55 protein-coding genes and 2 pseudogenes are annotated in these 56,236 nt (G+C 68.9%); 44 read left to right on the top strand and 13 right to left on the bottom strand.

The genetic code is table 11. From position 1 onward, the window contains the following. The first annotated feature begins 172 nt into the window (after positions 1-172). The 14 genes from ACZ6Y1_RS35080 to ACZ6Y1_RS35015 all read left to right on the top strand — a co-directional run bounded on the left by ACZ6Y1_RS35080 (position 173) and on the right by ACZ6Y1_RS35015 (position 13,831). Positions 173-1,699, top strand: a complete 1,527-nt coding sequence (locus ACZ6Y1_RS35080; RefSeq protein ID WP_469639721.1) for an AAA family ATPase — start codon at positions 173-175, stop codon at positions 1,697-1,699. Further along, positions 1,699-2,553, top strand: a complete 855-nt coding sequence (locus ACZ6Y1_RS35075; RefSeq protein ID WP_469639719.1) for an HNH endonuclease — start codon at positions 1,699-1,701, stop codon at positions 2,551-2,553. The genes ACZ6Y1_RS35080 and ACZ6Y1_RS35075 overlap by 1 nt, the downstream gene beginning before the upstream one ends. 304 nt (positions 2,554-2,857) lie before the next feature. Next, positions 2,858-3,127 (top strand): hypothetical protein, encoded by a 270-nt coding sequence (locus tag ACZ6Y1_RS35070; RefSeq protein ID WP_469639717.1) that lies wholly within the window; start codon positions 2,858-2,860, stop codon positions 3,125-3,127. Positions 3,128-3,713: 586 nt separating this feature from the next. After that, complete coding sequence (locus tag ACZ6Y1_RS35065; RefSeq protein WP_469639715.1) at positions 3,714-4,376, top strand: hypothetical protein; 663 nt, start codon at positions 3,714-3,716, stop codon at positions 4,374-4,376. 200 nt (positions 4,377-4,576) lie between these two features. Further along, positions 4,577-4,846: a hypothetical protein gene (locus tag ACZ6Y1_RS35060; RefSeq protein WP_469639748.1), complete on the top strand. Its 270-nt coding sequence runs from the start codon at positions 4,577-4,579 to the stop codon at positions 4,844-4,846. 91 nt (positions 4,847-4,937) lie between these two features. Next, positions 4,938-5,198: an acyl carrier protein gene (locus tag ACZ6Y1_RS35055; protein WP_469639713.1), complete on the top strand. Its 261-nt coding sequence runs from the start codon at positions 4,938-4,940 to the stop codon at positions 5,196-5,198. Positions 5,199-5,282: 84 nt separating this feature from the next. Beyond that, positions 5,283-6,503 (top strand): beta-ketoacyl-[acyl-carrier-protein] synthase family protein, encoded by a 1,221-nt coding sequence (locus tag ACZ6Y1_RS35050; protein WP_469639711.1) that lies wholly within the window; start codon positions 5,283-5,285, stop codon positions 6,501-6,503. Positions 6,504-6,697: 194 nt separating this feature from the next. Beyond that, the gene (locus ACZ6Y1_RS35045) at positions 6,698-7,891 is read left to right on the top strand and encodes a cytochrome P450 (protein WP_469639709.1); all 1,194 of its coding nucleotides are present in this window, start codon (positions 6,698-6,700) and stop codon (positions 7,889-7,891) included. Positions 7,892-7,999: 108 nt separating this feature from the next. Further along, positions 8,000-8,563 (top strand): hypothetical protein, encoded by a 564-nt coding sequence (locus ACZ6Y1_RS35040; RefSeq protein ID WP_469639706.1) that lies wholly within the window; start codon positions 8,000-8,002, stop codon positions 8,561-8,563. Between the two features lie 91 nt (positions 8,564-8,654). Further along, the gene (locus tag ACZ6Y1_RS35035; protein WP_469639704.1) at positions 8,655-9,857 is read left to right on the top strand and encodes a cytochrome P450; all 1,203 of its coding nucleotides are present in this window, start codon (positions 8,655-8,657) and stop codon (positions 9,855-9,857) included. Between the two features lie 105 nt (positions 9,858-9,962). Beyond that, positions 9,963-11,168, top strand: coding sequence for a cytochrome P450 (locus tag ACZ6Y1_RS35030; protein ID WP_469639702.1), 1,206 nt, complete (start codon positions 9,963-9,965; stop codon positions 11,166-11,168). Continuing rightward, positions 11,165-12,547 carry a condensation domain-containing protein gene (locus tag ACZ6Y1_RS35025; RefSeq protein ID WP_469639700.1) on the top strand — a complete coding sequence of 461 codons (1,383 nt, stop codon included), beginning with the start codon at positions 11,165-11,167 and terminating at the stop codon, positions 12,545-12,547. Before ACZ6Y1_RS35030 ends, ACZ6Y1_RS35025 begins: the two co-directional genes overlap by 4 nt. Positions 12,548-12,869: 322 nt before the next feature. Then, on the top strand, positions 12,870-13,097 hold the full coding sequence (locus ACZ6Y1_RS35020) for a hypothetical protein (protein WP_469639698.1): 228 nt from the start codon (positions 12,870-12,872) through the stop codon (positions 13,095-13,097). A 161-nt stretch (positions 13,098-13,258) separates the two neighbouring features. After that, positions 13,259-13,831 (top strand): hypothetical protein, encoded by a 573-nt coding sequence (locus ACZ6Y1_RS35015; protein WP_469639696.1) that lies wholly within the window; start codon positions 13,259-13,261, stop codon positions 13,829-13,831. A gap of 45 nt (positions 13,832-13,876) precedes the next feature. On the opposite strand, the gene ACZ6Y1_RS35010 is transcribed toward ACZ6Y1_RS35015, so the two are convergent. Continuing rightward, positions 13,877-15,055: an ISL3 family transposase gene (locus tag ACZ6Y1_RS35010; protein ID WP_469639746.1), complete on the bottom strand. Its 1,179-nt coding sequence runs from the start codon at positions 15,053-15,055 to the stop codon at positions 13,877-13,879. Between the two features lie 13 nt (positions 15,056-15,068). On the opposite strand from ACZ6Y1_RS35010, the pseudogene ACZ6Y1_RS35005 reads away from it, so the two are divergent. From ACZ6Y1_RS35005 to ACZ6Y1_RS34990, 4 genes and pseudogenes are all read left to right on the top strand, one after another. Continuing rightward, positions 15,069-15,898 (top strand): annotated as a pseudogene (locus tag ACZ6Y1_RS35005) (IS5 family transposase); the annotation flags it as partial. Between the two features lie 167 nt (positions 15,899-16,065). Next, entirely contained in the window at positions 16,066-16,287 is a 222-nt protein-coding gene (locus ACZ6Y1_RS35000) for a hypothetical protein (RefSeq protein ID WP_469639754.1), read from the top strand. A gap of 223 nt (positions 16,288-16,510) precedes the next feature. Beyond that, entirely contained in the window at positions 16,511-16,900 is a 390-nt protein-coding gene (locus tag ACZ6Y1_RS34995; protein ID WP_469639694.1) for a peptidoglycan-binding domain-containing protein, read from the top strand. Positions 16,901-16,998: 98 nt separating this feature from the next. Then, positions 16,999-17,169, top strand: coding sequence for a hypothetical protein (locus tag ACZ6Y1_RS34990; RefSeq protein WP_469639752.1), 171 nt, complete (start codon positions 16,999-17,001; stop codon positions 17,167-17,169). A 42-nt stretch (positions 17,170-17,211) separates the two neighbouring features. On the opposite strand, the pseudogene ACZ6Y1_RS34985 reads toward ACZ6Y1_RS34990, so the two are convergent. The 3 genes and pseudogenes from ACZ6Y1_RS34985 to ACZ6Y1_RS34975 form a co-directional block, all read right to left on the bottom strand. Next, positions 17,212-17,481 (bottom strand): annotated as a pseudogene (locus tag ACZ6Y1_RS34985) (transposase); the annotation flags it as partial. 73 nt (positions 17,482-17,554) lie between these two features. Next, entirely contained in the window at positions 17,555-18,283 is a 729-nt protein-coding gene (locus tag ACZ6Y1_RS34980; RefSeq protein ID WP_469639692.1) for a GNAT family N-acetyltransferase, read from the bottom strand. Between the two features lie 956 nt (positions 18,284-19,239). Continuing rightward, positions 19,240-19,905, bottom strand: coding sequence for a TetR/AcrR family transcriptional regulator (locus tag ACZ6Y1_RS34975; RefSeq protein ID WP_469639690.1), 666 nt, complete (start codon positions 19,903-19,905; stop codon positions 19,240-19,242). Between the two features lie 97 nt (positions 19,906-20,002). Here ACZ6Y1_RS34975 and ACZ6Y1_RS34970 point away from each other — a divergent pair, with 97 nt between their 5' ends. The 5 genes from ACZ6Y1_RS34970 (at position 20,003) to ACZ6Y1_RS34950 (ending at position 24,948) form a co-directional block, all read left to right on the top strand. Then, positions 20,003-20,800 carry an alpha/beta fold hydrolase gene (locus tag ACZ6Y1_RS34970; protein WP_469639688.1) on the top strand — a complete coding sequence of 266 codons (798 nt, stop codon included), beginning with the start codon at positions 20,003-20,005 and terminating at the stop codon, positions 20,798-20,800. Positions 20,801-20,840: 40 nt separating this feature from the next. Beyond that, positions 20,841-21,431 carry a dihydrofolate reductase family protein gene (locus ACZ6Y1_RS34965; RefSeq protein ID WP_469639686.1) on the top strand — a complete coding sequence of 197 codons (591 nt, stop codon included), beginning with the start codon at positions 20,841-20,843 and terminating at the stop codon, positions 21,429-21,431. A 702-nt stretch (positions 21,432-22,133) separates the two neighbouring features. After that, complete coding sequence (ctaD, locus tag ACZ6Y1_RS34960; RefSeq protein ID WP_469639684.1) at positions 22,134-23,873, top strand: aa3-type cytochrome oxidase subunit I; 1,740 nt, start codon at positions 22,134-22,136, stop codon at positions 23,871-23,873. A 9-nt stretch (positions 23,874-23,882) separates the two neighbouring features. Next, on the top strand, positions 23,883-24,221 hold the full coding sequence (locus tag ACZ6Y1_RS34955; RefSeq protein WP_469639682.1) for a hypothetical protein: 339 nt from the start codon (positions 23,883-23,885) through the stop codon (positions 24,219-24,221). Between the two features lie 532 nt (positions 24,222-24,753). Beyond that, positions 24,754-24,948 (top strand): hypothetical protein, encoded by a 195-nt coding sequence (locus ACZ6Y1_RS34950; protein WP_469639680.1) that lies wholly within the window; start codon positions 24,754-24,756, stop codon positions 24,946-24,948. A gap of 1,173 nt (positions 24,949-26,121) precedes the next feature. On the opposite strand, the gene ACZ6Y1_RS34945 is transcribed toward ACZ6Y1_RS34950, so the two are convergent. Next, complete coding sequence (locus tag ACZ6Y1_RS34945; RefSeq protein ID WP_469639678.1) at positions 26,122-28,767, bottom strand: hypothetical protein; 2,646 nt, start codon at positions 28,765-28,767, stop codon at positions 26,122-26,124. A 1,169-nt stretch (positions 28,768-29,936) separates the two neighbouring features. Between ACZ6Y1_RS34945 and ACZ6Y1_RS34940 the strand changes: the two genes are divergently transcribed. The 3 genes from ACZ6Y1_RS34940 (at position 29,937) to ACZ6Y1_RS34930 (ending at position 32,923) form a co-directional block, all read left to right on the top strand. Beyond that, a complete protein-coding gene (locus ACZ6Y1_RS34940) occupies positions 29,937-30,197 on the top strand; it encodes a hypothetical protein (RefSeq protein ID WP_469639676.1) in 261 nt (86 codons plus the stop codon). 580 nt (positions 30,198-30,777) lie between these two features. After that, entirely contained in the window at positions 30,778-31,362 is a 585-nt protein-coding gene (locus ACZ6Y1_RS34935; protein ID WP_469639674.1) for a hypothetical protein, read from the top strand. Positions 31,363-32,446: 1,084 nt separating this feature from the next. Beyond that, entirely contained in the window at positions 32,447-32,923 is a 477-nt protein-coding gene (locus tag ACZ6Y1_RS34930) for a lamin tail domain-containing protein (protein ID WP_469639672.1), read from the top strand. A 1,563-nt stretch (positions 32,924-34,486) separates the two neighbouring features. Here the strand turns inward: ACZ6Y1_RS34930 and ACZ6Y1_RS34925 are convergent. Beyond that, the gene (locus ACZ6Y1_RS34925) at positions 34,487-34,897 is read right to left on the bottom strand and encodes a hypothetical protein (protein WP_469639670.1); all 411 of its coding nucleotides are present in this window, start codon (positions 34,895-34,897) and stop codon (positions 34,487-34,489) included. 522 nt (positions 34,898-35,419) lie between these two features. Here ACZ6Y1_RS34925 and ACZ6Y1_RS34920 point away from each other — a divergent pair. Next, positions 35,420-35,683 (top strand): hypothetical protein, encoded by a 264-nt coding sequence (locus ACZ6Y1_RS34920; protein ID WP_469639667.1) that lies wholly within the window; start codon positions 35,420-35,422, stop codon positions 35,681-35,683. Positions 35,684-36,229: 546 nt separating this feature from the next. Here ACZ6Y1_RS34920 and ACZ6Y1_RS34915 read toward each other — a convergent pair. Further along, entirely contained in the window at positions 36,230-36,568 is a 339-nt protein-coding gene (locus tag ACZ6Y1_RS34915; RefSeq protein WP_469639665.1) for a hypothetical protein, read from the bottom strand. Positions 36,569-36,895: 327 nt separating this feature from the next. Between ACZ6Y1_RS34915 and ACZ6Y1_RS34910 the strand changes: the two genes are divergently transcribed. Both ACZ6Y1_RS34910 and ACZ6Y1_RS34905 read left to right on the top strand, forming a co-directional pair. Then, the gene (locus ACZ6Y1_RS34910; protein ID WP_469639663.1) at positions 36,896-37,117 is read left to right on the top strand and encodes a hypothetical protein; all 222 of its coding nucleotides are present in this window, start codon (positions 36,896-36,898) and stop codon (positions 37,115-37,117) included. Between the two features lie 168 nt (positions 37,118-37,285). Then, positions 37,286-37,819 carry a hypothetical protein gene (locus tag ACZ6Y1_RS34905; protein WP_469639661.1) on the top strand — a complete coding sequence of 178 codons (534 nt, stop codon included), beginning with the start codon at positions 37,286-37,288 and terminating at the stop codon, positions 37,817-37,819. Between the two features lie 66 nt (positions 37,820-37,885). Here the strand turns inward: ACZ6Y1_RS34905 and ACZ6Y1_RS34900 are convergent, their stop codons facing one another. Together ACZ6Y1_RS34900 and ACZ6Y1_RS34895 are read right to left on the bottom strand one after the other, a co-directional pair. Continuing rightward, on the bottom strand, positions 37,886-38,341 hold the full coding sequence (locus tag ACZ6Y1_RS34900) for a phage tail protein (protein WP_469639659.1): 456 nt from the start codon (positions 38,339-38,341) through the stop codon (positions 37,886-37,888). A 137-nt stretch (positions 38,342-38,478) separates the two neighbouring features. After that, positions 38,479-38,706, bottom strand: a complete 228-nt coding sequence (locus ACZ6Y1_RS34895; RefSeq protein WP_469639657.1) for a hypothetical protein — start codon at positions 38,704-38,706, stop codon at positions 38,479-38,481. 199 nt (positions 38,707-38,905) lie between these two features. Between ACZ6Y1_RS34895 and ACZ6Y1_RS34890 the strand changes: the two genes are divergently transcribed. The 3 genes from ACZ6Y1_RS34890 (at position 38,906) to ACZ6Y1_RS34880 (ending at position 40,507) form a co-directional block, all read left to right on the top strand. Next, complete coding sequence (locus ACZ6Y1_RS34890; RefSeq protein ID WP_469639655.1) at positions 38,906-39,238, top strand: carbohydrate-binding module family 14 protein; 333 nt, start codon at positions 38,906-38,908, stop codon at positions 39,236-39,238. Between the two features lie 194 nt (positions 39,239-39,432). After that, positions 39,433-39,750, top strand: coding sequence for a septal ring lytic transglycosylase RlpA family protein (locus ACZ6Y1_RS34885; protein ID WP_469639653.1), 318 nt, complete (start codon positions 39,433-39,435; stop codon positions 39,748-39,750). Between the two features lie 589 nt (positions 39,751-40,339). Next, positions 40,340-40,507, top strand: a complete 168-nt coding sequence (locus ACZ6Y1_RS34880; protein WP_469639651.1) for a hypothetical protein — start codon at positions 40,340-40,342, stop codon at positions 40,505-40,507. A 44-nt stretch (positions 40,508-40,551) separates the two neighbouring features. Here the strand turns inward: ACZ6Y1_RS34880 and ACZ6Y1_RS34875 are convergent, their stop codons facing one another. Then, positions 40,552-40,893, bottom strand: coding sequence for a hypothetical protein (locus ACZ6Y1_RS34875; RefSeq protein WP_469639649.1), 342 nt, complete (start codon positions 40,891-40,893; stop codon positions 40,552-40,554). Positions 40,894-41,290: 397 nt separating this feature from the next. On the opposite strand from ACZ6Y1_RS34875, the gene lptA reads away from it, so the two are divergent. Beyond that, the gene (gene lptA, locus ACZ6Y1_RS34870; RefSeq protein ID WP_469639646.1) at positions 41,291-41,722 is read left to right on the top strand and encodes a lipopolysaccharide transport periplasmic protein LptA; all 432 of its coding nucleotides are present in this window, start codon (positions 41,291-41,293) and stop codon (positions 41,720-41,722) included. Positions 41,723-42,230: 508 nt separating this feature from the next. After that, the gene (locus ACZ6Y1_RS34865) at positions 42,231-42,896 is read left to right on the top strand and encodes a HalD/BesD family halogenase (protein WP_469639644.1); all 666 of its coding nucleotides are present in this window, start codon (positions 42,231-42,233) and stop codon (positions 42,894-42,896) included. 210 nt (positions 42,897-43,106) lie between these two features. Here ACZ6Y1_RS34865 and ACZ6Y1_RS34860 read toward each other — a convergent pair whose 3' ends face one another. After that, positions 43,107-43,901, bottom strand: coding sequence for a tyrosinase family protein (locus ACZ6Y1_RS34860; RefSeq protein ID WP_469639642.1), 795 nt, complete (start codon positions 43,899-43,901; stop codon positions 43,107-43,109). A gap of 391 nt (positions 43,902-44,292) precedes the next feature. Between ACZ6Y1_RS34860 and ACZ6Y1_RS34855 the strand changes: the two genes are divergently transcribed. From ACZ6Y1_RS34855 to ACZ6Y1_RS34840, 4 genes are all read left to right on the top strand, one after another. Next, positions 44,293-45,228 carry a translation factor GTPase family protein gene (locus tag ACZ6Y1_RS34855; protein WP_469639640.1) on the top strand — a complete coding sequence of 312 codons (936 nt, stop codon included), beginning with the start codon at positions 44,293-44,295 and terminating at the stop codon, positions 45,226-45,228. 475 nt (positions 45,229-45,703) lie between these two features. After that, entirely contained in the window at positions 45,704-46,345 is a 642-nt protein-coding gene (locus ACZ6Y1_RS34850; RefSeq protein WP_469639638.1) for a hypothetical protein, read from the top strand. A gap of 18 nt (positions 46,346-46,363) precedes the next feature. Next, complete coding sequence (locus ACZ6Y1_RS34845; RefSeq protein ID WP_469639636.1) at positions 46,364-47,848, top strand: hypothetical protein; 1,485 nt, start codon at positions 46,364-46,366, stop codon at positions 47,846-47,848. A gap of 87 nt (positions 47,849-47,935) precedes the next feature. Beyond that, entirely contained in the window at positions 47,936-48,157 is a 222-nt protein-coding gene (locus ACZ6Y1_RS34840) for a hypothetical protein (RefSeq protein ID WP_469639634.1), read from the top strand. A gap of 347 nt (positions 48,158-48,504) precedes the next feature. Here ACZ6Y1_RS34840 and ACZ6Y1_RS34835 read toward each other — a convergent pair whose 3' ends face one another. Together ACZ6Y1_RS34835 and ACZ6Y1_RS34830 are read right to left on the bottom strand one after the other, a co-directional pair. Next, positions 48,505-49,494, bottom strand: coding sequence for a hypothetical protein (locus tag ACZ6Y1_RS34835; RefSeq protein WP_469639632.1), 990 nt, complete (start codon positions 49,492-49,494; stop codon positions 48,505-48,507). Between the two features lie 39 nt (positions 49,495-49,533). Next, positions 49,534-49,749 carry a hypothetical protein gene (locus tag ACZ6Y1_RS34830; protein ID WP_469639630.1) on the bottom strand — a complete coding sequence of 72 codons (216 nt, stop codon included), beginning with the start codon at positions 49,747-49,749 and terminating at the stop codon, positions 49,534-49,536. A 724-nt stretch (positions 49,750-50,473) separates the two neighbouring features. Here ACZ6Y1_RS34830 and ACZ6Y1_RS34825 point away from each other — a divergent pair. The 6 genes from ACZ6Y1_RS34825 (at position 50,474) to ACZ6Y1_RS34800 (ending at position 55,833) form a co-directional block, all read left to right on the top strand. Beyond that, on the top strand, positions 50,474-51,535 hold the full coding sequence (locus ACZ6Y1_RS34825; RefSeq protein WP_469639628.1) for a polyprenyl synthetase family protein: 1,062 nt from the start codon (positions 50,474-50,476) through the stop codon (positions 51,533-51,535). Positions 51,536-51,742: 207 nt separating this feature from the next. Further along, positions 51,743-52,780: a terpene synthase family protein gene (locus tag ACZ6Y1_RS34820; protein ID WP_469639626.1), complete on the top strand. Its 1,038-nt coding sequence runs from the start codon at positions 51,743-51,745 to the stop codon at positions 52,778-52,780. A gap of 26 nt (positions 52,781-52,806) precedes the next feature. Then, positions 52,807-53,568: a glucose 1-dehydrogenase gene (locus ACZ6Y1_RS34815; protein WP_469639624.1), complete on the top strand. Its 762-nt coding sequence runs from the start codon at positions 52,807-52,809 to the stop codon at positions 53,566-53,568. A gap of 27 nt (positions 53,569-53,595) precedes the next feature. Further along, on the top strand, positions 53,596-54,972 hold the full coding sequence (locus tag ACZ6Y1_RS34810) for a cytochrome P450 (RefSeq protein WP_469639622.1): 1,377 nt from the start codon (positions 53,596-53,598) through the stop codon (positions 54,970-54,972). A gap of 34 nt (positions 54,973-55,006) precedes the next feature. After that, entirely contained in the window at positions 55,007-55,387 is a 381-nt protein-coding gene (locus ACZ6Y1_RS34805; protein WP_469639620.1) for a hypothetical protein, read from the top strand. A 197-nt stretch (positions 55,388-55,584) separates the two neighbouring features. After that, entirely contained in the window at positions 55,585-55,833 is a 249-nt protein-coding gene (locus tag ACZ6Y1_RS34800) for a hypothetical protein (protein ID WP_469639618.1), read from the top strand. Positions 55,834-56,236: the final 403 nt, after the last annotated feature.

The following is a 56,236-nucleotide window of genomic DNA, read 5'->3' as shown; positions in this document are numbered from 1 at the left end:
CGCGGAGTTTTGTCAGTGACGTCAGTGTGTGATGCCACGCTGGAGGTAGCCGCGGGGCCCAGCACAGGGGCGCGGCGCGGCCGAGGTGCCACTCGATGCAGAACTGAGAGACGACGTCGGCACAGATGCATAGGCTTCGGGGTTCGAGTGCTGCCACCAGCTGGAGAAACCCGTGCGGTTTATCGTCCAACCCACCAGAGCCTTCCCCTCCGACGCCGGCCCCCGCGCCGCCCTCCTCGTCCCGGACAGGTGGGACGACCACCACTACAAGACCAGCTTCGACCTCTGGATCCGGCGGGGCGCCGACACCTTGCCGGTCGAGATAGGCCGCGTGAAAATCGCCCTCCTCAACCAGGAGCCCGGTCCCAGCCCACTGCCCACCGGCATCTACGAAGGCGGACTGCCGCGCAGGTTCGGCGACTGGGTCTCCCTCGGCCAGGACGACCTGTACTACGAGAGGATCAAGGACCTCGGACCGGCTATGTGCCGCGAAATCCTGAACGGCCTGAACGACCTCGCCTTAAATCTGGGCGTGTTCGCAACCGCGCGGTGGACCAGCGCCGTCCGCTTATCGCTTCTGCGCAGCGTCGCCGAGCACACCGTCGTCGGCCAGTTCAACCGCATCGCAGCCGGCGGACAACGGCTGGCCGACTATCGGTTCGACTACCACCCCCCGCAGACAGACCCTTCCCTCCCAACGCGCGGACCGCTGGAATTCGAGGTCACGCCCGAATCGGCACCCCCCACCAACATCCACGTGCTCATCGGGCGCAACGGCGAAGGGAAGACCACCCTCCTGCACTCCCTAGCCCAAGCCGCCGTGCACCACGGAGACCTCCTCGAAGCGACCGCAGGAAGAATCGTGCACCTCCCCACCGAGTTCGGAGAGCCGCAGACCTTCGCCAACGTCCTACTGGTCAGCTCCAGCGCCTTCGACACGTACACCGGCTTCCGGGAATCCTCTCGCACGACCCGCTACAGGCACGTCGGCATCACGCCGGGCTCGCTGGCAGACGAGTTCATCGACAGCCTCGAGTCGATCATGACCTCGGGACGCTACGACCGTTGGCTGGAGGCCTTGGAGAGGCTGGACAGCGATCGGCATTTCCAGACCGCCGTCCTCGATGACTGCGAAGTCGTTTTCGGGGAGCGCCCCGGACACAGCGCCCTGTACACGGGATCGGGCCGCCTGTGGCGCGACGTCTTCATGGACCTCAGCTCGGGACACGCCATCGTCCTGCTCACCCTCACCGAACTCGTGGATCTGGTCGCCGAACGCACCCTCGTCCTCTTGGACGAGCCAGAGGCTCACCTGCACCCCCCACTCCTGTCCTCCTTCATCCGGGCGCTGTCCGACCTTCTGACGGACCGCAACGGTGTCGCCGTGACCGCGACGCACTCCCCTGTCGTACTCCAGGAGGTTCCTAGAACCTGCGTCTACAAGATCACCCGAAACGGGCAGTACATCCGCGCTCGGCGCCCGCGATACGAGACGTACGGCGAGAACGTCGGCGTCCTTACCCACGAGATCTTCGGCCTCGATGTGATGAGGTCCGGCTTCTACGCCGAGGTCGAAAGGGCCGTCCACGAGTTCGGCGCCTACGAAGAGGTGATCAACCACTTCGGCGGGCAGCTCGGGGACGAGGCCAGAGGCCTCGTCCGTATCCTGCTGGCCGACTGCGAGGGAGGGGAGCTCTGATGTGGCCGCTGAACCCGCCCACGGTCAGCGCCAGGAGCAGCTGGGAGACCTGCTCCAGCAAGTCTCGCGACACAGTGGCCAATGGGAACCTCGGAGCCAGCCTCCGCGACGCAGTCGACGCTGCAGAGGAGGCCGCGACGACCTTCCGGATCGCCGCCCAAGCACACACCCTGCACAACCTGAAGGCGGAGAACTTCAAGATCGAGGGCATACCCGACAAGCGGGTCGCGGACATCATGTACGGCAGCGGCATGACGAAGGGGCCCGGCCGCGGCATCTACGACGCACTCATGGACGCCCCTGAGGACGAGCTGTGCCCGCTGTGCCGGCACAGCGATGTGACCCAGCTCGACCATGTCATGCCTAAGGCGACCTACCCAGCCCTGTGCGTCGCCCCCGAGAACCTCGTCCCGGTCTGCGGAATCTGCAACCACATCAAGAACGACCGGGCGGCCGCGGACGCCGAGGACGTGCTGCTGCACCCGTACTTCGAGCACACCAACACCGTGAACTGGCTGGACGCGACGCTCGCCACATCTGCCCTCGACGCGGGCCGCCTGACGTACTTCGTCAACCCTCCGCCTGGCTGGGGCGGCACGCTCACCGCCCGCGTCCGCCGCCAGTTCGATCTCCTGGAGCTGGGACGGCGGTACAGCGTCAAAGCCAACCAAGCCCTCCGGGGAATCCACCACCACCTCGTCGAGCAGCTCAAGGCCGGGAAGTCTGCCGCCGTCCGGACCCACCTGACGGACATGGCCACCAGCCACCTGACCGCCGACCCGAACGGGTGGGCAGGGGTGGCCTACCGGACCTGGGCCGCGAACGACGACTTCTGCCAGGGCCGCTTCTGGTAACCGTGTTACCCCCAAGGGGCGACGATGGCCGGCGTGAACGAGCTCTGCGCCGCCACTGCCATAACCCTGCGCAGCCCACTGACATCCACCCTGCGCACGACAGACCAGGGGTGTTGTAGGTCACTTCGGCCGGGGTTGCGGCGCTAAGGGGGCGATGGTGTAGCGCGTGCTCGAATTCCGTCCACATGCGTTCTGACCTGCGGTTATGAGGGACTTGCGCGGCTAGCCCCTCGGTGTTCCACAGTGCGGATCACGCCTCCGGCTGGAGGTGTGATCCGAGGTTTCACGTAAGGGGTAATCTGACATGAGCACGTCAGAAATGGGCGGGGAGTCGACGGGCGGGGAGTCCGGGCGGGAGCCGGGCGGGCCCGCCGGGCAGCCGGCCCCGAGCCGTCGCCGGACCGGTGGTCGCCGACTGCTGGGTCGGGCGGCCGAGGCGCTCGCCGCGGACGTGGCGCAGGCCATGGTGTCCGCGTGGGCGCCGGACTGGTCGGATGCGGCGCAGGCGTTGACGGCGGTTGTGCAGGCCGCTGCACAGCTCCGCCGGGGGCGGGGCGGACAGCCGCGCCGCTAGCCGCGCCTGCCGGTTGCCGGGGCCGCGTGGGCGGCCCCGGTAACCGGCCGTTGAAGGGTGTCGCGGTTCACCCGTCCGGGTGGCGCAGGACCTCGCGTACGCGTAGGCGGTTTGTACGGTGTGCTCGCAACTCGCCCTGAAATTCCGCCGCTTGATATATTCCGGGATCTTTCGGCATCTTTCCGGCATGGCTCGACGGTCGGGCCGCACGGTGTGCGTTTGGGGTGTGTTTCGGCATGGGCGAGAGGCGTCAGAACTACGACGTGGTGCAGGTGCGGGGCGGCTGCGGGTCCCGGTGGCGGCGTGGCGGTGGGCGGCCGGTTCGGGTTTGGTCCCGGCGGCGGACGCCGGCCCGGGGTCGTGGCGTTTGTGGCTGAGGACATCGACGGCTTCCGGCTTCGACTACGGCAGGCCGGCAACCGTTGAGGTCTCCAGGGTGCGGAACATGCGGGCCGCTCGGGTGGTGGCTGGAGTCGGTCGGCTTTGATCTTGCCGGGTGGGGACAGGATGAGTGGCACCGGTCCGCGCATACAGGCGGGCCCCGTTCCAGCAGGGAAGTGGCGTGATGGCCCGAGGATCGTTGCCCGTGGTGTCCGTGCCAAAACCGGCCGGAGGCGTGGCCAGGGGGTTCAAGCCGTCGTTGCTCAAGCGGGCTCTCAAGAACCGGACTCGTCTGCGTGTCTCCGTCTCGGGGGCGGCGGCCGCGGGAGCGGTGGCGCAGCAGGTCCTGGCCAACATCGTCGAAGGCGCCCGGCATGTGGCCGAGGCGGAGGCCAGGAAAAAGATCCTCCCCAGGCACGTGGCCAAGGCGATCTCCCTGGACGCGGACCTCAAGCAGTCCGGCTCCCAGTGGATGATCCGCCACGGCGGCTCCCAGGACGTCGCCGTCGCCAGGACCAATGCCACCGCCCAGGCCGCGCCGAGCGCTGCTGGCGCCCGTGCGGGCGCCAGCAGCGCTCGGCGGCTCAAGAGCAGCGCAGTGGCCGGCGCGCACCAGTACGGGCCTGCGGTCAAGGGCGTTCTCAGGGCCCGGCAGGCCGCGGCCTCCGCCGCCACGGTGAGCGTGCTCGAGGGCATCGCCAGCGCCTTCGTCGAGGACCTCGCCCAGCACGCCGGCCACCTGGCGGAAAAGCTGAACAAACAGACCCTCACAGACGAAGACATCCTGGCCGCCACCGAACTCCTGCTGACCGGCGGACTGCGGCGACAGGCCCTCGATTCTGCCCATAGCGCCCTGGCTGCTCGCTGAGGCGGCGCCGAAAGTGGCGGGACCGACCGGCTGGCCAGGCCGTTGTCCCCGTCGCGCTGAGCACGCCGCAGCCGCCGCATCGGCGCCCTTCGTCGGCCATAGCCCGCACCGCGCGCGCCGGGCGGCCGGCCACATCTGGTCGAGTCCTGCCGAGGTCACGTGTGTGCGAGGCATTGGCCGGTGTCGGGTGAGGCGAGGAAATCGCCGAGGCCGCAGCCTGGCTCTGCTCGGAGAAAGCCGCGTTCATCACAGGCCACGCCCTGGCGGTGGACGGGGGGCATCACGGCCGGCCTGCGAACCCGTCCGCCTTCCTGAGCCACCTGCCGAACCGTCTGGGGCGCACTGTCTCGGAGGGGGCCTTTCCCTGCCCGCCGCCCGCGATCTGCGCGATCGGGCCGATCCAGCGTCTTCGGCACGCAGCCGCCGAGCTTGGCCATCGGCTCCACACGGTCTGCACGGGTGCACAGTGAATCTTCGTTGTGCACCCGTGCGGGCGGTAACCGTCCTGCGTCAGGTGTCGTTTGGCCCGTGGAAACACCGTGGGCGGAGGAACGAGAGACGATGGCGGAGAAGACGGTCGTGGATTTCGGCACGGAGAGTCTTCGGGCTCTTCTCCAGGAGTTGTTCGCCTTCCCGGACGACGTGCTGACCCCGACGACGACCCTGGACGAACTGGGCCTGGATTCCTTGGCCCTGATGGAGCTGGGTGTGGTCCTGCAGGAACGCACCGGCGTGGAAACCGCCACTTTGGTCAACGACGTTTCCCGGTCCGCCCCCCTGGACCAGGTGGCCCGGACGATCGCGTGCGTCCTGGCACAATGACAACGGACCGTGTCCGTACGGTGCTCGCCGCCGGGCCCGTCCGCCGGTTCGGCCCCGGCGCGGCCCGGTTCTCGGGGAGGGCCGATGGGTGAGGCGGTGGCCGTCACCGGCATCGGTCTGCTCACGCCCGCGGGCTGCGACACCGAGACGACGTGGAAGAACCTGAGCGCGGGGCGTTCCCTGACCGCGAAGAACCCGGAATTCGAGGGCCTTGCGGTCGACATCTCCTGCGACGTACCGGACTTCGATCCCTTGACCGAACTCGGCGGGCGGCTCACCCGCCGCCTGGACCGGTTCGCGCATCTGGGGCTCGCGGCGGCCCGCCGCGCGGTACAGGACGCGGAGCTGCGTATCGAAGACGGTCCTGCCGAGCGGGTCGGCGTCGTGATCGGCGTGGGTTCGAACAGCCTGCGAACCTATGTCGCCGAGTTCACCCGCCTCGGCCAGGACCGGCCCACCGCCGTCTCCCCGCTCGCTCTCCCGCGCAGTGTCCCGAACATGGTCGCCGGGGAGATCGCCCTGGACACCGGGGCGCGGGGGCCGAACTTCACGGTTTCCAGCGCTTGCGCCTCCGGCAGCACCGCTCTCGGCGTGGCCCGGGGCATGCTCCTGGGCGGCATGTGCGACGTCGTCCTGGCCGGCGGCAGTGAGTCGTGGTCGCGCATGAGCGCCGTCTGCTTCGCCCAGATGGGGGCGCTGTCCCAGCGAACCGACCGGCCATCCCTGGCATCGCGTCCCTTCGACCGTGACCGCGACGGCTTCGTCCTCGGCGAAGGAGCAGCCGTTCTCGTTCTCGAACGGCTCGACCACGTGCGGGCCCGCGGGGCCCGCATCCGCGCGCTGCTGTGCGGATACGGAGCCTCCGCCGACGCCTACCACCCGACAGCCCCGCACCCGGAAGGAGCAGGCGCGGAGCATGCCGTGCGGCAGGCTCTGGCCGACGCCGGATGCACACCGGGCGACATCGGCCACGTCAACGCCCACGGCACCTCGACCGTGCTCGGTGACGCCGCGGAGGCCGTCATGCTCCGGCGGGTCTTCCACGACCACGTGCCCCCGGTGACGGCGACGAAGAGCATCATCGGCCACACGATGGGCGCGGCCGGAGCCATCGAGGCCGCGGTCACCGTGCTGGCACTGGAGCGGCAGTCGGTCCCCCCGACAGCCAATGTCGACGAGCAGGACCCCGGCAGGGAACTGGACATCGTCACCGGCACCCCCCGCAGCGTGGCCGTCAGCCGCGCGCTGTCGACATCCTCCGCCTTCGGCGGGCAGAACGCGGCGCTCGTGTTCGGCGCCCTCTGACCCCCGTACCACCAAGACCGCGTCAGCCCTGCCGGTGCGTGAGGGGACCGGCAGCCGCACGCGATGCGATGTGAGCCATCGGGAGGATCTGCGCCGCAAGTACGTGTCCTTCCAGGTCAGAGGTCGTTTCGCAGAGCGTCCTGATTCCACGCCGTCGGACTCGAGGTTGTCGCACCGCAACGGGGAGAATCCACGTGCAGAACACCGCGCACCGGCTCCAGGACGGCACAGGGCACCGGCACGGAGCGCACGCCGTACCCCCGCTCCCCGCTGCCCACGCGGCTCCCCGCCCGCCGGTCGGGCGGAACGTCATGGTCTTCAGCCGGTATGCCGATGTCGCGGTCATCGCCCGGGACCCGGCGTTCGCGGTCAAGGACGCTGAATGGTTCGACGCGCATCTCCCGGGCTGGCGGCAGAGCGCGGGCATGCGGTTGTTCGGCACCCACATGTTGTTCCACAACGGGGCAAGCCACCAGCGGCTGCGGAAGGTCATGTCGCCCGCGTTCAGGCCGGCCCGGCTACGGACGCTTGGCGAAGTCGTGCGTACCACCGTCGAGGACCAGCTGGACGTCCTGGCCAAGCGGGCACGCGGGGACGTCGTCGATCTGCATGAGCTGCTGACGCTCCCGGTCACGCGCAGCACCGGATGCGCTCTCGTCGGCATCCCCGCCCAGGACGGTCCCCGCCTTTACGAACTGGTGCAACCGCTCCTGGCCCTCCTCGACCCCGCCACCGGACCGCTCACAGTGATGCGTGCAGACCGCGCCGCAAGGACCCTGCAGCCATACCTCGACAACCTGGTGGCCCAGCGGCGCCTCGCGCCGACGGACGACCTCGCCTCGCTGGTCGCCGGCTCCCTCGACGACGGCGAGGCGGCATCCGCGCTCGCCCTGGCGCTGGCCGGCGGCTTCGACACCACCGTGACCCTCCTCGACCACGCCCTCAGCGGCCTGATGACCTCACCGACACGCGCCCCGGTGGCAGCGGGCGAGGAACACGCCGTCAACGCCGCAGTCAACGAGGCCCTGCGCCTCGCCGCGCCCATCGGGCTGATCACCCGTATCGCCCTGCACGAGGTGACCGTCGGCGGAGTGCGCGTACCGGCGGGCCAGGAAGTCATGGCGTGGATCTGCGATGCCAACCGCGACCCCCAGCAGTTCCCCGATCCGGACACGTTCGATCCGCAGCGCCCCGCGAGCCGACTGCTGTCCTTCGGCAGCGGCCCCCACTACTGCCTGGGTGCACAGCTGGCAAAACTGGAAGCATCTCTCCTACTCCCGGCCGTGCTGCGGCGCTTCCCCCGCATGGTCCCCTGCGGTGCTCCCGATCCCAACGGCCGCGTAAACGTGCGCGGCTGGACCAGCCTCCCCGTCGTGCTCGATCCCTGACCCCAGCCCCTGGCCCCACGGCGAACCCTCGCCAGGCCGGCCTGCCCCGGCCGGTCCACCAGCCCTCACACCCGCCCGGACACCTCACAGAACGAATGGAAGGAACCCATGCGTCCCTCTCCCAAGACGGCCCGCTCCGCCCGGCGCCTGCCGACCGTCACCGCCCTGGCCGCAGCCCTGTGCGTCGGGCTGACGGTCCTGACGCCGACCGCCTTCGCAACTGCTGCGGCGCTTGAGCCCGTCACCTGCGAGACCACTTCGATCAGCATGGTCGAAACCCCCCAGGTGGGGATCCCAGGCCAGGCGCGCTTCGAGGGAACGGGGACCGTCATCTGCAGTGACGCGCAGGGAGAGCCCTACCTGGAGGGCGAGAGCACGTTCAGCGGCACGCTGCCCTCACTGGATGTACCCCCGACGGGCGCCACCCCCGTATTCCGCAGCCGGGTGGACTGGGCCGACGGCACGGTGACCACGGGCACATTCACCGACTTCTCTGTGAAGCCCGCCGAGAACGGTGTCCTGCAACTCGTGATCAAGGGCGTCAACGACGCCGACAGCACCCGGTTCGCCGGCTACTCCGTCTCCGCCACCGGCCAGTCCGTCCACACCGGTGGCGACCCGACCGGAGAGATCATCAGCACACAGAAGGGCACGGTCACCTACACGCCCTGACCCCCCTCGGACGTGGCAGCGCCTCCGCCGGGGCGCTGCCACACCCGACGCCCTGTGCGCCCGTGAAGCCCCCGCGTGAAGGACCTGAGCATTGAACCCGCAACCGGCCCCCGGGCTCGCGGTACGGTCGTACTTCGACCCGTTCGACCCCGACCTCCATGCCGACCCGTACGCCCGTTACGCGACGGCGCGTAAAACCGCCGCGCTGTGCGAGGGACCGCACGGCCTGACGGTGGTGACCCGTCATGCGGAGGTGTCGCAGGCCTTGCGGGACAGCCGGCTGGGGCACGGGCCGCTCACCGCACCGAACCGGATCTTCTCCTTCCTGGGCATGGACCCGCCCGACCACGGGCCGCTGCGGCGCATCGCCTCACGCTTCTTCAGTCCGGCCGCCATCACCGCACTGGCCCCCAAGATCGCCACCTTCGTTGACGGTCTGCTCGACGTCGCGCTGGAGAAGCAACACGTGGACCTCCTCGACGACTTCGCCTACCCACTTTCTCTCCGTGTGGTCTGCGGCCTGTTCGCACTGCCCGAAGAGGAACAGCCGTGGATCCGTGAACAGACCCCGCCGATCGCCCGGCTCCTCGACCCGCCTTACGCCCTCGCCGAGCACGACCTGGCCTCCGCCCACCTAGCGGCCGCCGGATTCGTCGCCTACCTGCACCGGAAGATCAACGAGCGCCGTCGCCACCCCGGCCCCGACGCGCTCAGCGCCCTGATCACCGAAGCCGACTCCGGGGCCACGCTTTCCCGCCACGACCTGCTTCCGATGTGCGCCCTGCTGCTGATGGCCGGCTACGAGACCACCGCCAACATCATCACCAACGGCGCCCTCGCCCTGCTGCGCCACCCCGACCAACTCGCCGCCGCACGGCACAGGTCCGGTAGCGGACAGCTCGACGACCGCGCCATGAACGAACTGCTGCGCTACGACTCCTCGATCCAGATCACCTTCCGCACCGTGCAGCGCCCGACAGTGATCGCGGCCACACCGCTGCTCCCGGGGACACCGGTGGCCCTGCTGATCGGATCGGCCAACCACGACCCTCGCGCATTCGCCCGCCCCGACCAGCTCGATCTGGAGCGCGCACCCAACCCGCACCTGAGCTTCGGCGCAGGCATCCACTACTGCCTCGGCGCGCCGCTCGCCCGGCTGGAAGCCTCACTCGCTCTCGGCCGGCTGCTCGCCCGGACCCGCAGCATCGCACCCAACGGGGCGGTCCGGCACAAGGACATCACCGCCACCATCCGCGGTGTGACAGCCCTCCCCGTCACCCTCACCGCCACCTGACCCCGCGCCCTCGGGACAAGGAACCCACCAGCGAACATGACGTCCGTCAGCCCTCAGGGCATGCACCGCATCCCCGCTGCCCGGTCATGCCCCCACCCAAGGCTGGTGACCGGCGACCCTTCGTCCTGGGACGCGACCACGGCCTTCAGAGACCTGCGGGAGCAGGCTCCCGTCCAACAGGTCGTGCTGCCCGGCGACCTCGTCGCCTGGCTGATCACCGGCGCCACCCAGGCACGACAGGCCCTGACGGATCCACGCCTGGCCCACGACATGCGCCGATTGCCCGACCCCCGTCAAGGCTTCGGCGGCCGCCGCTACCCCGACGACATCTTCTCCGCCGAAGGCCGCCACCTCCTCAACAGCGACGGCACAGACCACCACCGCCTGCGCAAGATCCTCGCCCCCCTGCTGTCCCGCACGGCCGCGCAGCGATGGAAGCCGTTCATCGCGCAGACCTGCGCCGAGCTCCTGGACGACCTGGCCGCCACCACCCGCCCGGACCTGGTCACCGACTACGCCCGCCCGCTCGCCGTACGGGTCACCGCGGCGATCCTGGGGATCCCGGCCGCAGCGCGGCAGCAGCTGACCCACCTGACCCTGGAAATGATCAGGGCCCACGACCCCGAACACCCCACCGTGCATCGGGCCAGGACCGAACTGTTCGGCCTGTGGACTTGTATCGTCGGCCACAAACGGCGCCACCCCGCCGACGACCTCCTCACCCACCTCACCCACGCCCACACCCAAGGACGCCTTTCCACCGAAGAGCTCCTCTCCGTGGCCTGGGGCCTCTTCTCCGGCGGCATCTCACCCACCACCACACTGATCGCCTCCGGAGCGATCGAAATCATGCGCAGCCCCGCACTGCGCCACGCCCTCCGCGACGAAGCCACCGCACGCTACGTCACCGAGGAACTGCTCCGCATCACCAGCCCCTTCCCGGTCTCCGTCTGGCGCTTCGCCCTAGACGACGTCACCCTCGAGACCACCGTCATTCCCCGAGGATCCGTCGTGCTGATCGCGCTGGCGGCCGCCAACCGCGACCCGGCCGCCTTCCCGCAACCCGCCACAGCGCACCTGAACCGGCACACCGGCCACCTGTCGTTCGGCCTCGGCCCCCACTACTGCCCCGGCGCGCCCCTTGCCCGCCTGCAGGCCACCGAAGCGCTCACCGCACTGTTCCACCGGTTTCCCGATCTCCGGCTCACCACCGCGGAAACCGCCCTGCGCCGACAGGGAGTACTGATCGAAAGCGGTTACCAGCACGTGCCGGTGTGCACGGGCAGCATCACCACCAAAGGCGCCACGTGATCCAGCTGCCGGCAGAAGAGGCCGAGATCGAGCCAGGCCACGCCCACACCTGGCACCTCACCTTCCCCGACGCCCCCACCGCACCGGCTCCCCGGCGCCCCACCGGCTACAGCCAGGCCGTTCACCTCGCCTCAGCCTGGTCCGCGCACCAGGCGAACCGGCCGACCACTTTCGCCATCGCCTGCAGCTTCGAGCTGCCCGGCCTCCTCGACCTGCCCGCACTCGAAGCCGCCCTCCTGCACCTGGCACACCGTCACGAGGTCCTGCGCACCCACTGCCTCCCCACCGCATGGGGTGTCTCCGTCCGCGTCTGTGCACCCACGGACACACGCCTCGAACCCGTCCAGGCACGACCACTCCCCTCACGCGCCTCCACTCGCGCCCACCTGCACCGGCTTCTGCGGCAGGTGAACCCGATCACGGGCCCCCTGGTCGTCATGGGAGCCGTCGTCCGTGAAAACTCGACCACGGTCCACGTCGTATACGACCACCTGGTGGCCGACGTCCTGTCCGCCCCGATCACCGTCGCAGAGCTCACCCGCGCCTACGAAGACCTCACCCACAACCGACAGCCTGACCCGACGCACGCCGGCAGCTACCTGGACTTCGCACAACAGGAACGCACCTACAACCGCGCACTACGCGCCACCGACGAACAACTGCGGCACTGGCGAGACTTCACCACCGACGGAGCCCCGTTCCTCCCCACCTTCCCCCTCGACCTCGGCGTCGAGCCGGACCGCTCCTACACGTCGGTCAACCGCACCCACAGCCTGCTGCCCGGCCACCTGACGCAACGGGTGGAGACAGCGTGCCGAGCGTCCGGCGGAAACCTGCTCACCGGACTCCTCGCCGCGACGGCCGCCTCAGTCCGTGACGAAGGCGGCCCCGACACCTACCGCGCCCTCATGCCGGTCAACCGGCGCGGACCAGACCAGTACGCGCACTCCATCGGCTGGTTCGTCAACGCCGTCCCCATCGAGATCGCCGCCCCCCACCGAGCCTCCACCGACACCCTGATCGCCGAAGCACGCCACGGGTACGAAGCCGGACGCCGACATGCCGCCGTTCACTCCGCACGCGCACAGCAGCTCCTCAGCCGCGCGGGCGACACCGCCACCGACCACCGCCCCGCCCACTTCTTCTCCTACCTCGACTTCCGCACCGCACCCGGGGCCGACACCCCGTCAACGCACACTGCACGAGTCCACCTGTGGTATCCGGCCTCCAACGGAACCTTCTTCTGGTTCCACCGCAACCACCACGGACTCCACCTGAACACCCTCCACGCCGACACCCCACGCGCCCGGCACACCGTCAGCTCCTTGATCCACAGACTCACCCGAACGCTGCGCACACTCGCGGGTGCATCAGGATGACCTACCCGTGGGCGGCTACCGACGGGCCCGCGCTCCCTACCGGGATCCCGGCGCAGGCCTGAGCCCCCGGACCGCCCGGGACGCTTGCGACGCGGTCATCCCCGCCGGTGATGTCCAGCCATCACCAGGCCGGGCTCCGTGGTGTGCGGCTTGTCGAACGGCTATGGGCGCACGGGGCAGGAACCGGCACGGATCCCTGTAGGGCCGCAGCGCCTCTGGGAGGGCTTGAAGTGCCGTTTCGCCGGTGAACAGTGCGCCTCTCGCGGGTGAAACGACCCTTTCGTGCTGTCGCTGACGGTGCTGCGGCAGATACAACCGCCTCGTGATGATCACGATCTCGCGGGCTGCCCTCGCGGCCGCCGCTGCCCTTGCCCTGTCCCTTCCCTCCACGACCGCACACGCCGCCGACTCTCCGGCCGCGGTGCCGCAAGTACTCCCGATGGGGGTGGCAGTCTCCGCGCTGCAGCTGGCGGTGGAGGACCGGACCGGCTATCAGTGCACCAGCTTCCGGCACTGGAACGCTGATGCGGATCTCGAATTTTGGCTCTGACCGGAGTTCCGTGAACGATCTTGAGCCTGGTGTAATGCCAGGGTGATGTAGATCGCCGGGAAGCGGGGAGGCTCGGTGCGTGGGCGGGGGCGGGTGAACAGATGGCGGCAGCAGAGTCTCAAGGTGCTGGGAAGAGGCCAGCGCGGGTCGACTGGGAATTGATGCCCCTGGAAGGCGTCGGGCCGCTGTGCTTCGGCATGCCTATCACTGAGGTCGCCGCGGTGCTGCCGGGCATGGCCGAACTGCGTCGGTTCCAGGCTGACCCATCGTTTCGGGAAATCCTGGGTGTGGAGTTCGGTACTGGGCCTGCGCAGCCTGCCGTGTATGCCTACTTCGCCGACGGCCTGCTGTTCTGCGTCGCGGTCGACCCAGTGCATGGCCCCCAGGTGACGCTCTGGGGACGAGAGTTGACCGCTTGCGTTCCGGCCGATCTGGAGCGGTTCCTCCTGCATGCTCACGATTGTGGGGTGCTCGATGTGAGGTACGGTCCGCGGGGAAACCCTGGAGCCAACGGGCTCGGTCTGGTCGTGCGGGTACAAGAGGCCGCCGGAAGCGTGGTGACCCGGCCGGTCATGGTGGGCCGGGCCTGGGCGGACCGCTGCACCGACGACTGGGAAGGCGCGATCCCGGAATGTGAGTGGGTGGGCCGTCAGTGGATGTACCCCGGTCATTCAGAGCACTGGCCCCCGCCTGGCTACGCGCCGAACTGGCATGACTGGCATCCGCCCTTCTAGCCCACACAGCTCTCCTGACGCTGCTCGGCTTGAACCCCGTGAAGATCACGGGCGGGTAAGGATGCGTATCCGGAGCAGTTGGAATGAGGCCCGGCCGTACATGGCTCTCTTGAGTGTTTTCACGCGGTTGACGTGGCCTTCGACGACTCCTGAGCTCCAGTGCAAGGTCAGGCCAGCGGTGACGGCGTCGAGGTCGCCGCGGAGGAAGCCAGCGAAGCCGCTGATGGGCTTGGGTGCGTCCTGTTCGGCCTGGCGGATCCACTCGGTTAGGAGGAAGCCGCGCCGGTTCCGAAGGAGTTCGGCGAAGGCGCGGGCGAGGTCGCAGGCTCGGGCGATGTCGGGGCAGGCGATCCGCACGTCCAGCAAGCGGCGGGAGAGATCGGGTGGGAGGGTGTCCTGTGGTCGCATGATCCAGCTGGTGATCTTGCGGGGGCTGGGGAGGTCGGCTCGGACGGGTTCGGCGTTGCCGGCGCGGAGGGCAGCGAGGTGTTTGCGGACGACTTGGCGGCTGCCGCGGTAGCCGCGTTCGCGGATCTCCAGAAACAGGCGGCTGCCGCTGACGTGGCCGAGGCTTTCGGTGAAGCGGGTGTTCAAGTACGGCTTGAACGGCTCCAGTACTCCCTCCGGGCGGCGTTCATAGGCGGAGGCAAGGAGCTGGTCGAGGTCGGTGTCGCGGAACCGTCGGACGGTCTTGCGGTCGAGTTTCAGACGGCGGGCGATCGCGCTGACGGTCCAGCCTGCCGCGACGAGTTTGTGCACGTCGGCGTGGCGGTGGCGGGTCCGTTCGAGGATCGGCGTCCGTGGCAGCTCGTGCAGCGGGAGCTTCATCAGCGGGGGCGCCTCGGGTATCCCGGCGGTCTCTTCGTCGGCTCGTTTGCGCAGGCAGGTGCGGTGTTGGTGGCAGGTCTTCTCGACCGCGGCGGCAAGGTTCTGCAGCAGGTGCCAGCGGTCGGCGACTTCCACTGCGTTGGGGGCTGCTTCCTTGATCGCTCGGGTGTATGCCGTGGCCCGGTCGCGGCAGATGATCTCGGCGCCGGGATGTTCACGCAGCCAGGCGGCGAAGGTCTCGGATGTGCGGTCGGGCAGGACGTCCACGACGCGGCCAGCCTCGACGTCGACCAGGATGGTGCCGTAGGTGCGGCCTCTGCGGAAGGCGAACTCGTCGACGCCGAGGACCCGCGGGGACCGTTCCGGCACTATCGGAGGGTCTAGGCACTGTCTGATAATTGATCTTGTGGTGGGTCGTGGTGAGCTGACGGATGTGGCGTGGGAGCGGATAGCACCCCTGCTGCCTGGTGTTGATGGACGTGGACGACCGTGGCGGGATCATCGGCAGGTCATCAACGGGGTGTTGTGGCGGTTGCGGACCGGTGCCCCGTGGCGTGACCTGCCGGAACGCTACGGGCCTTGGCAGACGGCCTATGAACGGTTCGCCCGCTGGGAGGCGGACGGCACCTGGGCCCGCCTGCTCGAACAGGTCCAAGTCCGCGACGACTCCGTCGGAGCCGTGGAGTGGACCGTGTCGGTCGACTCCACGATCAGCCGGGCTCACCAGCACGCCGCCGGTGCCCGCAAAAGGGGGCGGCGGCGGGGGACGAACTGGAAGATCCGGCACGTGAGGCGGCTGGCCAGGCGCTGGGCAGGTCCCGCGGCGGGCTGACCACCAAGGTCCATCTCGCCTGCGACGGCCGAGGCCTGCCTCTGGCCGTTGTCGTCACTGCGGGCAACGTCAATGACTCGACCGTCTTCGACGCCGTTCTGGGAGCTTTGAGGGTTCCCCGGACCGGCGTCGGGCGCCCCCGCCGCAAGCCCGACGCGGTCATCGCGGACAAGGCGTACTCGTCCCGGGCGATCCGCCGGGTCCTGCGCAGGCGGGGCATCCGGGCGGTGATCCCGGAGCGGGCGGACCAGAAGGCCAACCGGCTGCGGCGCGGACAGGCCGGCGGCAGACCGCCGGCCTTCGACCGTGAGCTCTACAAGGCCCGCAACGTGGTCGAACGCTGCTTCGGCCGCCTGAAGCAGTTCCGCGCGATCGCCACCCGCTTCGACAAACTGGCCGCCCGCTACAACCAGGTGGTGCTCGGCCGGGTGAGTGGCGAGCGTGGAGCCGCCGAACAGGAGCACGTGTGCCCCGTTCTCCTTGAGTGCGGTCAGTTCCCCGACGACGTCCGCCGAGGCCCCGACCGGGCATCGTCTTCGTACCGTTCCGGGACGCACCCACCATCGACTACGGCGTGCTGTGGGCCACCGACCGCGCCACCGCGGCCCTCCAGGCCTTCACCACGACCCTGCGCGAGATCGCCACAGCGGACCGATCGGCAGACGGGGCGCAGGGCCTTACGCTGCAGGTGTACCTACCGGCAGAGGGGGAACACCTTGGTGGCGCGACCTTGGCCTCGGTGTTGTACGGGCAGGTGATCCTGTTCTCGGCCCGCCGCCGCAGCGGGGCCTGGTAGCCCTCCACCACACCAAGCTGTCGGGCCTATCGAGGCGGGTGCGCAGAAGCGCGGCGATTGTGGCGGCGTCGCGAGGCCTGGAGAAGGGTAGCGGTGCCGGCTTCGCGGCCGCGCAAACCTATTACCTACTCAATGCCTATTGGATGGACGGTAGTTGACTAAAGTGATCTATGGTTCAACTAACGGCTCAGGGGGAGCTGTACAGAACCGAGAGGTCCTTGACGTGCGTAAGAAGACCGCGACTCGCATAGGCATCATGGCAGCGGGGACTGTACTGGCCGTCGGCGCCACCGCTGGCACCGCCAGCGCCAACTACAACGCCAGCTACGTCGGCTACGGCTATGCCGAGTCGGGTGCGGGTGTGTGGTGCGTGCAGCACATCCTCAATCACAACAACATGTACTACGCCGGGCTCCGTGAGGACAGCTACTGGGGTCCGAAGACGGAGGCGGCGGTCAGGGAGATGCAGCGGAGGCTGAAGGCCAGCGACACCCCACTCGAGGTTGATGGTGTCGTAGGCCGCCGGACCGGCGGTTGGCTGGTCCGCTTGGGTACCGACGGCTATGCGGGCTACGGCAGCTACTGCGAGGGCGTGCTGCCGACCGGCTGGTAACAGCCGACGCCCAGGGCCTGCTGTTGGCTGGCGCTCTGGTTGCGGCGGGCTGGTGGCGGGCGGGGGCATCTCGGGCTGGTGAAGGCGGAACCGCCGTCATGGTCGAACTCTCCCCGAAAGGCCCCCTCCCCGGTGACCTGCCGTACTTCACGCGTCCGGTCTGCGAACCGGAACCGCCGATCACCACGATCACGGCCGTCGCAGACCTGGACAACCTGATGGACGGCGCGAAGTGCTCGTGCGAGGCGGGCGACGACAACCATCACTGACCCCAACCGGTCACTTCCGCTCACCACCCTCGGCCCCGTCCACCCCGACGCGCTCGCCCCCGCCCTCTTCGAGGCTCGCAGGATCTTCTCCCACGTGCCGTCCGCTGACCACCTGCGATGACGGTCGTGAACTGTCTTCCACTTCCCGAAACGGGACGGCAGATCCCGCCACGGCAGACCAGTCCGCTGCCGAAAGAGGACCCCGTTGATCACCCGGCGGTGACACTGCCACCGCCCACCCCGACCCACATTCCTCGGCAAATGAGGTTCCAGCCGAGCCCATTCCTCATCCGAAAGATCACTCCGCCCCACGTTGACCGCAACGATCCACCAGAGTCGGAGTCACGCGACCCATCGGACACGACCTAGCGCGGCGGTGTCGGCATCAGTGCGAGGCCCACCAGGTCGAGGGGGCCGCGACGGTGTAGCCCAGCGACTCGTACAGCGGTCTGCCCAGCTTCGACGCGGTGAGCGTGAGCGGGAGGTCCGCGAGGGGCGCGAGGGAGCCGAGCATGACGGCCCGTCCCACGCCGCGCGACCGGAAGGACTGGGACGTCGCGATCCAGTAGTGGCTGCCGATGCCGTCGTCCACGACGCTGACGCCGGCTCCCACGGGCACGCCGTCGTGCCTGGCGACGAACACGTCCACGCCCGGGTGCTCGATCAGCGCCGCCGGGAACAGCTCGCCGGGGCGGTACGGCTCGAATCCGGCCAGCTCGAAGCCTTCGATCACGATCCGCTCGGCGGCTTGGAGGTCCTCGGTCCGCCGTGCCCAGACCACCTCCAATGCCGGTTCACCGACCGGGCCGGGGGGCCGCAGCATGACCGGCATCTGCCAGCTGCGCAGGTTCAGGTGGCTCAGGTCGGTCGAGCTGAACGGATCCTCGACGTTTGCCGGCCCCGGGGCGCGGCGTACCAGCTCGCTCACTTCGGCCAGCTCGTCCGGGTCGAGGTCCGGCTCCTGGATCAGGATCCGCAGGCCGGCGCGCAGGTCGCCGTCGACCGCGACGAACCCGCGGCGGCGGATGACCGCGTGGCCCCGGCTTCGGCCGGTCGCGGCCCAAAAGGCGGCGGAGTTACGGGCCTGACGCATCGGTGCATCGGTCAGGGTCACTGGCTGTCCTGCCGGCATGGATCGTGTTGTCATCGCACCGACGGTAGTGCCCAACTGCCCGATTTCAGAGGCGGTTTTTCCTGCGGTCCCGCAGGGTGCTCGTCTCCCGGTCCAGTCGAAGGGCATCAAAAGTCGTTTTCTCTTCTGCGATCGGTACGAGCCCGGATCGAGCACATATAACCCAGACAGCCGACCCACCGCCCGCGGCTTGGAGGAAGAGCAGGGACTGCGCGACCGCCTGGCCGGGCTGGGGGGGGGGCAGCACCGCATGGCAGCAGGGTTCGCCCGGTGAACTGGCGGGCCGCATGGTCGGCGCCACGTTGCGCGTCCTGACCACCCCGCCTGGCGCTCCGGTTCCCGACGGTCCCCGCGTCTCCGCCTCCGCTGCCTGTTTCTGTTCCACCACAACCCCACCGGCGCGGCCCCTGGCCAGGCCGCGCCTGCGGTGCCGGCGCACTGGCAGACGGCCGCCCAGACCTCGAGCCTGGGACGGGGCCGGTGACGGCCGGGGCCCCCGGGCGGTGGGTATCGACGCGTGGGCGGAGTGGGGGGCGGGCGGCCTGGTGGGCGCTGTCCGACCGGGACCGGATCGCGGCCGGGGGCCTGCTGCTGGCCGGTGCCCTGATCGCGGCGGGCGGGCTGCCTCGGGCTGGTGGAGGCGGACTTCGTGCTGACGTTCCTCGGCGGCATGGCCAGGGTGGTCACTCTGTACCGGGGCGCGGTGTACCGGCCGCGGCCCGCTCCGACTCCGGCCCCTGGTCGCGCCCTCGGAAGAGGGTCAGCGTCACGTCGCCCGCGAGGGGTGCAGCTTGTTGCGGTCGCTTCGAGGTGGGCGATGGCGACGACCGGGTCGATGCCTTGGAGTGCTACGGAGTCGAGCGCGGCCTGGCCCGGCCCTCCGTATGTCTGGAGCACGGCGGCTGCAGCCCGGTCGTCGGTATTCCTGACTCGGAAGACTAGAGGCCGCGTTCGATCATCGCGATCACGTCCTGCCCGGCGTCGTGGGCCTGTTGCGGGGTGATGCCGCGTAGTGGGCCGTCGATCGTCAGTACCGCCAGGCCGTGGACTGCCGACCAGGCGAGGAATTCTGCGCCCGGGCGGCGTTCGGCGGGCAGCAGGCCGGTTTCCACGAGGCCGTCCAGCGCGGTGCCCAGCAGTTCGAACGGGGTGAGCCCGCCTGCCCCGGCCGCGGTGGTGTCCGTGGCGTAGGCCATGTCGGCCGGGACGTGGAAGGCGGTGCGGAACAGGCCCGGCTCGGTCACGGCGAAGCGGATGTAGCCCGTCCCGACGGCGCGGAACCGTGCGCGAGCGTGTCCGGCGGGGTCGTCGTCGGCGCTGGCGGCGGGGGCTGCCCGGGCGATTTCTGCCTCCATCATGAGCGCGACCTGGGCCATGGCGGCCTGGGAGACCCCGTGGACCAGGGCACCCCGGTCGGCGAAGTGCCGGTAGGCGGCATTGGGCGAGACCCCGGCGCGCCGGGTGACCTCGCGCAGCGAGACGGCATCGGGCCCGCCCTCGCGGGCCAGTTCCAGCGCCGCGTCGAGCAGGGCGTTGCGCAGGTTTCCATGCCGGTACGTGCTGCGCTTGGCAGGCGGTTCGGTGCCCGGTGGCTTCGAGGACATTCGCTTCCTCCCTCAGATGTGGACAGCGTCTACTTATAGGTATAGCCTACGGACAGAAAGTGGACGCCGTCCACATAACTGTTCATGGGGGTTTGCCGTGCAGAAGGTTGTATCCCGCGACGGGACCGTCATCGCGTTCGACCGGATCGGCGCGGGCCCGGCCCTCGTCCTGGTCGGCGGCGCCTTCCAGGTCCGCGACGACGCCAAGTGGGTCGAACTCGCCCGCCTCCTCGCCGACCGGTTCACGGTGGTGACGTACGACCGGCGCGGCCGCGGCGACAGCGGCGACACCGCGCCGTACGAGGTGGCCCGCGAGTTCGAGGACCTGGCGGCCGTCATCGACGCGGTCGGCGCAACCGCCGGCGTGATGGGCATGTCCTCGGGCGCAGTGCTCGCCCTGGAGGCGGCTGCCCACGGTGTCTCGATGACCGCGCTCGCCCTCTACGAGCCGCCGTTCGTCCTCGACGATGCCCGTCCGCCGCTCCCCGCGGACTACCTCGACCGCCTGCGCGGCGCGCTCGCGCGGGGCGACCGCGGCGGGGCCGTCGAGGTGTTCATGACCGCCGCCGTGGGCATCCCCGCGGAGTACCTCGCTCCGATGCGCGCGGACGCCGCGACCTGGGAGCGGCTCTGCTCGGTGGCGCACACCCTGCCGTACGACGGCGCCGTCATGGGCGACACCATGTCGGGCCGCCCGCTTTCGGCGGACCGCTGGGCTTCGGTACGGATTCCCGTGCTGGCAGTCGGCGGCGGCGCGAGCGACCCCTCGCTCCAAGCCGGCGCCCGGGCCCTGGCCGAGCTGCTGCCGACGGCCGGCCACGCCACCCTGGAGGGGCAGACCCACGACGTCGACCCGGCCGCCCTGGCTCCGCTGCTGACAACATTCTTCGCCTGAGACGGGGTCTTCGCACGAGCACGGTTTCGCATCCAGCGGCATGTCCCTCGACGGCTTCATCGCCGGCCCGAACGCCGGCCCGGGCAACCCGCTGGGCGACGGCGGCATGAAGATCCACCGCTGGCTCTACTCGGTCGAGGCCTGGCGCGAACGCCAGAGCCTTCCCGGCGGCGGCGAGCGCAACGCGTCCGCCGAGGTGGTGGAAGAGGCCTTGGCCCGCGCGGGCGCGTATGTGATGGGCCACCGGATGTTCGCTGAGGGAGAGGCCGGCTGGCCGGACCCGCCGCCGTTCCGGGCCCCGGTCTTCGTCCTCACCCACACACCGCGCGCCCCGTGGGTCCGCGGGGGAGGGACGACGTTCCACTTCGTCACGGACGGCCCGCGAGCCGCTGTGGACCGGGCGCGGGCGGCGGCCGGGGCCAAGGACGTCCAGATCTCGGGAGGCGCCGAGACCGTACGGGCATACCTCGCCGCCGGCCTCCTCGACGAGCTGGAGATCCCCCTGGCCGCGCTGGTCCTCGGCTCCGGAACCCGCCTCCTCCACGGGGTCGACCCGTCGATGGGCCTGGTCCCCGACCGCACGGTCGCCACCCCCGAGGTGACCCACATCCGCTACCGCGTCGCGCGTTAGCCAGGCTCTGTTTGGATCACGGGCCCGACTACATCGAGGTGCCGCGCAACCGATCGAGGGGCGGCGTGGACCGCCGCGGCGCCCTGCCGGGCGGCGGATGTTGACGAGCTGCGTCAGACAGGTGCCCAGAAGAACATCAGGGCCGCTGCCGTGGCTGCCCGGCTCGTCTCCCGGGTGCACGAGGTATCCGCAGGGTGGGGGTCTGACGCGGCGAGGCAAGCGTTCCGTGAGCGGGTCCGGTTACACGAGGACGGGCTCCGGGCGGAGAGCGACGCCGGCGGTCGTGCGTACGCTCGCGGCCATCTCTTCCAGGGCAGTGTGGAAGCCGTGCGCGGTGGCTTCGGCCTGGGCGGTGAGGGTGAGGGTGCGTCGGGTGGAGCAGCGGACGTCGCGGGTTCCGCGCTGGCGTAGAGGGGCGTGAACCGCTTCCGGCCGGTCAGCGGGTACTGCAAGTTGGGGGGTGTCCCAGACTTCCTCCAGCCGTACGACCGTGTCATTGCCCCAGACCGGGGAACGTCCCCCTGTGGCTGTGACGAAGCGATGGGAACGGCTCGGAGCCAGCAGTGGGCCAAGCGGGTCACCGACCAGCCTCCTTGATAGCTAGCGGTCACTTTCCGTAGTAGATGTGTAAGCCGCGCGTAAGGCCCTGGCCGGGTAGCGGCGCGTGATCCGTCCGTGTGCCCTCGAACAAGGGAACCGTCCATGGCGACGTCGACCGAGCCCGTGACGCCGATCCCCGTACGGGGCCGTTCCTGGGGAAGCGTGGTGGTGACCTGGCTGACGACCACCGACCACAAGAAGATCGGCCACCTCTACCTGATCGCCTCGTTCGGCTTCTTCGTCATCGGCGGCATCCTCGCGCTGCTGCTGCGCGCGGAGCTGGCCCGGCCGGGCATGCAGATCGTCTCCAACGAGCAGTACAACCAGGTGTTCACGCTGCACGGCACGATCATGCTGCTGTTCTTCGCGACACCGACCTTCGCCGGGTTCGCCAACGCCATCATGCCCTTGCAGATCGGGGCGCCCGACGTGGCCTTCCCGCGTCTGAACATGCTGTCGTTCTGGCTGTTCCTGTTCGGCGGGATCATCGTGGTGTCCAGCCTGTTCACCACGCAGGGAACGGCCGACTTCGGCTGGACGGCCTACACGCCGCTCAGCAGCGGCAAACGCACCCCCTACGTCGGGGGCGACATGTGGATCATGGGCCTGGCGATGTCCGGGTTCGGCACGATCCTCGGCGCGGTCAACTTCATCACGACGATCATCTGCATGCGCATGCCCGGCATGACGATGTTCCGGATGTCGATCTTCACCTGGAACATCCTGCTCACCTCGGTGCTGGTGCTCTTCGCGTTCCCCGTCCTCGCGGCGGCCCTGCTGGTCCTGGAGGCCGACCGGCGCTTCGGCGCGCAGGTGTTCAACCCGGCCAACGGCGGCGCGCTGCTGTGGCAGCACCTGTTCTGGTTCTTCGGGCATCCCGAGGTCTACATCATCGCCCTGCCGTTCTTCGGGATCGTCACCGAGATCTTCCCCGTCTTCTCCCGCAAGCCGCTGTTCGGCTACCTCGGCCTGATCGGCGCCACGATCGCGATCTCCGGGCTGTCGGTCACCGTGTGGGCGCACCACATGTTCGCCACCGGGGCCGTGCTGCTGCCGTTCTTCTCCTTCATGACGTTCCTGATCGCGGTACCCACCGGGGTGAAGTTCTTCAACTGGATCGGCACGATGTGGAGGGGGTCCATCTCGTTCGAGACGCCGATGCTCTGGTCGGTCGGCTTCCTCGTGACGTTCCTCTTCGGCGGCCTGACCGGCATCATCCTGGCCTCCCCGCCCCTGGACTTCCACGTCACCGACTCCTACTTCGTGGTGGCGCACTTCCACTACGTGGTCTTCGGAACGGTCGTCTTCGCCATGTTCGCCGGGTTCTACTTCTGGTGGCCGAAGATGACCGGCACCATGCTCGACGAGCGTCTGGGGAAGATCCACTTCTGGACCCTCTTCATCGGCTTCCACATGACCTTCCTGGTCCAGCACTGGCTCGGTGCCGAGGGCATGCCCCGCCGGTACGCGGACTACCTCGCCGTCGACGGTTTCACCGCGCTCAACACCCTCTCCTCCATCGGTGCCTTCCTGCTCGGCCTCTCCACGTTGCCGTTCTTCTACAACGTGTGGAAGACGGCCAAGTTCGCGCCTCGAGTGGAGGTGGACGACCCGTGGGGCTTCGGCCGCTCCCTGGAATGGGCCACCTCCTGCCCGCCGCCACGGCACAACTTCCTCACCTTGCCGCGCGTGCGGTCCGAGTCCCCGGCCTTCGACCTCCATTACCCGGAGATCGCCGCGCTGGACTACCGGGAGGACCACAAGCGCGATGTCGTTGACCAGGACAGGGCCTCCGCCCCCCGAGGGTCCCTGCGCGGCAAGAACCCGGAGCAGCCCCGGTAGGAGGCGGCGATGACCGAACGCCCGGAGGAAGCGGCGGCCGGGCTGGCAAGGATCGAGGGGTACCTGATGAGCCAGGCCGCCCTCCGCGAGGCACGCGAGGAGGGCCGCGCGTTCGCCGACGCCCTCACCTGGCTCGGCCCCCGCGAGCAGGACGAGATCAGCGACCGCTTCGCCCAGCATCACCTGCGCCTGCGCCGCGAGATGCTCGCAGCAACCGTCGCGAGGGCCACGGAACTACGCCAGGAGTACAGCCACCGCTATGCCCGCCTGCGCCGGCGCGTCATCGGCCTGACGCTGGCCGCCTTCGGAGTCTGTTCACTGGCCTTGGCCCTCCTCACCCGGCCCTGACCGCCGCAACGCCAGGACGCCTCAGGCCGCTGGTGGGCATCCTGGCTGGGGCGCCTTCGAGGGCGGGAGCAGGCTCTCTGACCGACCCCCGGCGCGGGCTGCCACCACACGGTGGCGGCCCGCGCTGTCGTGTGGCCGGCCCTGGGCGCCCCCGCAGGGGTGAATTTTCCCCTCGCGTACGCGTTGGTGTAGCTCCGGATTCCACTCCGAGCAACTTGGAAACACGCAGGTCAGGCGTCTAGGGCGCGAAAAAGTTCACTCCTTGAGTTGGAACAAGGGGCGGCGACGGCAGCAGCTCTTACTGCTGGCCCAAGGACGTGTCCTGACGTGCAGTTTTCTACGAGAAGTCCCGGTCGGCCGCAGGGAGGCGCAACACGCTTGCGCGGTCTGCGGATTGGGGTTGGCCCGTGCGGGGTCGATACTCTGGCTTCCACTCGTTCGGGTGTGTGTGCAGCTCCTGAAGCGCCGGTTCTTCGCGGTCCGTTGGGCCGGCGTGTCACCCGTTGCACACCGATCCGAATGGAGGGCTCCCATGCCCGGTAAAGACGAAACGCCGTCCGAGAAGTCGGAGGACGTGGCGCCGAAGCCCGGGGGTGAGAGCAGCACCATGCACCTGCTGCTCGCCGGTGCGATCTCGGCCTTCCTGGCCGGTCTCGCTGGTGAGGCCGCGCACTGGTTCATCCAGTTCGTGGTGTGGCTGTACGAGTACCTCGGCAGCCACCTGTAGAACGCCGAGCGCCTCCTGATGCATCAGCATCAGGAGGCGCCGTCCCGGCAGTGTTGCAGCACTGTTCGGGTGATGGTGCGCGTGTCACCCAGCGGTCTCTGCCCTGTCTTTTGCCAGGCCGGGCAGAGGCCGCTCCTTGTTGTGGCGACGGTCCACCTGCTTCCAGGCGAAGGCCGTCTCCTCCACGGCGTACGCCACCCCCTGGGTAGCCCACTCGGCTTCACGGACCGCTCCCCGCGCACGCGAGGATGACGACCCACCGAGCAGCGCTGGTGGTGCTCAGCGGACCTTCCCGCGTGCGCGGGAGAGGTCCGCCGGGTTGGGGCGTACGCCATATCTGTTCCAACTGTAGCGAGAGTCATCCAGGAGGATGGACATCGTGTCTCCCTATCCAGTCGGACGATGGTGCGTACGGAGGCGGCCGTCAGGGTTTCCGGCGTGCTGTCCCGGCCGGCGGCCGACCTTGGCGGGGAGGGTCAGGCTGCCAATGCCTGGCCCAGTCGATGCCGAGTGCGGGGAGAGTTTCGAACGGTACGGCGCTCGAGCCGGTCGCGGCGCTTGACCTGCCCGGAACGCCCCGCCTTCGCGTTAGTGGTACTGCTGGCGGGCTTCGACCCCGATTGAGGGACCGTGCGAGGCGACGTTCCCTTGATGGCGGACGCGATCAGGCAGGCCAGAGGCATGATAGATGCCGACTCGACCTCGGCCTCCTCACGGTGAACTAGTCGAGCGTCATGCATACGTGAGGCTTCACGTGCTTGGTGATCCACCCTTTCGTCCCCCACTTGAGGCCGGTCTCCGAGTCGCCGTGGAGCTCGACCTCGTAGAAGCCGTTCTTCTCCCGCAGGACGTAGACGGAGTCCTGTCGCTGAGGGGGAGAGCACTTGCGAGGTGTGGGTCCTGGCGAGCTGGGGTGTTGCAGGTTGGTCGAGAACGGCTTGTGTGACGCCAGCCGCGGCTTGGTCTGGGAGTGTTGCAGCTTGGTTGAGAACCAACCGGGTGTCGCAGATGTCGTCTGCGTCTAAAGAGCCGAGCGCGATTTTGGCCTCTCGGGTTGTTTCTGCAGGTCGGGGGGATCGGACAGTCGGGTTGCGGGTTCGGGGGTGAGGTGCGGAGCGCTGTCTTCCTCCGCTGTCGGTTCCCAGGGCAACACTCCTCGATGCTCGCCGTCTGCTACCCGAAGTAGGGGGAACCGTTTTCCAGCCAGCCGATTGCGTGCAGGTCGCGTGCGAGCCAGCTGTAGGCGAGGTTTGTGGCCGGCCGTTCATGGCGCAGGATGATTGTTTCCTGGCTGACTTCGGGCACTCGGAATGCAGCTGATGTGCCCTGGGCCAGGTGCGTCCACTGCCTGGGTGGTACGTCAGGTTCTTGAATCAGGTCGAGGTTCACCACGGGTTTGTAGCAGTCACGTGCCGTGCTGTCCGTGTGGAGCGTGTACTCCAGGATCGGGGGAAAATCGGCGGTCTCGTCCGGGCTTGGCGTGATCACGAGGCCATCGGCGCGGGCCGGCATGATGCTGTATAGGGCCAGTGCGTGCCCGAACCGGGGGAAGTTCGCCTCTACGAGTTGCTGATATCCGATGAGCGCATTCTGCAGGACGGTGGTTGCGATGGACCACGTCAGCTCAGGGGAGTAGGCCTGCCAGACGAACCGAGCCCCCGTTCTTTGATCCGCGGGCGGGTATGGAGCGGCGAGGGTCTCATCGCGGATGTGCTGGAGCTCGGTGTGGAGCCAGCGGACGTCGTCGGAGTCGATGGTGTCGCCCGCTGTCCGCCAGGTGCACCACTGGCTGATCTCAACTTGCTTCAGCATTGTCTGCACCTCCAGCCGGAGCTCACGGACAGGTATCGGAGCGCCTTGCGGGAGCCGGCGGCCGGAGAGGACTCGACGAGCGAGAAACTGGATCCGCTCGGCCGCGAGCGGGGAGCCGGATGGCACGGGCAGTAGCCTCCGCTGGATGCGGAGCGACAGAGCCGTACGCAGCCGATTGCGTGCCCAGGTCCATCTCGAGAGGTCATCCTTAGGCAGGGTGAAGCCTTCGATGCTGTGAAACTCTGACTGCAGGCCGGCGCCGAACTGAAGGTCCGGACGTGCTACGAGATCCGCCTCAAGCACACCTTCGCGACCTACGGCAAGCAGCATGAAGTCGCCTTCGAGCCGGATCCCCCACGGTTCCAGCACGCTTCGGTGTTGACGCGTCAGCTGGGATGGCAGGTTGCCGAGACCGTCGGTCCAGGCCTGCATGGCTTCCCTGAGCCATCTACCTGCCACGAGTGTTGACTCCTGGCTGGAGTCTTGGTGCTTGCTGCCTACCTGGTGTGCTCGCTGCCCGGCTGGCGAGACCTCGTCGAGTACCCATGACGCTGCGGCAGCGTTTGCTCGTACGAGACGTGACATGAACTCCACCGCCTTGTCCGTCGCAGCAGTGTCGATCGCGAAGGCGACCGCGTAGCGCCAGCGAGGGAAGCTCTCAGGGGCTGCAGCCTCTTCAAGCTGGGTGATGCCATCTTGGAGTGCCTGCGCGGCGAAGTGCTGCTCGAACAGTGGCAGAGCAAAACGAAGCTGGCCGTCGTCCCGGACTACCAGCCCAGTCTCCTCCAACTCCCAGACGTCCTTGTCCCGCCCGAACGAGGAGGCCCGGACTTGTCCGGCTGAGTCCATGACCAGGGCGGCGAGTCGTACGAGGCCGCCCCACACCTCGTCCTTGACCGGCCGCCGCTGCTGTCGGAGAACGGAGCTTGCCAGACCAGCGAGCAATTCCTGCGTCGACACATTTGCGTCACCGCCGGCACGCAACCGGCTTGCCAACGCGTGGACTAGGAGGGGACTCGTAAGGAGCTGCCGGGCTTCGTGTTCTTTGACGGCGTGGAAGGCCAGGTCACCCACGATGAGGCGGAGCAACTCCAGACCGCGCTGATGAGGCCATGGCGCGACCTCGATATGCTCGCGCTCGTCCACCTCACCCGCCCCCGGCCGAGTCGTTGCGAGAACACTGAGCCGAGGCCATGTCAGAACAAGCCGCCTTGCCTGGGCCAGCACCTCATGAGCATCCCACGGACTCAGCCGATCCAGATCGTCAATGACGATCCGGCATTCCCGCTCCAGATCTCCACTCAGGGCCGCTTCCAGCTGACGCTGCTCCAGGTCCCGCGCCTCCAGCCACACCGGCACCGCCACAGTTGCATCCGCCTGCGCCCGTATCAACCCCGCGCACCACCAATGCTCCGCTTCCTCGCTCTTGCCTGCACCCATGGGCGCCACCAGAACCCGCACGCTCCCGAGGGGAACCTCCACAAATGCCTGCTCCTGAGCAATAAGCCATTCGAGAACATCGTCCCGCCGATCTGCTGGCGTACCACTCAACCGAGTAAGCCGTCGTGCGAGAGAACGCCGACCTGCGAGCCCCAGTGCCTTCGTGCGTTCCGCATCCGCCGTTGCTTCCTGACCGTCTGCAGTCGGCCGATGGTCCGTCGGCGAGGCGAGCTGCTGGCTGCTTCTTGCCATTGACGGCTGCGCTTCCTCCAGGAGGTTCCGCCAGTACCGCTCGTTCAGCTTTTCCCCAACCCAGTCACTCCAGACATGAACCAGGGCGAGGAGGTGCTCGCTACTGCTGGGGCTGGGCACCGTCGCGCGCGCCGGTGGAACGGCAAGCCAGCCGCTGATCGCTTGGAACCTGACGGTGACTGCGTACGGCGTGCGTATCGTCGAGCGCGCGGCCTCCCGCCTCGACCACGGCAGCCCTGCAGCCTTCCGTGCACGCTTTGGCCGCCCCTCGAGGGCACGCAGCTGCTCGTTCAGTTCCTGCGCCGGATCCGGCATCCGTGCTCCCGGTGGCTGTCCGTCGTGTCCGCAGCTACCCAGGCGGACACCTCGTTGACCTGCGAGCCTAGAGGCCGTTCGTCCGGAGCGTCCTCCCTTTCGGACGCCAGCCTTGTTTGGGCTGGAACCTCAGGTCAGCGCCCGGCAAGCGGAGCCGGGCAACGATCTCCAAGGGGGCATCGGAATGAACCGAAACGATCGAATGAAGAGGCGCACAATGCGCCGTCTCGGCCGTACGGCATTGTTCGCCGCCGTACGCGGAGCTGGCGCTGCGGCCGGATCGTCTGGGGTCGCCACGCTGATCTGGTGGTTCGGGACCCGCTGATTGCAGCTTTCTGATGCACGTGTCCTCGAGGCGGCGGAAAGACCGTGTTGAGGACGGCTGCTGGTCCTGCCCGAGACAGGTACTGGGTTGAAGAGTGAATAGATGAGCTCAGGGCTACTTCTGTCCTAAGGCTGCTCAGGGGCCTGATCGGCGGGTTTTGGGCTGGTGTGTGGTTTCGGCATGGTGGTCGAGACGGACCGTGTCCAGGGTGGTTTTGGTGATGCGTTCGGTGCCGTTGTGGATGGCGGTGATGGCGGCTTGTCGGATGAGTCGGGTGAGGCTGCCGATGCGGCCAGCGGTGCGCTGGTGGAGGTAGGTGGTGTGGCGGGGGAGGGTGCCGGGTTTGTGGTGGTGGAGGTCGAGGCGTTTTCGAGGTCGGTGACGGTGACGGTGTCGGTGAAGGGATGCCGTTTGCCGAGGCGGGCGGGGAGTGGCCCGCATTCGACGAGGGTGGCGCGTGCCACAGGGGGCGTACGTCGTCGGGCTGCCCGCGCAGGGCGGTGGCCAGGGCGGCGACGAACGGCCAGTCGGCCAGGTCCCGCTCGGGCCGTTCGCTCACCAGGGCGCGCGCGACCCGGCGGGGGCTGAGTGTCAGGTGCTGGTAGCAGATCTCGTCGGGGGTGGGGGAGCCGGCTGCGATGCACATGCCGCGCAGGGCGGCCTTGAGTGAGGCGGCGGCCTGGCTTTGAGGCTCGGTTCTGCATGGCCGTCGGCGGACGGTTTTGAGAAGCAGCTGCCCCTGCTGGCCAATGCAGTTGCCTTTGAGTTGCGGGGGATCGTCGCCCTGTCTGTGACGGAGCAGGGCGCGGGCCGGCAGGTCAGACACGCTCCGTACCATCCATAGGTGACCAACCCGTTCTTCCACACACCCAGACGCCGCTTCATCACCTTGGCCACGCTGGCCGCCGTCGTCGCCTTCGGGTGGTACGCCGTTCAGCCGGTCGATCCACGATGCGCGACCTACGCAGTCGGCTCAGGGTCCCTCACGTCCGCCGGCACTTCGGCGGAAGAGAGGGAAGCCGCAGCCAGGCAGGCTTACGAGGACGCCTTGGCCGACGGCACATGCGGACCATCCCACGCCCGATTCCGAGACTGGCTCGGCTGACCTGAGCCCGCAGCCCCGGCGCGCTGCGGCCCTTGGCGCCGTCGTGGGACCCGCGACGAGGTAGAGGCCGCCACTGCTCTCGCCCGGGCCCGAGCCGAGGAGCCGATCGTCATTCTCGGTCCCTCGTCACCTACTCCTTAGGCGGTGACGAGGCTCGGGTTCCCCTGAGTACCGGTCTTCCGGCTCGGCGGTTGCTCGGGTCGCCGCCGTTCGGCTCGGTCGTGCTTGGCTATCGCCGCGTCCACCAGCTCAGCGGTGAACACCTTCGTCAGGATCCCGATCCGCACCCGCTGGCCTCCACCCCGTCACATGCGGGGCAACGATCCCCGCGGCTCAAAGGCAACTGCATTGGCCCCTGCCGGCCCCCAGCTCGACCGCCGAGGCGCGCGGGGAGGGCGAGGCGCTCGACCTGCTGGGCCCCAGCCCAGCTGGAGTGGACGCAATGGCCGGCCGACGCGCGGTCCCGCCCGTACCGCATTTGGTGGATCTCAGGATGCTTGCGCCCCTGCCAGGGCAGTCTGAGGGCCTTGGACCGGCCTACTCGGCTGGCCCGGCCGTGCATCGCGGGAAGGAGCTGGTCGTGGACAGGGTGCTGGAGGCGTTGGGGGCCGCGCACGAGGGATCGGTGGGGGTGCTGCTGGCCGGTGGCGCCGAGCCGGGCCCGGTCTACTTCGATGTGGGCAGCGGTCCGAATATGCCGTCGTCGTCCGAGTGGCACGCTTACGACGGCAGGTACGGCCGGCCCCGGGCCGTAGCGCTGCGGGGGAGCTGTTCGTGCGGCTGGCGTGGGGTGGCCGAGTACCCGCTCGACTGGACTCTCCTCCCGGGCGACAAGCCGCTGTACGAGGCGGACATCGACGTGTCCGGGCCGGTCGCCGACTACGAGGCGCACCTGTCGGTCGTCCGGGACGCGGCCGTCCAGCTGCCCGCAGATCTCATGGAGCTCCTCACCGCACTGGTCTCCCGTCTCGACGGCCTGGCCTTCGGGGAACCACTGGTCGCGCTCAAGGCGCTTGCCGATCTCCGGTACGTCGTCGCCGAGGCCGGGCAGGACGCGGTGCATGAGCTCGCGGCCCAGGAGGTGGCGATCGAACAGGTAGCAACCGCGCTTGGCACCAGTGAGGCCGAGGCCCGCCGCTATCTGGGCGACTACCTCCACCCCTGACCCTCGCGTGGCCGGCAGACACGCGGCGAGGTAGTCGGCACCTACTTGTCCCCGCTGGCGGTGCGCCTGGTTGACGAGGGCGGCTTCCAATAAATCGCGCGCGCCGCGGCCTGTGAGCCGGCGGACAAGCGGCCTGCTGCGCGTGAGGGGGAAGCGGTCGTCCGGGTCCCGCCCGGGGCGCAGGGTGGTGGACTGCCCGCCCACCGAACTGCGCGTCGGCGACCAGGTCATGGCGGGCGGCACCGGATCGCGAGTGCGGGCCGCAGCGTCGGGGTGGGGCGGGCAGCGGTGGTCAACTGGCGCCGCCGCCACCCCGACTTCCCCGCCCCGACCGGCGGGACGGAGGTACACCCGGAGTCCGACCGGGCCGACATCGTCGCGTAGCTGCTCGCCCACGACAAGATCACCGTTCCCGCCGGGGCAGGCGCGGCCTCGCTGCTGGTGCGCGGCACGGCAGGCGCCACGGGACGGTTCCGGCTGACCGCCACCGCACACGGCGAAGACCCGGTTGACGTCATCTCCTCTGCAGCGCCCGCTCCGTCGGCTCCTGTACGTCCCCCCGCCGCCTACTGGCGGACGATGCAGGGAACCGGCCGGTTCGCCCTGACTCCGGTCACCCCGGACACGATCGGGTCCTGCTCGTTGGTCGGGGCGACGCTTCTCTGATGCGCCCGCCCCTGGGTGCCCGGTGTCGGTCGGAAGCCGCTACGCCCGTACGTCTGCGCGGTGTGGCGGAATCGGTTCGAGTAAGCGATGGAAGCGCTTGTTACGGAGCTGCATGCGCATTCGGCGCACACCAACAGCTGGCGCGAATGAGCTGCTTATCCGGCTGGTAATCCTCTTTGTGATATGGGCGGGGCTGTTCCGGCTCGGCGGTGGGACGGTGTCAATTGGCTATTGACGCTTGCAGTTTGCAAGGGAGAGTTGCGGATATGTCCGCATTAGGAAACGGCCGTCATGGGTTGTGGCGGTTGATGGCGGGTGCGGGTCAGGGTGTGGGTCCTCGGCAGGACGCCGGGAACCGCACGGAGCCCGCCCGGCCGGCACGAGGCCGGGCCGGTTGATCGTTGAAGGAGTCATCTGCATGTCAGCTTCCCTCGCCACCCGCCGTACCGTCGCCGCGGTCCTGGCCGCCGGCGCACTGATCGGGGCGGCCGCCGTTCCGGCCGTCGCCCACGACGACGACCGGCGTGACCACCGCGGCGCGTACGCCTCGATCGTCATCGGCGACGTCCAGCCCGGCGGCCGCGGGCGCGACAACCGGGCCCTGAACCGTGAGTGGGTCGAGGTGGAGAACACCGGCCGGCACTCCGTCAACCTCCACGGCTTCACCCTCACCGACCGTGACGGCAACCGCTACCGCTTCGCCGGGCTGCGTCTCGAGGGACACTCCAGTGTCAAGGTCCACACCGGCTACGGCCGCGACACCCACCGCGACGTCTACCAGGGCCGCCGCCACCAGATCTGGGACGAGCGCGACACCGCGACCCTTCGCGACGACCGCGGCCGCGTCGTGGACACCGAGACCTGGGGCCGCCACGGACACCGCGACCACCGCTGATCCGGCCCGGCAGTCACACCGTCGGGGGCCGTGACTGCCGGCCACCAGCAGCAGCGGCGTGCCGCGGCAAGCAGCCGCGGCACGCAACACCCCACCCCAACGGCCCGACCGGCGCGGCCCCGCCAAGTCGCCTGGCATGTCGTGCGGGGGCGGGGGAGTGCGAGTGGTGGGACGAGACAGGGCCCGAGAGGGCTCGGATCGCGCCCCCGTCGGCCTGGCCGTTACCTGTGTTTGACGGGACGGGCCCGGCCCTGGCGGGCCCCACCGCGGCTGCAGCGGTGCCCAGAGCTGATGTGGAAGCAGCCGATCCAGGAAGGTCTTTTTGTGGAGCCATGGAACTGTGATCCGTCCGAGGTCACGATCCCTCAGTTGGACCTGGACCCCTACCGTTTCCCCGGCTTAGACATCGACCTGCCGACCGTCCACGCCGCCCCGGCGCAGAGCCGTCCAGGTGACACGGACTGGCAGTGTTCTCCGGCCGGGGAAGGCCATGCGGAGGCTCACCACCCGCCGTCCGATCCAAGCCCGGGCTGGTCCATGACGCCCATGGACCGTCGGAGACTGGACCTGCAAGCGGCTCTGACCGCCGCCGGTATCTCCCCACTCCCCGGCGACCTGGAAGCCATCTACATCCTGTCGTCACTCGACGACGAAACCCACGCAGCCCTCGTCCGCTGGATCACTCCAAGTGCGCCGAACGCCCCACGCGCGTTGTCTGCCGGGGACCATCGGACCTGGCCGGGAGGCCAGTAGGGCCATTCCGGAACCCGCGGGTGGAGGCCAGCTACCTTGCTGCCGGCATCAGATGCAATCAACTGTGTGCCCCTCGCACGGCGCTCCGAGTGGGCCCCTGAATATGAGCATGGCCACTCCGATTGCCCGAGGCCAGCGCAGAACGGCGCGGCCGACCGGGCCGGGGGCGCGTGGCGGTTCTTCGCTGTACCCGCGGGTACCGGCGCGGATCGGGCGCAGGTTTGATAGACGTGTACCGATCGGGCAGCTTTCCGGCAATCCGGGAGAGGGCGGCGGGTCGGTGTCTGTACTTCCACCGCGCATCATCGTGTGCTCCCACTGCCGGGCACGCCCCGGGGAGGGGGCTGTACCCACCCTGGCGGCCCACAACGGGCAGCTGACGGTCACGTGGCATGCAACGGCGTGTCCGCACCACCTTGCCGACCGGATCTTGGCCGGCAAGGAATCCTGAGCAAGAGACCCGGGCGGGTCCGCGCGGAGGCGGATCCCGGCCCGTCGCCGGTCACAAGGGTTCACCGCCGCGACACCGCCACCGGCTCCCTGCGCGGCACGGTCGTTACCGACATGCAGGTCCTCATGAAGCGTTGCGCGGCGGCGGGGCACCGGTGACCGCCCGCCGCCGCCGGTACAGCATCGGCGAGGCGGTGTTCGACGCCGACCGGCAGGCGCGCGGCGAAGTGGTCGGGATCTACCCGTCCCCGCTGGTGGTGCGCCTGGCCGACACGGTTGTGCCTCGAGCTGGGGGTCGTTGTTGTCTTGATCGTCCATGCTTCCACTGGGGGCACCTGATCCCGCGCTGATGAGCGGGGATCAAGCCGTGGTGATGTGGGTGAGGGTGTCGGATAGGCGGCGGATGGCTTCTTCGGCGTCGGTGTACTGCTCGGGGGCGGGCAGGACGGCGCCGAAGGTGGGGCCGTGGTCGTCGGGCAGGGCCCGCCAGTGCAGGACGGGGGTGAGGGCGGTGGTCGCGGCTCCCAGGAACCAGGCGAGGCGTCCGTGGACGCCGGCGAGGGCGACGGCCAGGACGGCGAGTGCTTCCCGCAGGTGGGCCAGCCGTTCGACTGCGGGCAGGGCTTCCTGCGTGTGTGGTGTGCCGATGGCGGTGCGCAGGTCGGCGGAGGCGTTCGCGGCGATGCTGCGGTCGGCCGGGGTCAGGGTCCACGACTGGTCGCGGATCTGTGCTTCAGCCTGCGCGGCCAGTGCCTCGATGGTCGTCCGCATGCCGGTCACCCTAGGCGCCGTGGCGAGTTCCTGGAAGAGATCGTGGACGGGGCGCCTTGGGCAAGGACCGGGGCGTGCCGCCCGTGGGTGTCTACCGCGCCCACCCGGCGCTATGACGGGCCACGGCATGCCTGCGGCGGGTCCGGCGGATGACGTAGGGCGGCCCCCGGTTCCGCCGGGGACGTCCGGCGGTGGACGGTTCCGCGTGACTGGCGTCCGCGCACCGCCGTTTAGCTGATCATGAACACACGCACTCTCGCCCTGGCCCTGGCCCTGGCCGGCGCCACACTGCTCCTCGCCCCGGCCGCTGCATCGGCCGCGCCCGCCGTCCCTGCCGTCGATGTGGCACTGCCCCATGTCCGTTCGGCTGATGGGGCTGATGAGAAGAAACCCGCTCGGGCCGGGCCGGGTAGCCGCGCTGCGGGCGCGTTCCAGCCGCTGCGCGGCGCGTGTGTGCTGCCTGGGCGGTATACACCCGCACGCGCCAGGGTGACGTATACGGGTCAAGATCGTTGGCCGAGCATGAGCTACAACACCAAGCGCGCACTTGCCACCGTCACCCTTGGGGCCGCCGCGTCCCTGGGCATGCTCACCACACTTGCGCATGCCGACAGTCCCGAGCCCCGGTGTCATCGCCTCGACGCGGCCCAGTTGGATGGGTCTTCTGGCTCCTCTGCCGACTCCTACAACCTGGCGTGCTCCGGGGCCGAAACAAGGGACATCGGGATGCCGGAAGGTAACTCGAAGTACTCGGCCGATTCCGAGTACTTTGCCGATTCCGAGTAGGCGAGGGATCGGTTGTACGTTCTCGTCCCCGTCCACCCCACGATGCCCTCACCCTCGGGTGGGGGCATCGTGGCTTGGGCGCCCGTAGAGGCGATTTCGGCCTGCGGGGGTCAGCCGTCGGCTGGACCGGGCTAGGGTCGGGTGCAGCCCGCGCCGATATGGCGTGCGTGGGTGAGGCCCGGCGCCCAGAGCGCTCTGGGGGCAGCAGTACCGCCGGGCCGCCCCAAGCAGACAAGCGGCCCGCCGCCGTGTCGGGAGATCAGCCCCCGACGATTTCCGTGCCCGTGCCGAGGGTGCGCCGGCCTCGGACGCGGGGCGCGCTCGCGGGGGCCGCATCGGCCGGATCGGCGGGTTCGGCTGCGAGGCGGGGCCGGCGGGGTGTGGTCGGTGGCGTGGGGGGAGTTGCGGGGCGCGGGCCGGTGCCCAGGGTGCGACGTTCGATCATGGGCCCAGTTTCCCGGTCGGTGCTCTGTCGACTGGGGGCGGGCCCTTCCCCGGCCGACGTGACGCCGGCCGGGGCGGGGTTGTGCCTTAGAGGCTTCCCTTTTAGAGCGGATGTCCTGGGGGGTAGACGATGATGCTGGGGTTGGGCTGGGGCATGATCCACGGGCGGCGGTAGCCCCCGCAGCCGCCGCCGAAGATGGGGAGGACGCAGTCGATGATGTTTCCGGCAGTGTTCGCAAGGCCCCCGACGGTATTGGCCGCGCCGTCCCCGATGCCGCCCCCGAAGAGGCCGTCCCCGATGGGTGCCGGGACGAGCCCGGTGGGTGCGGCTTGGGCGTGGCCGGCTGGTTGGGTGTGGGCGGTGGCGGCGGGGGTTGCTGTGGCGAGGGTCGCAGCGAGGAAGGCGACTGTCGCGGTGGCGCGCTTCGCTGTGGTGGTCATGCCCGATGAAACGATCACGTGTCGGTTGCGGTCACGACGGGATGACCTGGCTGGGGCTCTCCCTTGGGGTGGGTCCGCCGGAGGCACCTCCAGTCGTCGGCGCGGTCACGGTCGGTTCGGCGTTCGTTCTCCCGGTCTGTTCGTCGTCATGCCGTCTGGCGGCTCTTCCGTGACCAGGACCCCGCGGGCGCTCGGGAGATGGCCGAGCCCCGGGCGGACATGCTCGCCATCCTCGGCGAGGACGCCCGCCGCCGTGACGTCCTGGACTGGATGGCGGGGTGCGCGGCGGCGTGGTGACGCGGACCTGAGTTGATCGTTGACCAATGCATGATCAACATTCGAACCATCGCTGCGGCTGGCGTCCTTGCCGCCCTTGCTGCTGTCGTCCCGGCAACCGGGGCCTATGCGGCCGCTCCCGGTCCTGCCGATGTCCTGCCGGTCCCGGTGCTGTCGGGTGCGCTGCCGGGCGGAATCCTGGGCGGGGCGCCGTCGATGACGAGCCTCGGGCTGCTGGGCGTGAACCTGGAGGGGTACCCGCTGATTGACTAGTTCGCTCGTCCCGGCTAGGACAACGGCCACGCGCTGCTCGACGCCCGGAAGAAGATCAAGAGGCCGTCGATTGGGTCCATCGTTCCCTTCTGAGCGGCTGCGTCCCTCGTCGGGGGTGGAATCGTGGACCGGCCGTGTCGTTGTCGGTCCTACCGGGCTTGACCGTTCATGAAGACCATTAAGCAGACGGCCCTATTGGCCGCGCTGGCTGTGGCCGCGGTGGTGGCCCCGGGCGCACCCGGGGCCACGGCCGCCCCGGCCTACAAGTGCGCGTCCAGCACCCAGGACATCGACGACAGCAGCTATGACGGGCCGTGGCCGGACAACTGGAAGATCACGGTGAAGACGTGCGCGGCCCGCTCCGGGAGCACCGTGTACGCCTACGCCGAGGCGAAGTGGGACGGCACCGCCTTCCGTGAGGTGGACGACCCGACGATCTTCGACGGGGCCAAGATCCGCTTGCAGATCAAGCTGTCCCGGGACGGCACTGACCCCGTGGTGATCGAGCGCGACTTCCCCGGCCTGGAGGCCCGGCTGGAGGACAGCACGTCGAGTGGCAACTACAACGGCCACTACCGCACCCCGACGATCAGCCACCGGGCCGGCCCCCGTGCCCTGGCCGACTCGATCCTGTTCCTGGACTGGCACGGCGACGGCCGGGGCTACGGGCGTCACGAGTACGCGGGCTCACCCACGGTCTGACCCGGAGCAGCAGTGCGGGCCGCCACCCTGGCCGGGTGGCGGCCCGCACCGCTGCCCTTTGAGGGGTCAGTGGAACGCTACGGTCAGCCGCTCGGCCTTGAGAGTCACCTCTTCGACCGCGCCTTCGCCGGTCGAGCCGTCGAGGTTCTGCCCGGACAGCTTCACAGGGAATGCGTTGGTGATGTTCCAGGTGACGAGCTGGTTGGAGCCGCTGTCGTCGGTCAGGGAGATTGTGCAGTCCTTCTTCTCGACCGCGTTCTGGCTGACGGTGTAGAGCCAGGCGAACAGCGGGCTGTCCTTCGGGATCGCGCCCTTGCGCAGGGTGATGTTCAGGGCCTGCCGCTGGCCAGGCATCTGGAAGAACTGGCCAGTGCCGTCCTTGTACTCGATCGTCTCCACGCCGAGTTCCAGCCCCGAGACCGAGGAGAAGTAGCCGTCGGTCTTGCCGTCCCCGTCGATGTCGAGAACGAACCGGTAGGTCGGCACCGGGTAGTCGGTGTTGATGTATTCGGTGGTGGTCATGCGGTGCTCCTGCCAGTGAACGAGTGGGCAACGACATGATCGAGACCCTGGCTGTGCTGGGCTGGCGAAGCGCCGAAAGATCACCTGATCCAGCTGAACGTTGGCTGAGTTCTGTTCGGAACAGACCGTGACGACGGTCAGGACCCGTCACTGTCCGGACTCCATACGGCCGGCCCGCCGCCGCGCCACTCGATCAGCAGCGCATCGTCAAGGCGGACGTCGTCCGGATCGAGGCCGGCCCGGCGCAGGAACTCCAGAAGATCGCCGGGGCCGATGGCACGGCCGAGGATTTCGCCGTCGACGCGGACGCGGCGCCCGCCCTCGGCGTCCGGCGGGTAGACGATGACGCGCAGGTCAGGGCTCATCCCTCCACCGTGCCGGTACCCGGTCGGCCGTGAACGTGATGGCGGCCGCCCGATGCAGATGCCCGACGTCGCCCGCCAACCCTCGTCTCCCGTGTCCCGGCGGGCCAGCGCGTCGTTGGACCTGGTGGTTGATCTTGCCCTGGGCTGGGCCCCGGTCGCGGGTGTCCGGCCGATGGGCCCGAAGCGAGGGGAAGTCCGGATGTTGGTGAAGCAGACGGTGCGGCGCGCATTCGTCGTGTCCGTGATGGCCGGCCTGGCCGTCGTCGCGGTGTCGGTGCCGCAGGCCGCGGCGGCCGACCCGCAGCCCGGTGTGCAGGAGGGCGGGCACACGCAGTACGTGACCAAGCCGTGCCCCGGCGACCAGCAGTACTACGAGGACAGCGACCCGACGAAGTACTGGGAGTGCAGCAACGGCACCGCCTACCGGTTCGACTGCCCCGCCGGGCTGGACTGGGATACCACGCTGCTCACCTGCAACTATCCCGAGGTGGCGGGCCGCCGCGAGAGCGCGGTCCGCACCGGCGATCAGTAGCGTCGGGAAGGCCGGCTGGCGCGTGGGAACGCGGGCCATCCGGTCTCTGCCGCGCTGTGGGGCGTTTTACGCCAATTTTTCCCGTCGGCGCCCGTCGCGGGGTCCCGTACGTGATCATGCTGCTGCCGAGGTGATGCGAGCCGCACCCGGTACGCGCACCATTTCCCGCAACAGGAATCGGAAGGGACACGACCATGGGATCGGCCACTGAAGGCGTGACGGAAACCGGCATCGCCAGCTGGTACGGCGCGGAAGGCGAATTCCGGCCCGGCCAGCTCACCTCAAGCGGGGAGGTCTTCGACCGGTTCGCCATGACCACAGCGCACAAGACACTTCCCTTCGGGACGGTCATCAAGGTGACCAACACTGACAACGGCAAGTCTGTCGAGGTACGCGTCAACGACCGGGGGCCCTTCGTGCACGGCCGCATCCTCGACCTCGCCTACGGCGCCTTCCGCACCATCGAAGACCCCAACAAGCTCACGACCAACTGCACCTACACCATCGTCTGACAGACTGCCCGGCACCACCCCCGTGCGCTCGGCTGCTCCCCCTCGGCTCACCGTCGTCAACGCCCACTTCGACGTCGGCAACTGCAGACGGTCTCTGCTGTGGGCGGCGCCAAAGTCATTGCCCCTTGGAAGCCGGCTGTCGGCTGGCCGGTTTCCAGAGGCGACAGAGCGCACGTCATCTCGCCCGGGGTGAACCCGAGCAGCTCGACCAGGTACCGCTGGGAACGAGGCGTGCAATCGTAACTACAGCTCAGCAGGGCCAGTCTGAGGTCAAAGCTTGATGGCACGCGCTCAAGGTTCGCTGACACAGGACCCCCCCCCGCAGCGACCCCGCAGAAGGCAGCACTCAGAAGGGGAGCGGGACCGTATTCCGGGTGGCGAAGTTCGTCACGGCCCCGTCATCCTGCACGTCTCGTTCCAGCTCTGGGCGCACTTGACGGCTGTGACGCCGAAGATCTCTGGGTCCGCCGGCCGCAGACGCGAACGGCGTGCCCGGCCCCTGTCATGAGGCAGGGCTGGAGCCTGCCGCAGTTTCGCCACGACAGCGCGGCGGGAGCTCATATGCTCAGGCGCCGGTGAAGGCGAAACGATGACCCCGGCATCACCGGACCCGACACCCCTCGCGCCCACGGCTGTCCGGAACTGCCCGCACTGCGACAAGCCCGTCACCATCGTCGCTCTGCTGGCCACTCCCGAAGCCGCACGACCCACCATCCCGATGGCGAACCGGGACGTCATCCCGATGCGCCGCAGCTGAACAGATGCAGGTCACTGACCCCGTCGGCCCTCCGGACGGCGGGGTCAGTCTGCGTCCGCAAAAAAGGTGCTGATGTTGTTCCACATGAAGGCGTCCCTCCACTCCGGACGTCCTTCTGCCCAGCCGCTCAAGGCGGCGATCACCTTCTCCTGGGAGATCGTCCGGGTCTGGTAGTGCTCCGCCGCGGTCCCATCGCGGAACTCCAGCTGGTAGGTGTTGTCGTCCCTCAGCCACACCTGGACATACCAGTCACCATCCGCCTCATCGTCGATGCGCTCGACGATGACGAAGGCGTTGCCCCGGCCGAGGTTCGCCACCATCCGGCTCAACGCTGACGACTTCGGGTTCCCCACCCGCCGACCATGTTCATCTCGCGCTTGCAGCATGCCCCGATCATCACCCACGGGTCTGACACGGGTCGAAGAGCCACCAGTCATACTCGACTTCGCTCACCGCTGTCCTCAGTTGGTTCACTTCGTGAACCAACTGAGGCGAAGAGCGGATCTGAGGCAAATTCGAGATCCCCATCACCGCCTCTCAGGAGGCGTCGGTGGCGCTGTCGAAGACGACCAGCAGCCCTTCGTCGCCCCGCTCCTTCACGGTCAGGCCGGCCGCGCGGAGCGCTGCCGCCATGGCCAGCCAGAAGGCGTGCCGTAGCCCGGGCAGCTCGGCGGGTGCGGGGCGGCGGCCTAGGGTCTGACACGTCCGGGCCCGTGGCCAGCCGGCCACGGGCCCGGACGGGGTATCGTCCCGAAATGTGTGATCACCCCTCAGAGGAGCGACATGGAAACCGACCGTGATCAGCCGATTCGCATCCAGGCCGACAACGCGCACCTGGACGACAAACAAGGCGTGGCGACGTACACCGGGGACGTCATCATCACCCAGGGGAGCTTCATGCTGAAGGGCAACACGGTGACTGTGACCCGGGCCTCCGACGGCGACATCGACGTCATCACCAGCACGGGAAGCCTCGCCTACTGGGAGTTCCAGGTCAACGCGCAGCGTCTGGAGAAGGCCAAGGGCTGGGGCGTGACCATCCAGTACCACGCCCAGAAGGACATGATCACCCTGACCGACCGGGCGAAGGTCGAGTGGTGCGACAGCACCACCGAAGGCGACAAGGTCGTGGTGAACTTGAAGACCATGGTCGCCACTGCTGGTGCTGCCCCGGACCGCAAGCGGATCGACATGGTGATCACACCGCCGCGATAGGCGGCTGTGGAACACCCGGTGGCGCCCGGTGCGGTGCGGCCCCTCCTACGCCGTAAGCCGCGTGTGGTTGCCCGTGAGGCCGCATAGGTTCTCCTGGCGCGAGGCTTCTTGTTCCTGCTGTTCACGGCAGGTGTGTGATTCGCGGTGAAACCTGGGTGCGGTGGAACTGGCGTCATCGAGATGGGTTCCGGCCCGCCCCGGACGGGATCCGGTTGCTGGGCCGCTACGCCACCGTCGGCCATCCCCCGCCCTGATCCGCCGCGCCGACGGCACCGTCGAAGAACTCACCGCCACAGGCAGCCTCCTCGCCGTGTCGGGTAACGCCGGGCATGAGGTCGGCCGGGCGGGCGCCGGCGTTCAGGAGCTGGGCTAGGTGGGTGTGGTGGCGTTGCGAGTCGACGGTCCACCCGAGTGTGCCGAACTTCCCGTTGCGTTGTCTCGGGGTCCGTCTGGTCCAATCGGGTCCTTGCACGGAGGCGGGGACGGCGGATGGGGGTAGGGCTGTGATGTGCTGTCCTTGCCTGAATACACAGCTGACCTGCGCGAGCGTTTTTGTTCTGGCGGATATCTGCCGCTGCCGGGGTTGCTGCCAGCGGCCGGCCTGGCTCGGCTGCGGGCGGAGGTGACGCGGCTGGAGAAGCTCGCGACCCGCCGGGATCTGACCATGGCCTGCATGGGCGATTCACCACGTCACATGACCGTCCTGGGCGGACACGTCATCGCCCGGGAATCCCAGCTGATCACAGACCTGTACCAGGACCCGCGGCTGATCACGCTGCTTGCACGGATCGCCGGAATCGACGCCGTACCGGTACGCGATCCGCTGGAACGGTACGTCGTGAACATCCTCCACCGCCCCGGTGACACCCACGGCGCCCACACCGACGACTACCCCCTGGCCCTCGTCCTCTTCGCCGACGCCCCGGCCGAGACCGCCGACGGCGGCCTGCTCGAGTACGCCCCCCACGCCCCGACCCTCGATGCCTTGGACACCCCCGCGGTCCGGACCGCCCGCCACGGCCCCGGCGACGCCTACCTCCTGCGCAGCGACACCACCGCGCACCGCGTCACCCCGCTGCGTCGGCCCGGAATCCGCCGCAGCGTGGTAAACCTCGCCTACACCACCGCGGGCCATCAGCGGGCGGTCACCCAGTCCGCGGCCCTGCTCTATTGAACGGCGGTCAACGAAGCCGACGGACGGCGCTGGCTGTAGTGCTCCTGGCTGGCCGGGGGAGACGTACACCGCTTCGGCAAGAGTCTGCCGGGGCAGGTGGGGCAGGCATTCAGAGTCGCTGGATACGTGGGCTGAGAGCGCCTTGATGGCCAGGCGAATCACCCGCAGCCAGTCATGTCGCGGCACGCCAGCCGGCCTCGGGGCGGCCCGCTAGTTGAGTGTCCAGCGGTCGTAGGTGTAGCCGAGGGCCCGAGTGTCGAAGGTGGTGGAGACCGGGACTGCGTACTGGGCGAGGAGTGTGGTGTCCGGGTCGGTGGGATAGTCGCCGGCGCGGTCGGGGTGCCGCTGCTGCCACTCGGCCCATACGAGGTCTAGGAAGCACGCTGTTACCCAGTAGATGGGGTCGTTGGGAGCATAGGGGTACGACATGTCACCGAGCTGGCCCCCGATGCCGACGTGCACCCTGGCGTGCAGGGTGGATTCGATGCGCTCGCGGAAAGCGTCGTACGGCTGCTTCTGATTGAGGTAGGTCTCAAGGATCTCGGGAGAGGTCCACGAGGGAATGGTTTTTCCCTGCGCGAAATCGCGGATCACCTCACCCGCCCTGAGGACGGAGCGCCAGTGGGCAAAGGGACCGTTGAACAGGCTGCCGCCCTTGCCGTCTTCACCGCCGTTGCCGCCGAAGTAGGTGACGGAGTCGGCGTCGAAGACGTAGGAGCGCTCGGGTGCCTGCGAGTCGCGGGTGCAGTCCCAGTACGGAAGGGCGACCGTGGGATCGATCTTCTGGAGGGCCTTCTCGAACTGGGCAAGGTAGTAACGGTGCCAGGGAAAGAAGCCGGGACTTCCGTGGGCGCCGCTCCCGACGTTGTTGTGGGCGTGCACGAAGTGGGCGTACCGGTTGGGGGTGCCGGACTCGAGCGCGCGCACGGCGGTGACGAAGTTCTGCCACTGCTGTTCGGTCAGCTCCCGCAGATCAGGCCGCCTCACTACCTCGCGACTGTCCATGCCACCGCCCTTCTGAGGCCGCCGGTCCTTCCGGCAGCCCACGGCTCAACGACCCTGCTCGCACAGGGATACGGGGGGTGCCGTGCGGCGGGCGGCTGTCCGGTAGCCTTCCCGTCCCGCGGCTGCGTAGATGCGGCTGCACACGTCACCTCCCGTTTGCGTCTCGCCGAGCCGGCCGAGACCACCAAGGGAAGGCCGGGCACGATCAGCTGATGTCCGATCACGGGGAGTCGAGACCCGTGCAGGTGCAGTTGCGGTGGCGGTCGGCAGAGAGCCGGGGACGCGATCACACGTCCAGGTGAGTTCCTCTTCGGCTTCCTCGTGGCGTGCCCTGCCCTCTGGTCGTGATCGTTGAGCTGTGCTTGCAGTCCCACGACCACAACGAGAGGTGATGGAAATGCAGGAATCCAGGGAAGCCGAGCTCGGCCCGTCTGGACGTGCCGCGGGCTCGGAGCCCGTAGTCCAGGTCGCCGTTGAACCCAAGACGCCGGGCCACCACAAGAAGCTGCAGGCGGCCATCCAGCGCCTGGCGGAAGTACAGCCCATTCATGCCCAGGAGGATGAAGAGAGTGATCAGATCGTCATCGTCGGCCCGAGCGAGCTGGACGTAGAAATCTGTGTCGACCGGCTTAAGCGGGAGTTCGGGGTCGAGGTCAACGTGGGCAGCAGCCAGGTCGTCTTCCGCCAGACCATCCGCCAGAAGATTGAGAACATCGAGTACACCTTCCAGCCGAGCGGGGGTGGAAGCGAGCAGTTCGCTCGCGTGGAGATCTCCGTTGAGCCGACTGAGGACAACGCCACCTCGTACGAGTTTGTGAACCGGGTGCCTGATGGCCGCATCCCGGACGCCCACATCGCCTCCGTCGATGCCGGCTGCCGGCAGACCATGCAGTCCAGCCTCGGCGACAGCGGCTTCTGGTGGACCGGTCTCCGCGTCATCCTGCTCGACGGTTCGTACCGTCAAGGTGAGTCCTCCAAGCCCGCCTACGACATCGCTGGAGCGCGGGCCCTCAGGCAAGCCGTCAAGAAGGCATCGCCCATGTTCCTGGAACCGATCATGTCCGTCGAGATCACCACGCCCAAGGAGCACGCGGACGCCGTCACCAGCGACCTCACTCGCCGCCGCGGCCATCTCCAAGCCACACAAGACCAGACCGACACCAAAATCATCAAGGCCACCGTGCCTTTGCAGGAGATGTTCGGCTACACCAATGACCTCCGTTCCGTCGCATCGGAGCGCGCACTCCATTGGATGCAGTTCGACTCCTACGCCGAGGTCCCGCAGAGCACCGCACAGCAGCTCATCGAGAGGGGACGCTTCCGCTAGTCCGGGTAGGGCTGCCGCGATGTGACCCCTGCGTCCGGCTCTGCATCGTGGCCCGTGCCTGCAGGACGTCAAGTGGCGTTGCGCGGGACAGCCCGGAGCCCCTTTCGAAACCTTCGGCGCCCCGCCCGGGGTGGGTGGGCGTGTCCTTTGTGGCGGTGGCTGTGCGGGCCGTGCGGGTTTCACCCCGAGCCCGGCCGGCCGGCGCCATCCTCCTGGTCGCTCGTGCTTCTGGACTGCCGGGGAGGTTTTGGGCCGGGTGGGTGAGCTGGGATCCGGTCGACTTGTTTCGGTGCGGCCGCTGCTGAGCGAGGCCGGGGGTGCGGAAGCCGCTTGTGGGTGGGCGCTTTTGCGCCAGCGCCAAGCGGGGGTCGCCCGTATTGCCGGGGTTGTGAGTGTTGTCTGGTTGATCATGGTGTGTGGGCCGCCGGCCATACGCCGGTGCGGCTCTCGTCTCAGCGGAGGAGTACCGCCTGCCATGTCGCGGACCAGTATCGATCTGCCGATGAGTTTCGATGTCCCCGAGGCGTTCACGGACATCGATTTCTCCGTCTCGGCGGAGACCAACACCAACCGGCTGATCGAGCGGCTCAACACGGTCGATCCCAAGCCGTCACAGGAGGAGCTCGCCCACGCGGTCCTGGCGCAGCAGTCGATGTACGAGCTCTTGTCGGCGGCCGGCGCGGTCTACGCGGGCACGCTGCTGTACGGCCCGAGCAAGGAGAAGCCGCAGGAGAAGCTGTCCTCGGCGATCCTGACCGTGACCGCGCGCCCGAGCGAGCTGTCGAACGAGCACACCGTGCACCGTCTGGCACGCACCATGGGCGCGGTCTACCCGGACGCCGAGGTCGGAGTGGTGCGCCTGGCCGCCGGTCCCGCCGTGCTGCTGACCGAGGAGCGCAAGGTGGAGAAGCCGGTGAACCTGCTCACCGACGGCGGAGGCCCGACCGTGGTGCGCCAGCTGCACACGTTCGTGCCGATCCCGGGCCGGCTGGCGATGGCCGACTTTGCCATCGCCACCGAGAACCTTGCCGAGTGGGACTCCTGCGTCCAGATCCTCGCCGAGGTGTGCCGCACCATCACCTTCGACACCGCCGACACCGCCGACACCACGGCCTGAGCAGGAGACAGGACACTCATGCACATCGAGTACAACATCAGCCTGCCCCTGGACAGGCTGGGCTTCGATCCGGGCGGCGACAAGATCGTCGCCAATGTCCAGAGCGAACTGAACATGTACACCAAGAACGCCGGGGCGGCGATGAAGGTCTGGGGCTGGGATCCCCAGGCCCTGGGTCCCGAGGAGCAGTACCGCATCGACCAGCTCCTGCGGCTGTACGTCTTCCAGCGCGACCAGGTCCTCAACGCTCTCCAGCGCCTCGAAGGGGAGGTCTGGCACTACACCTTTACCGACGAGCGGAACCAGCAGGCACTGGACGACTTCAAGGAGTTCCTGACCGGTGAGGTGAAGCGGGTCCGCGCGGAGGCGCAGCCCGAGAAGGTGCTTGAGAGGTTCGCCCACCTCACCGGTGAGGAGGAGCAGCGGGCCATGGCTGATCGCAAGCAGTGGATGGAGGAGCAGGAGTCGTTCGGGAGAAGCACCGGCTTTCCCGCCGTGGCCGGTGTGATCGCCTTCCAGCATCCCGCGGTCGCGCGCTACCTGGGTGAGATTCCCTCCCTGGCCATGGGCGGCTACTCGGGCCGCGGGATCTACTTCCGACTCAAGGACAACGGCTACCCCCGGGAATGGATCAAGGATCCTGTTCTGTACGACTTGGTGGACATGGCGCTGGCCCTGCAGGCCGAGCTGCAGCTGCAGTGCCTGCTCACGGACCGCGAGTTCACCCGGGTCGTGGTTACGCGTGGCCAGGAGTTCGAGTACCTGAAGGCGGAAGCGGCCCGTAAGGCAGCCGCGGAAGGCTATGGAGGGTTTTGGGGGCTTTTCGGTGACATCCTGGGAATCGTGTCCGCCGTCGCCGGCGTGCTCGCGCTCATCCCGGTCCTGACCCCGATCGCCGGACCGGTCGCCGCCGTCACCGCCATCGCCTCACTGGGCGCCCACACCGTGGACGCGGCGATCAAGGGCGACTGGGACGAAGCGACCTTCGTCGGCCTCGGTGCCGATGCCCTGGCCGCTCTTCCCGGGGTGGGGGCGGTCGCCAAGGGGATGAAGGCCGGGCGGGCCGCAGTGAAGACGATCGGCACCGGCGCAAGGGCCGCCCAGAAGGCGAGTGTGATCGCCAAGGCCGCCGGGCGCGAGTTCCTCGCCGTCACCGGCGGCGTCGGCAGGGGCTCCGCGGCGGTCGCCGAGGCCGCGGAGGCCACGAAGGTCTTCGACTACATCGGCACCAAGGGCGCCAAACTCCTCAAGGCATCCGAGTCCAGCGGAAAGATCGCGGGCAAGGTCCTCCAGGGCTCGGTCAACCTTTCCACCCAGGTCCCCCTGGTGGTGGAAATGGCCAGCGGCACCGACATGTCGGACCCCAAGAACGCCGCTTCCGGGGCCGCCCTGACCGCCAACTACGGCCAGAGCATCGGCAGCTGGGGCCCGGTGGGAACAGCCGCCAAGAAGACCGGCACTGTCTCCCTGGCCCTCTTCGCGAAAGTCATCGGCCGCCGCTGACAACTCCCCTCGCACCTGTATCCCCGCATGACTGCGGCCGCCCCCACCGGCTACAGCCCCCCACCACCCTCACAAGGGAATCCCGCCATGGTCTCCGGCGACCGGCCCCCCGCCCGCACCCCGCTGATCCAGGCCGCCCTCACTGCGACAGGCGCGGCCTTCTTCCTCGCCGCCGTCTTCGTCCCCGCCCGCTGGGCCTACATCCCCGGTGCCGTCTTCCTCGTCGCTTCGGTCCTCGCCGGCACGCGATCCAGGCAACGCCCCGCATCAGGCCGCCGGCGCGAGAGAAAGCCACCCGAGGCCCAGTAGAGCGACCAGCACGGACACCGCGACCACCCCTCCCTGCCGGGTCCGCCGCGGGCAACAGCATCCAGCCCGACGACGAGCCCGGCATGGCTGACAGGCCCTTCCCGGAAGGACCTGTCAGCCGCATCGGCGCTCTTGTCGCCGGCCCACACCGAACCGAGCACTCAGCCGCACGGCGCCGGCACGACCGCGTGCTCCGTCCCACTCACCACCCGCAACGCGTGCAGCAGCGTCCTGGCCACCGGGGCCCTGCCCCGCCGACTCCGGACCCTCTCCGAGACCACCGGGTTCCCTTCGGGAGGAGCGCCGCAAGCGGCAGCGCGTCAGAGGCCGGACAGCCCCGAATCCGGTCAGGCGCCGACGGTGAAGGTGATGATGTGGTCCTTCAGCTTGACCCAGTCCCCTCCTCGGTCGGCCCAGGTGCCGCCCTTCTTGGCCGCATCGGTGAAGGACAGCGTGTAGGGGCCGGGTGCCAGGGCGCTGAGGTCGAATTCCCGGGAGAAGACGAGCCGGTAGGGGCCTTTGCTGCCCTTCATGGTGATCTCCTCGCTGCAGATGGGCGCACCGTCGGGGCCTTTCAGTGTCAGCGTCCCGGTGATCTGGGGAACGTACCGCTCGACCAGGGTGAGGTTTTCCGCGTGCCACGCCGAGTCCCAGTAGTAGGGCTTGGCCCAGTAGGAGACGGCGGCCTTCTGGTAGCCGTCGCCGTCCCAGCCGAGCTCCAGCTCCATGTGGGAGTCGACGCTGGCGATCTTCTGGGGCCCGCCGCCGCGGTCGTCGTGGTTTCCGGAAGACGGGCTGCGCACGGACCGGTAGACATCGTCGTCGGCCTTCTCCGACGTGACGATCCAGTCGATGCTCCCGCCCGCGCCCGTGTCCCACTTGTGCACGAACAGGTGATCCCCCAGGCGCATGCGCCGGGCCGTGCCCTTGGGATGGGTGCGTCCGCCGCTGTCGCGGGCCTGGGCGAACCGGGTAGCGGTAGCCCGCGCCGGGATGTTCTCCCTCAGCTCGGTCATCACCTCGTGCATCGCGCCGGACGAGACGGGAACGTCCGTGGTGATCCTCAGCTGCTCAACCCGGCCGTAGTCGACGGTGAACTCCCACCGCATCGGCGCGGGGTGAAACCCGTTGGAGGCGAATCCGTCAAGGGTGAGTCCTTCGTTCTTCTCTTCGACGGCGACGAAGGCCGTGCACTGGGACTGCAGGTCCCGCAGATCGCCGGCATTGGAGGTGAAGTGGGGGGCGGCGATCTCGCGGAGACCGTCCCTGTCCTGATCGTTGAACGCCTGCACGAAGTCGCGAACGGTCTCGTGCGCCAGATCCTCAGTCTTGATCACGAAACCAGCTTTCCAGCCCCCGCCTGGCACAGCCGTTCGTCACACGCCGTGGCGAATCGATCCCTCACGCCCGCTCATCCCGCCGCCGCCCCAGTACCGTCCCGTCACCCCCGCTTCTCGGGCCTGAAAGAAGCGACCGATACGAACCCATGAAGGCCGGCACAGGAGTGTTGCGGCCGAGACGGTCGGCCGGCTCGTCTGGGAGGCGGGGGCGGCGCGTACGGCATCGACATCGAGCACCACCATGTCGATCACCCCGTCCTGACCTCCTCCACCCCCGCCTGCCCCCCCGGCGCACCAAGAAGGGGCGGCCGGCGGCCCCTTTCGCCTGCCCGTCCCCTGCACCGACGCCGCCTTCGCCTTCGGGTGCAGCGCGGCGAGCGGCGAATGTCGGCCCTTTTCGGCCCGGCGGAGTTCCCCCAGTCGATCTCGGGGTGCGCGCCAGGGAGGGTGTGACGTCGGCGGTGCGGTAGAGCGGGGCCTGAACCGCTCCGGCCCACGAGGTGCCGTACTGCACCTTGATCCACTCGGTGGCTCGGATCCACGTGAGCTGACCATCCAGTCGAACTCCACCCTCCTCACCCGCGGACGGTCGGCGGCCTGGTCGGGGCCGAGTGGGATATCCGCGGCGACGAGCTCGGCCGGTGTAGTCGGCGCTGCTCCGGCATAGCCGGCGTGGACCACAGGGGTGCGCGCCTCCCGGCAGAAGGGAAGGCTGATGCGCCCGACTGGGCATGGGCGTCCACTGGCCTGCCATGCCCGGGCCTGTGAGCACTGGCCGTCCGGATTTCGCGGGGCGCGCGGCATGGAGGTGTGAGCGCCCTGATGCGCGCTCTGATGCGCCGCGCGTGCGCTGTCGGTGCTTCCGTTGCGCCCCGTGCCGGGTGGGTCGAGGGGTGCGGGGAGGGGGAGCAGTTGGGCGAGATTCCCCTACCCCCCGGTGAGGTGCGTGGTGCCGAGAACCGCCGTGGAGCCCGTCTTGGACGATCTCGACCTGAGAGCGGTGCGCGAGAGCGTTGACCGCACCCTGGAGGAGTTTTGCGGGGCGCGGCTTCGCCAGGCGCGTGCGCGGCCGGACGGGATGGAGCTGGAACGGGCGGTTGCCGGTTTCGTGGCGGGGGGCGGCAAGCGCCTGCGCCCGGTGCTGTGCGTGTTGGGCTGGTACGCGGCCGGCGGTCAGAGCCCGCCGCCGCGGGCGGTGTGGCGGGTGGCGGCCGCGCTGGAGCTGTTCCACGCCTTCGCCCTGATCCATGACGACGTCATGGACGACAGCGACCGCCGCCGCGGCCATCCGACAATCCACCGCGCCTTCACCGCCCACCATGGAGGAAACGATTCTCCTGCCGCCGAACGGGCAGGCATGGGAGCCGCGATCCTGGCCGGCGACCTGGCCCTGACCTGGTCTGACGACCTGCTGCGCACAGCCGGGCTGCCGCCGGAACGTCTCGTCGAGGCGTGGGAGCTGATGTCGGCGATGAGGCACGAGATCGTCCGCGGCCAGTTCCTCGACGTCACCACTCCAGGACCTCGCGCGAGCGTCGAGGCGGCGCTGGAGATCGCCCGCTACAAGACGGCGAAGTACACCTTCGAACGCCCCCTGCACCTAGGTGCCGTTCTGGCCGGCGCACCACAAAAGCTGCGCAAGGCCCTCAGCGACTACGCCCTGCCGGCCGGTGAATCGTTCCAGCTACGCGATGACCTGCTCGGCGTCTTCGGCGATCCGGCCACCACTGGCAAGCCGGTTCTGGACGATCTGCGCGAGGGCCGGCCTACGGTGCTGCTGGCCCTGGCCTTCGAACATGCCGACAGTACGCAGCGGGCCCTGCTGGAGCAGCACATCGGCCGACCGAGCCTCGAGGACGACGAGGCCGACCGTGTGCGGGGCGTCCTGGCTGCAACAGGTGCTCCTGGCCGGGTGGAGGCCATGATCCGTGAGAGGCATGACCTGGCAGTCAAGGCGCTGGAGGCTGCCGTCATCCCGCCACCGGTCCGCACGGCCCTGCGCGCGCTGACCGAGACCGCCATGCGGCGCGCCTGGTGACCGCGCCCCGTGCCTGCGTGGCGCGCCCGGTGCACAGCACGGCGCCGACCCCGCCGCGCTCGGCGTGTGCCCGTCCGTTTCGCGACACCCATCCCAGACCCGACCAGGCCCTTGGCGTACCGCCGGCACCTGCCCATCGGCGGTGGCGGCGTACGAAGGCCCTCGCCCTTCCGGCAGGGCAGAGCAAAGCCCAGTGAGGAGTGCGTCATGCCCTTCGTCCCCGACTTCACCACCCCTTTCCGATACCGCTTGAACCCGCGTCTGGCGGAGGTCGTCCCGCGGGCGAGACAGTGGATGCGCACCTTCGACCTGGTCGACGACGCGCACATGGTCGGCTACGAGATGGCGAGAATCCCCGAGTTGATGGCCGCCGCCTACCCCGCCGCGAGTGCGGAGGACCTGCTGCTGTCCTGCGACGCGATGGGCGTCATGTTCGCGATCGAGGACGAGGACAGCGGGAGCAACCCCCGGCACACGGTGGCGGGGATCGCCGCCCGCTGCGAGGCGATGATCAAGGTCATGGACGACGCGCGACCCGAGACAAAGGACCCGGTTGTCGCCGCCTTCCGCGACGTCTGGAGCCGGCTCACGACCGGGATGTCGGATGCCTGGATTGCACGGCACCGGGGCAACTGGACGGCATTCCTGGACAATCATCACACCTGGGAGCCGGTCGTCGTCGCCCAGCACGGTATGCCGACCCTTCCGGACTACCTCCAGGCTCGCGCGATCTCGAGCGGGATGTACGTGCTCTACGACTGGTCGGAGCGCTTCAGCACGGACCGGGCCGAACTGCCTCAACCCGCCCTGGACGACCCGCGTCTGGCCGCCCTGCACCTGGCGGTCATCCACACGATCATCGCGATCAACGACCCCCACTCCTACGAGCGCGAACTCAGCCGCAACGACCCCGTCCCCAACCTGCTGAAGGTCCTCGCCCAGCACGAGAACCTCACCGTCGAGGAGTCGGTCGAACGCGCCAGGAAGATGCTCGCCGACGCCATTGAGGAATACCTCGACGTCGAATTCGACTACCTCGCCCACTGGCGCCGCCAAGACCTGCCCGCCCGGCAGATGGGCGCGATCGAACAGCGTCTACGCGACCTGCGGAACTGGACGGCGTCCAACTGCCGCTGGCACTACCTCACACCCCGCTACGCGCACGTGCCCCGCGACCCCGACCGCGACCGGCCAGACCTGCCCACCGCACGGCCCGAGCCGACCCCGGCGGACCGATCACAGTGAACCCCAGGAAAGGACAGCGTGCACCCATGCCCCTGCTCACCGGGAAAGTCGCTCTGATCACCGGGGCAGCATCGGGAATCGGCGCCGCCACCGCCGCGGTCTTCGCCGCCCACGGAGCCGCGGTGTCCCTCGCCGACATCAACACCGAGGACGGCAACCGCGTCGCCGCCGCCGTGACAGCCAAGGGCGGCCACGCACTCTTCACGCGGGCGGACGTGCGCTCCGCCGAAGACGTCGCAGCCCTTCTCCAGGCCACCATCGAACGCTTCGGCCGGCTGGACTGCGCCGTCAACAACGCCGGCATCGACGGCCAACCCGCCCCCGTGCACCAGTCCACCCAGGAAAACTGGCACGAGGTCGTGGACACGAACCTCACCGGGGTCTGGCTGTGCATGCGCAGCGAGATCGCACAGATGCTCGTCCACGGCGCAGGTTCCATCGTCAACACCGCCTCCGTGGGCGGCCTCGTCGGCACCCCGGCAGGCATGTCGGCCTACACCGCCGCCAAGCACGGGGTGATCGGCCTGACCCGCTCCGCCGCCCTGGAGTACGCCCGGCAGGGCATCCGCGTCAACGCCCTGTGCCCAGGCGTGGTCCGCACCCCGATGGTGGAAGCCGCTGTCCGCCAGGGCCTCCTCTCCGAGGAGCAGCTCCTGGCTCACCAGCCGATCGGCCGGTTCGCCGAGCCCGAGGAGATCGCCGAGGCAGCCGCGTGGCTGTGCTCGGACGCGTCTTCCGTCGTCACCGGACACGCCCTGGCCGTCGACGGCGGCTGGACAGCTCAATAACCCACCCCACACCCCTCGGGAGCCGCCATGACCACCAGCGAAGAGACCGGCACACCGGCGATGACCGTGGGATCGGCGCCAGGCCGGCTGCCGCTGCTGGGGCACCTGCTGCCGTTGGCACGCCACCCCCTGGAGTTCCTGCGGTCCCTGCCCGCACACGGTGACCTCGTCTCGATCGGGTTCGGCCCCCGCACCGCGCACGTGGTGTGCCACCCCGCCTTGGCCGACACCGTGCTGCGCAACGCGCGCGTCTTCGACAAGGGCGGCCCCTTCTGGGAGCAGGCCCGCCTCGCGGCAGGCGACGGCGTGGGCACCTGTACCCACGCACCCCACCGCCGGCAGCGCCGCCTGGTGCAACCTGCCTTCCACCCCCACAAGCTGCCTGACTACGCCGCCGTCATGGCCGAGGAAACCGCCGCGGCGATCCGGCCTTGGCACGACGGGCAGATGCTCGATGTCCTCGAGGCGCTGGACGCGGTCACCGCCCGAGTCACCGCACGATGCCTGTTCGCCGCCGACCTCGGACCCGAGGAGACCGCCGCCACCGGACGAAGCCTCGCCGCCGTCCTCGAGGGAATGTTCTGGGGCATGCTCACCCCGCCCGGCCTCAAATGGGTTCCCACCCCGAGCAGCCGCCGCTTCCGCCACGCCGTCCAACAGCTCGACCAGCTGGTCTACCGGCTTATCGCCACCCAACGCCGCGGCCAACCCGACCGTGGCGGCATGCTGGCAGCCTTGATCGCCTCCCGCGACGAGAACGGCGACACCCTCGACGACCGGGAGATCCGCGACCAGCTCCTCAACTTCATCATCGCGGGAACCGAGACCAGCGCCGCCCTGGTCGCCTGGGCCCTCTACCTCCTCACCGGCCACCCCCAGGCACGGCAGCGGCTGCACACCGAGGTCGACACCGTGCTCGCCGGACGAACCGCGACCCACGACGACCTGCCCCATCTGCCCTACACCCACCAGGTCCTCACCGAGACGCTGCGCCTGTTCCCACCTGCGTGGATGGTCACCCGCACCGTCACCGAAGACACCCAGCTGGCCGGCCATCCCCTGCCGGCAGGCACGACCCTGCTGTACAGCCCCTACCTGATCCACCACCGCGCCGACCTCTACTGCGACCCCGAACGCTTCGATCCCGACCGGTGGGAACCCGAGCAAGCCGCTACCCTGCCTCGCGGAGCCTTCACCCCGTTCGGCGCCGGGGCCCGCAAATGCATGGGAGACACGTTCGGCATGCAGGAGGCCACCCTCACCCTCGCCACGATCACGGCCCGCTGGCAACTCGACCTCCCGCCAGGGAGCACGACCCGGCCCCAGGCCCGCGCAACCCTGCGACCGCACCCGCTGCACATGCAGCTCCACGAGCGCCACCCCGACAACGAAGGGACGCCCTGAGGCCGAGGCAGCTGAACCTGTGCCAACGTGCAGGGTGTCGCCAACGTCAAGACGAAGGCCCCGGGGGTCACGGCGCCCCGGGGCCTTCACTTCGCTGACCTCCCCGCTCAACGACGGGCTGGGTCTGCGCAATTCCCGCCTCCACGAACTCTTCGACGGCCCATGTGCAACGGTCGTCCGCACGGCGCTGGAGCGGGAACAGGCCCGGCCAGGACAGCGCTCGCCCACCTACAACCCGATGGACGGCCTCGGGCTGGACACCGTCCTGCTGGTCGAGGACCACGCCCTGTGTGAGGACGGCGAGGACCGCGGCGAGCTGATGCTCTCCTTCTCGCCCTCGCTCAACCCGCACCTCCTGGCCGCCTTCGCCCCGCCGGTGGCGGAAGACATCCGCGCCATCCTCCGGGCTGCCTGAGGTGGACGAGGACGAAGACGAGTCAGCCGCCGATTGAACATGGACAAGCGACTCGACCTCGGCCTGCCGGTCACCGTACTCCGCCCACGTCCGTCGGCGGCCAGCTATGAAACAGCTTCTTGACCCGTTCGCCCCTGTCGCGGGGAGAAGTCATACCCCGTGCGACGGCTGAGCTCGTCCAGCACGAGCATGGCCCAGTGATTACGGTCATATTGGCAGGAATGTACGCAACGGCGGGAGGCATCCCCTCTGCCGTCGGCGTCGTTGATCCTGACGTCGTCCCCGTCGACCGCAAACCGCCTAACCTCATGGGTCGCTCGGCGAAGCGAACGAAACATGTCGCCCGTTCCGGTGTCGGCGACACCGAGGTGAGCGAGTTCCGCAAGCCTCAGACGCAGTTCGTCAGAGTGACGCGCGGCGTCTCCATCGAACCGATCAAGGTCTAGGCGGCGCTCCATCGCCGCTTGGTGTGCCCTGCGTAGGGGATCCAGCCACTGGTCAGCGACTACTCGCGCGGCAACGTATCGACCGATGTCCACAGTGATTCGGTCTTCAGTCCGTATTTCGTGTTCGCTGCGCGCTCGCCGCCGCTCCAACTGAAGCGGGCCGAAATAGGCCACCACCGCTCCTAGCACGGTACCAGCGAAACCGCAGATCACGCCGAGCAACGCCGTATCCATCCCTGCCCACCCCCGCTTCACCATGGCCATCAACCAGCAGAACAGACAGCCAGTCGGGACTGTGCCCCGGAGACTGTCGGTGACGGGTGAAAAGTGGACCGTTGGCGGCGGATGAATGTTGACCCCCATCGAGGGTCTGGCTCGTTGAGTCAGGCCGGGAGGATGGGTG

The sequence above is a fragment of the Streptomyces sp. NPDC053432 genome, assembly GCF_055585365.1.
This window is presented reverse-complemented; position numbering and strand designations above follow the sequence as displayed.

Coding starts and splice junctions, on each gene's coding strand:
- ACZ6Y1_RS34855 (WP_469639640.1), top strand. CDS start 44,293: ATGGAAATGCAGGAATCCAGGGAAGCCGAGCTCGGCCCGTCTGGACGT.
- ACZ6Y1_RS34925 (WP_469639670.1), bottom strand. CDS start 34,897: ATGCGGACGACCATCGAGGCACTGGCCGCGCAGGCTGAAGCACAGATC.
- ACZ6Y1_RS35050 (WP_469639711.1), top strand. CDS start 5,283: ATGGGTGAGGCGGTGGCCGTCACCGGCATCGGTCTGCTCACGCCCGCG.
- ACZ6Y1_RS34885 (WP_469639653.1), top strand. CDS start 39,433: ATGGGATCGGCCACTGAAGGCGTGACGGAAACCGGCATCGCCAGCTGG.
- ACZ6Y1_RS34860 (WP_469639642.1), bottom strand. CDS start 43,901: ATGGACAGTCGCGAGGTAGTGAGGCGGCCTGATCTGCGGGAGCTGACC.
- ACZ6Y1_RS34890 (WP_469639655.1), top strand. CDS start 38,906: ATGTTGGTGAAGCAGACGGTGCGGCGCGCATTCGTCGTGTCCGTGATG.
- ACZ6Y1_RS34945 (WP_469639678.1), bottom strand. CDS start 28,767: ATGCCGGATCCGGCGCAGGAACTGAACGAGCAGCTGCGTGCCCTCGAG.
- ACZ6Y1_RS34880 (WP_469639651.1), top strand. CDS start 40,340: ATGACCCCGGCATCACCGGACCCGACACCCCTCGCGCCCACGGCTGTC.
- ACZ6Y1_RS34955 (WP_469639682.1), top strand. CDS start 23,883: ATGACCGAACGCCCGGAGGAAGCGGCGGCCGGGCTGGCAAGGATCGAG.
- ACZ6Y1_RS34950 (WP_469639680.1), top strand. CDS start 24,754: ATGCCCGGTAAAGACGAAACGCCGTCCGAGAAGTCGGAGGACGTGGCG.
- ctaD (WP_469639684.1), top strand. CDS start 22,134: ATGGCGACGTCGACCGAGCCCGTGACGCCGATCCCCGTACGGGGCCGT.
- ACZ6Y1_RS34920 (WP_469639667.1), top strand. CDS start 35,420: ATGAGCTACAACACCAAGCGCGCACTTGCCACCGTCACCCTTGGGGCC.
- ACZ6Y1_RS34930 (WP_469639672.1), top strand. CDS start 32,447: ATGTCAGCTTCCCTCGCCACCCGCCGTACCGTCGCCGCGGTCCTGGCC.
- ACZ6Y1_RS34975 (WP_469639690.1), bottom strand. CDS start 19,905: ATGTCCTCGAAGCCACCGGGCACCGAACCGCCTGCCAAGCGCAGCACG.
- ACZ6Y1_RS34915 (WP_469639665.1), bottom strand. CDS start 36,568: ATGACCACCACAGCGAAGCGCGCCACCGCGACAGTCGCCTTCCTCGCT.
- ACZ6Y1_RS35055 (WP_469639713.1), top strand. CDS start 4,938: ATGGCGGAGAAGACGGTCGTGGATTTCGGCACGGAGAGTCTTCGGGCT.
- ACZ6Y1_RS34895 (WP_469639657.1), bottom strand. CDS start 38,706: ATGAGCCCTGACCTGCGCGTCATCGTCTACCCGCCGGACGCCGAGGGC.
- ACZ6Y1_RS35075 (WP_469639719.1), top strand. CDS start 1,699: ATGTGGCCGCTGAACCCGCCCACGGTCAGCGCCAGGAGCAGCTGGGAG.
- ACZ6Y1_RS34900 (WP_469639659.1), bottom strand. CDS start 38,341: ATGACCACCACCGAATACATCAACACCGACTACCCGGTGCCGACCTAC.
- ACZ6Y1_RS34810 (WP_469639622.1), top strand. CDS start 53,596: ATGACCACCAGCGAAGAGACCGGCACACCGGCGATGACCGTGGGATCG.
- ACZ6Y1_RS34905 (WP_469639661.1), top strand. CDS start 37,286: ATGAAGACCATTAAGCAGACGGCCCTATTGGCCGCGCTGGCTGTGGCC.
- ACZ6Y1_RS34845 (WP_469639636.1), top strand. CDS start 46,364: ATGCACATCGAGTACAACATCAGCCTGCCCCTGGACAGGCTGGGCTTC.
- ACZ6Y1_RS34965 (WP_469639686.1), top strand. CDS start 20,841: ATGTCCCTCGACGGCTTCATCGCCGGCCCGAACGCCGGCCCGGGCAAC.
- ACZ6Y1_RS35040 (WP_469639706.1), top strand. CDS start 8,000: ATGCGTCCCTCTCCCAAGACGGCCCGCTCCGCCCGGCGCCTGCCGACC.
- ACZ6Y1_RS34990 (WP_469639752.1), top strand. CDS start 16,999: ATGGTCGAACTCTCCCCGAAAGGCCCCCTCCCCGGTGACCTGCCGTAC.
- ACZ6Y1_RS35070 (WP_469639717.1), top strand. CDS start 2,858: ATGAGCACGTCAGAAATGGGCGGGGAGTCGACGGGCGGGGAGTCCGGG.
- ACZ6Y1_RS34875 (WP_469639649.1), bottom strand. CDS start 40,893: ATGCTGCAAGCGCGAGATGAACATGGTCGGCGGGTGGGGAACCCGAAG.
- ACZ6Y1_RS34840 (WP_469639634.1), top strand. CDS start 47,936: ATGGTCTCCGGCGACCGGCCCCCCGCCCGCACCCCGCTGATCCAGGCC.
- ACZ6Y1_RS34815 (WP_469639624.1), top strand. CDS start 52,807: ATGCCCCTGCTCACCGGGAAAGTCGCTCTGATCACCGGGGCAGCATCG.
- ACZ6Y1_RS35015 (WP_469639696.1), top strand. CDS start 13,259: ATGCCCCTGGAAGGCGTCGGGCCGCTGTGCTTCGGCATGCCTATCACT.
- ACZ6Y1_RS34820 (WP_469639626.1), top strand. CDS start 51,743: ATGCCCTTCGTCCCCGACTTCACCACCCCTTTCCGATACCGCTTGAAC.
- ACZ6Y1_RS34910 (WP_469639663.1), top strand. CDS start 36,896: ATGATCAACATTCGAACCATCGCTGCGGCTGGCGTCCTTGCCGCCCTT.
- ACZ6Y1_RS34850 (WP_469639638.1), top strand. CDS start 45,704: ATGTCGCGGACCAGTATCGATCTGCCGATGAGTTTCGATGTCCCCGAG.
- lptA (WP_469639646.1), top strand. CDS start 41,291: ATGGAAACCGACCGTGATCAGCCGATTCGCATCCAGGCCGACAACGCG.